This window comes from Heyndrickxia shackletonii (genome assembly GCF_001420715.1).
Lineage (GTDB): Bacteria > Bacillota > Bacilli > Bacillales > Bacillaceae_C > Margalitia > Margalitia shackletonii.
The window spans coordinates 3304454-3362124 of record NZ_LJJC01000004.1 but is presented as its reverse complement, the minus strand read 5'-3'; the positions used below and the strand labels follow the sequence as shown (position 1 = coordinate 3362124).

58 protein-coding genes, 1 pseudogene and 4 riboswitches (1 of these 63 cut by a window edge) are annotated in these 57671 nt (G+C 35.5%); of the genes and pseudogenes, 38 read left to right on the top strand and 21 right to left on the bottom strand.

Features of this window, described 5'->3' with window-relative positions; translation table 11 throughout:
- From AN964_RS16120 to ribH, 5 genes and pseudogenes are all read left to right on the top strand, one after another.
- Positions 1-156: the final stretch of a DUF2243 domain-containing protein gene (locus AN964_RS16120; protein WP_055740671.1), read on the top strand. It extends 300 nt beyond the left edge of the window; only the last 156 of its 456 coding nucleotides appear in the window; its start codon lies off the left edge, out of view; its stop codon occupies positions 154-156.
- Positions 157-255: 99 nt separating this feature from the next.
- Positions 256-402, top strand: a riboswitch (FMN riboswitch).
- A gap of 327 nt (positions 403-729) precedes the next feature.
- Positions 730-1821 (top strand): bifunctional diaminohydroxyphosphoribosylaminopyrimidine deaminase/5-amino-6-(5-phosphoribosylamino)uracil reductase RibD, encoded by a 1092-nt coding sequence (gene ribD / locus AN964_RS16115; RefSeq protein WP_055740670.1) that lies wholly within the window; start codon positions 730-732, stop codon positions 1819-1821.
- Positions 1822-1827: 6 nt separating this feature from the next.
- Positions 1828-2484 carry a riboflavin synthase gene (gene ribE, locus AN964_RS16110; RefSeq protein ID WP_055740669.1) on the top strand — a complete coding sequence of 219 codons (657 nt, stop codon included), beginning with the start codon at positions 1828-1830 and terminating at the stop codon, positions 2482-2484.
- Positions 2485-2488: 4 nt separating this feature from the next.
- Positions 2489-3109 (top strand): annotated as a pseudogene (gene ribB / locus AN964_RS16105) (3,4-dihydroxy-2-butanone-4-phosphate synthase); the annotation flags it as partial.
- Positions 3110-3141: 32 nt separating this feature from the next.
- Entirely contained in the window at positions 3142-3609 is a 468-nt protein-coding gene (gene ribH / locus AN964_RS16100) for a 6,7-dimethyl-8-ribityllumazine synthase (protein ID WP_055740668.1), read from the top strand.
- Positions 3610-3657: 48 nt separating this feature from the next.
- On the opposite strand, the gene AN964_RS26450 is transcribed toward ribH, so the two are convergent.
- The 4 genes from AN964_RS26450 to AN964_RS16085 form a co-directional block, all read right to left on the bottom strand.
- Complete coding sequence (locus AN964_RS26450; protein ID WP_161809264.1) at positions 3658-3801, bottom strand: hypothetical protein; 144 nt, start codon at positions 3799-3801, stop codon at positions 3658-3660.
- A gap of 313 nt (positions 3802-4114) precedes the next feature.
- Positions 4115-5200 (bottom strand): tetratricopeptide repeat-containing glycosyltransferase family 2 protein, encoded by a 1086-nt coding sequence (locus AN964_RS16095; RefSeq protein ID WP_055740667.1) that lies wholly within the window; start codon positions 5198-5200, stop codon positions 4115-4117.
- Positions 5201-5266: 66 nt separating this feature from the next.
- Positions 5267-6739 carry an NTTRR-F1 domain gene (locus AN964_RS26100; RefSeq protein WP_055740666.1) on the bottom strand — a complete coding sequence of 491 codons (1473 nt, stop codon included), beginning with the start codon at positions 6737-6739 and terminating at the stop codon, positions 5267-5269.
- A gap of 219 nt (positions 6740-6958) precedes the next feature.
- Entirely contained in the window at positions 6959-7789 is an 831-nt protein-coding gene (locus tag AN964_RS16085) for a thermonuclease family protein (RefSeq protein WP_055740665.1), read from the bottom strand.
- A 271-nt stretch (positions 7790-8060) separates the two neighbouring features.
- Between AN964_RS16085 and AN964_RS16080 the strand changes: the two genes are divergently transcribed.
- Together AN964_RS16080 and AN964_RS16075 are read left to right on the top strand one after the other, a co-directional pair.
- The gene (locus AN964_RS16080; protein WP_055740664.1) at positions 8061-9341 is read left to right on the top strand and encodes an ArsB/NhaD family transporter; all 1281 of its coding nucleotides are present in this window, start codon (positions 8061-8063) and stop codon (positions 9339-9341) included.
- A 15-nt stretch (positions 9342-9356) separates the two neighbouring features.
- Positions 9357-9641 (top strand): hypothetical protein, encoded by a 285-nt coding sequence (locus AN964_RS16075; RefSeq protein WP_055740663.1) that lies wholly within the window; start codon positions 9357-9359, stop codon positions 9639-9641.
- 31 nt (positions 9642-9672) lie between these two features.
- Here the strand turns inward: AN964_RS16075 and ytvI are convergent, their stop codons facing one another.
- Both ytvI and AN964_RS16065 read right to left on the bottom strand, forming a co-directional pair.
- The gene (gene ytvI, locus AN964_RS16070) at positions 9673-10755 is read right to left on the bottom strand and encodes a sporulation integral membrane protein YtvI (protein WP_055740662.1); all 1083 of its coding nucleotides are present in this window, start codon (positions 10753-10755) and stop codon (positions 9673-9675) included.
- A 316-nt stretch (positions 10756-11071) separates the two neighbouring features.
- Positions 11072-11383, bottom strand: coding sequence for a hypothetical protein (locus tag AN964_RS16065; protein ID WP_055740661.1), 312 nt, complete (start codon positions 11381-11383; stop codon positions 11072-11074).
- A 164-nt stretch (positions 11384-11547) separates the two neighbouring features.
- On the opposite strand from AN964_RS16065, the gene AN964_RS16060 reads away from it, so the two are divergent.
- The 8 genes from AN964_RS16060 to AN964_RS16025 all read left to right on the top strand — a co-directional run bounded on the left by AN964_RS16060 (position 11548) and on the right by AN964_RS16025 (position 21703).
- A complete protein-coding gene (locus tag AN964_RS16060; RefSeq protein ID WP_055740660.1) occupies positions 11548-12357 on the top strand; it encodes a YitT family protein in 810 nt (269 codons plus the stop codon).
- A gap of 120 nt (positions 12358-12477) precedes the next feature.
- Positions 12478-13416 (top strand): manganese-dependent inorganic pyrophosphatase, encoded by a 939-nt coding sequence (locus tag AN964_RS16055; protein ID WP_055740659.1) that lies wholly within the window; start codon positions 12478-12480, stop codon positions 13414-13416.
- A 208-nt stretch (positions 13417-13624) separates the two neighbouring features.
- The gene (locus tag AN964_RS16050; RefSeq protein ID WP_055740658.1) at positions 13625-14380 is read left to right on the top strand and encodes a DeoR/GlpR family DNA-binding transcription regulator; all 756 of its coding nucleotides are present in this window, start codon (positions 13625-13627) and stop codon (positions 14378-14380) included.
- Complete coding sequence (gene pfkB / locus AN964_RS16045; RefSeq protein WP_055740657.1) at positions 14377-15294, top strand: 1-phosphofructokinase; 918 nt, start codon at positions 14377-14379, stop codon at positions 15292-15294. Before AN964_RS16050 ends, pfkB begins: the two co-directional genes overlap by 4 nt.
- Before the next feature lie 11 nt (positions 15295-15305).
- The gene (locus tag AN964_RS16040; RefSeq protein WP_055740656.1) at positions 15306-17177 is read left to right on the top strand and encodes a PTS fructose transporter subunit IIABC; all 1872 of its coding nucleotides are present in this window, start codon (positions 15306-15308) and stop codon (positions 17175-17177) included.
- Positions 17178-17690: 513 nt separating this feature from the next.
- Positions 17691-18311 carry a DUF47 domain-containing protein gene (locus tag AN964_RS16035; protein ID WP_055740655.1) on the top strand — a complete coding sequence of 207 codons (621 nt, stop codon included), beginning with the start codon at positions 17691-17693 and terminating at the stop codon, positions 18309-18311.
- Positions 18312-18325: 14 nt separating this feature from the next.
- The gene (locus AN964_RS16030; RefSeq protein WP_055740654.1) at positions 18326-19324 is read left to right on the top strand and encodes an inorganic phosphate transporter; all 999 of its coding nucleotides are present in this window, start codon (positions 18326-18328) and stop codon (positions 19322-19324) included.
- A gap of 207 nt (positions 19325-19531) precedes the next feature.
- Positions 19532-21703, top strand: a complete 2172-nt coding sequence (locus tag AN964_RS16025) for a DNA topoisomerase III (RefSeq protein ID WP_055740653.1) — start codon at positions 19532-19534, stop codon at positions 21701-21703.
- 569 nt (positions 21704-22272) lie between these two features.
- Here AN964_RS16025 and AN964_RS25655 read toward each other — a convergent pair.
- Positions 22273-22359 carry a YjcZ family sporulation protein gene (locus AN964_RS25655; protein ID WP_161809286.1) on the bottom strand — a complete coding sequence of 29 codons (87 nt, stop codon included), beginning with the start codon at positions 22357-22359 and terminating at the stop codon, positions 22273-22275.
- 465 nt (positions 22360-22824) lie between these two features.
- Between AN964_RS25655 and ltaS the strand changes: the two genes are divergently transcribed.
- On the top strand, positions 22825-24750 hold the full coding sequence (gene ltaS / locus AN964_RS16020) for a lipoteichoic acid synthase (RefSeq protein WP_055740652.1): 1926 nt from the start codon (positions 22825-22827) through the stop codon (positions 24748-24750).
- A 61-nt stretch (positions 24751-24811) separates the two neighbouring features.
- Here ltaS and AN964_RS16015 read toward each other — a convergent pair whose 3' ends face one another.
- The 4 genes from AN964_RS16015 to AN964_RS16000 form a co-directional block, all read right to left on the bottom strand.
- Positions 24812-25273, bottom strand: a complete 462-nt coding sequence (locus AN964_RS16015; protein WP_055740651.1) for a YndM family protein — start codon at positions 25271-25273, stop codon at positions 24812-24814.
- Positions 25274-25553: 280 nt separating this feature from the next.
- Positions 25554-26543, bottom strand: a complete 990-nt coding sequence (locus tag AN964_RS16010; RefSeq protein ID WP_055740650.1) for a Gfo/Idh/MocA family protein — start codon at positions 26541-26543, stop codon at positions 25554-25556.
- Between the two features lie 89 nt (positions 26544-26632).
- Complete coding sequence (locus AN964_RS16005) at positions 26633-27049, bottom strand: hypothetical protein (RefSeq protein ID WP_055740649.1); 417 nt, start codon at positions 27047-27049, stop codon at positions 26633-26635.
- A 22-nt stretch (positions 27050-27071) separates the two neighbouring features.
- Complete coding sequence (locus AN964_RS16000) at positions 27072-27566, bottom strand: Hsp20/alpha crystallin family protein (protein WP_055740648.1); 495 nt, start codon at positions 27564-27566, stop codon at positions 27072-27074.
- 140 nt (positions 27567-27706) lie between these two features.
- On the opposite strand from AN964_RS16000, the gene AN964_RS15995 reads away from it, so the two are divergent.
- Positions 27707-27964, top strand: coding sequence for a hypothetical protein (locus AN964_RS15995; protein ID WP_055740647.1), 258 nt, complete (start codon positions 27707-27709; stop codon positions 27962-27964).
- A gap of 7 nt (positions 27965-27971) precedes the next feature.
- Here the strand turns inward: AN964_RS15995 and AN964_RS26740 are convergent, their stop codons facing one another.
- Together AN964_RS26740 and AN964_RS15990 are read right to left on the bottom strand one after the other, a co-directional pair.
- A complete protein-coding gene (locus tag AN964_RS26740; RefSeq protein ID WP_163258593.1) occupies positions 27972-28130 on the bottom strand; it encodes a hypothetical protein in 159 nt (52 codons plus the stop codon).
- Between the two features lie 91 nt (positions 28131-28221).
- The gene (locus tag AN964_RS15990) at positions 28222-28671 is read right to left on the bottom strand and encodes an OsmC family protein (protein WP_055740646.1); all 450 of its coding nucleotides are present in this window, start codon (positions 28669-28671) and stop codon (positions 28222-28224) included.
- Positions 28672-29013: 342 nt separating this feature from the next.
- Between AN964_RS15990 and AN964_RS15985 the strand changes: the two genes are divergently transcribed.
- The 11 genes from AN964_RS15985 (at position 29014) to AN964_RS15935 (ending at position 38726) form a co-directional block, all read left to right on the top strand.
- Complete coding sequence (locus tag AN964_RS15985) at positions 29014-30069, top strand: M42 family metallopeptidase (RefSeq protein WP_055740645.1); 1056 nt, start codon at positions 29014-29016, stop codon at positions 30067-30069.
- Between the two features lie 188 nt (positions 30070-30257).
- Complete coding sequence (locus AN964_RS15980) at positions 30258-30758, top strand: type I restriction-modification system subunit M N-terminal domain-containing protein (protein WP_055740644.1); 501 nt, start codon at positions 30258-30260, stop codon at positions 30756-30758.
- 312 nt (positions 30759-31070) lie between these two features.
- A complete protein-coding gene (locus AN964_RS15975; RefSeq protein WP_055740643.1) occupies positions 31071-31583 on the top strand; it encodes a hypothetical protein in 513 nt (170 codons plus the stop codon).
- Positions 31584-31643: 60 nt separating this feature from the next.
- Complete coding sequence (locus AN964_RS15970) at positions 31644-32687, top strand: DmpA family aminopeptidase (protein ID WP_055740642.1); 1044 nt, start codon at positions 31644-31646, stop codon at positions 32685-32687.
- Between the two features lie 40 nt (positions 32688-32727).
- A complete protein-coding gene (locus AN964_RS15965; protein ID WP_055740641.1) occupies positions 32728-32970 on the top strand; it encodes a YueH family protein in 243 nt (80 codons plus the stop codon).
- Between the two features lie 70 nt (positions 32971-33040).
- Positions 33041-34609: a peptide chain release factor 3 gene (locus tag AN964_RS15960; RefSeq protein ID WP_055740640.1), complete on the top strand. Its 1569-nt coding sequence runs from the start codon at positions 33041-33043 to the stop codon at positions 34607-34609.
- A gap of 332 nt (positions 34610-34941) precedes the next feature.
- Positions 34942-35094, top strand: coding sequence for a hypothetical protein (locus AN964_RS26440; RefSeq protein WP_161809261.1), 153 nt, complete (start codon positions 34942-34944; stop codon positions 35092-35094).
- A 3-nt stretch (positions 35095-35097) separates the two neighbouring features.
- Positions 35098-35568 (top strand): hypothetical protein, encoded by a 471-nt coding sequence (locus AN964_RS15955; RefSeq protein WP_055740639.1) that lies wholly within the window; start codon positions 35098-35100, stop codon positions 35566-35568.
- Positions 35569-35649: 81 nt separating this feature from the next.
- A riboswitch (yybP-ykoY riboswitch) is annotated at positions 35650-35813 on the top strand.
- A gap of 23 nt (positions 35814-35836) precedes the next feature.
- Positions 35837-36604, top strand: a complete 768-nt coding sequence (locus tag AN964_RS15945) for a TerC family protein (protein ID WP_055740637.1) — start codon at positions 35837-35839, stop codon at positions 36602-36604.
- A 320-nt stretch (positions 36605-36924) separates the two neighbouring features.
- A complete protein-coding gene (sigI, locus tag AN964_RS15940) occupies positions 36925-37665 on the top strand; it encodes an RNA polymerase sigma-I factor (RefSeq protein ID WP_055740636.1) in 741 nt (246 codons plus the stop codon).
- Positions 37662-38726 (top strand): anti-sigma factor domain-containing protein, encoded by a 1065-nt coding sequence (locus tag AN964_RS15935; protein WP_055740635.1) that lies wholly within the window; start codon positions 37662-37664, stop codon positions 38724-38726. Before sigI ends, AN964_RS15935 begins: the two co-directional genes overlap by 4 nt.
- Positions 38727-38764: 38 nt before the next feature.
- On the opposite strand, the gene AN964_RS15930 is transcribed toward AN964_RS15935, so the two are convergent.
- Positions 38765-40219 (bottom strand): PAS domain-containing sensor histidine kinase, encoded by a 1455-nt coding sequence (locus tag AN964_RS15930; protein WP_055740634.1) that lies wholly within the window; start codon positions 40217-40219, stop codon positions 38765-38767.
- 227 nt (positions 40220-40446) lie between these two features.
- Between AN964_RS15930 and AN964_RS15925 the strand changes: the two genes are divergently transcribed.
- Positions 40447-42192: a B12-binding domain-containing radical SAM protein gene (locus AN964_RS15925; protein WP_055740633.1), complete on the top strand. Its 1746-nt coding sequence runs from the start codon at positions 40447-40449 to the stop codon at positions 42190-42192.
- Positions 42193-42198: 6 nt separating this feature from the next.
- On the opposite strand, the gene ykzE is transcribed toward AN964_RS15925, so the two are convergent.
- Together ykzE and ykzP are read right to left on the bottom strand one after the other, a co-directional pair.
- Positions 42199-42351, bottom strand: coding sequence for a protein YkzE (gene ykzE / locus AN964_RS26735; protein WP_163258591.1), 153 nt, complete (start codon positions 42349-42351; stop codon positions 42199-42201).
- Positions 42344-42511, bottom strand: a complete 168-nt coding sequence (ykzP, locus tag AN964_RS26730) for a protein YkzP (protein ID WP_055740632.1) — start codon at positions 42509-42511, stop codon at positions 42344-42346. The genes ykzE and ykzP overlap by 8 nt, the downstream gene beginning before the upstream one ends.
- Positions 42512-42699: 188 nt before the next feature.
- Between ykzP and AN964_RS15915 the strand changes: the two genes are divergently transcribed.
- Complete coding sequence (locus AN964_RS15915; protein WP_055740631.1) at positions 42700-42897, top strand: alpha/beta-type small acid-soluble spore protein; 198 nt, start codon at positions 42700-42702, stop codon at positions 42895-42897.
- 157 nt (positions 42898-43054) lie between these two features.
- Here AN964_RS15915 and mtnA read toward each other — a convergent pair whose 3' ends face one another.
- From mtnA to AN964_RS15900, 3 genes are all read right to left on the bottom strand, one after another.
- Entirely contained in the window at positions 43055-44119 is a 1065-nt protein-coding gene (gene mtnA, locus AN964_RS15910; protein WP_055740630.1) for an S-methyl-5-thioribose-1-phosphate isomerase, read from the bottom strand.
- A gap of 21 nt (positions 44120-44140) precedes the next feature.
- Positions 44141-45334 carry an S-methyl-5-thioribose kinase gene (mtnK, locus tag AN964_RS15905; protein ID WP_055740629.1) on the bottom strand — a complete coding sequence of 398 codons (1194 nt, stop codon included), beginning with the start codon at positions 45332-45334 and terminating at the stop codon, positions 44141-44143.
- Positions 45335-45726: 392 nt separating this feature from the next.
- Positions 45727-45882, bottom strand: a riboswitch (SAM riboswitch).
- An 80-nt stretch (positions 45883-45962) separates the two neighbouring features.
- Positions 45963-46745 (bottom strand): carbon-nitrogen family hydrolase, encoded by a 783-nt coding sequence (locus tag AN964_RS15900; RefSeq protein ID WP_055740628.1) that lies wholly within the window; start codon positions 46743-46745, stop codon positions 45963-45965.
- Between the two features lie 154 nt (positions 46746-46899).
- Between AN964_RS15900 and AN964_RS15895 the strand changes: the two genes are divergently transcribed.
- From AN964_RS15895 to AN964_RS15875, 5 genes are all read left to right on the top strand, one after another.
- A complete protein-coding gene (locus AN964_RS15895; protein ID WP_055740627.1) occupies positions 46900-48072 on the top strand; it encodes a pyridoxal phosphate-dependent aminotransferase in 1173 nt (390 codons plus the stop codon).
- Between the two features lie 102 nt (positions 48073-48174).
- Positions 48175-48282, top strand: a riboswitch (SAM riboswitch).
- A gap of 68 nt (positions 48283-48350) precedes the next feature.
- Complete coding sequence (locus AN964_RS15890) at positions 48351-49562, top strand: 2,3-diketo-5-methylthiopentyl-1-phosphate enolase (RefSeq protein WP_055740626.1); 1212 nt, start codon at positions 48351-48353, stop codon at positions 49560-49562.
- Positions 49559-50221: a 2-hydroxy-3-keto-5-methylthiopentenyl-1-phosphate phosphatase gene (locus AN964_RS15885; RefSeq protein ID WP_055740625.1), complete on the top strand. Its 663-nt coding sequence runs from the start codon at positions 49559-49561 to the stop codon at positions 50219-50221. The genes AN964_RS15890 and AN964_RS15885 overlap by 4 nt, the downstream gene beginning before the upstream one ends.
- On the top strand, positions 50218-50856 hold the full coding sequence (locus tag AN964_RS15880; protein WP_055740624.1) for a methylthioribulose 1-phosphate dehydratase: 639 nt from the start codon (positions 50218-50220) through the stop codon (positions 50854-50856). The genes AN964_RS15885 and AN964_RS15880 overlap by 4 nt, the downstream gene beginning before the upstream one ends.
- Complete coding sequence (locus AN964_RS15875) at positions 50853-51386, top strand: cupin domain-containing protein (protein WP_055740623.1); 534 nt, start codon at positions 50853-50855, stop codon at positions 51384-51386. The genes AN964_RS15880 and AN964_RS15875 overlap by 4 nt, the downstream gene beginning before the upstream one ends.
- Positions 51387-51528: 142 nt before the next feature.
- Here the strand turns inward: AN964_RS15875 and AN964_RS15870 are convergent, their stop codons facing one another.
- On the bottom strand, positions 51529-51936 hold the full coding sequence (locus AN964_RS15870; RefSeq protein ID WP_055740622.1) for a YkvA family protein: 408 nt from the start codon (positions 51934-51936) through the stop codon (positions 51529-51531).
- 221 nt (positions 51937-52157) lie between these two features.
- Here AN964_RS15870 and AN964_RS15865 point away from each other — a divergent pair, with 221 nt between their 5' ends.
- The 3 genes from AN964_RS15865 (at position 52158) to AN964_RS15855 (ending at position 55228) form a co-directional block, all read left to right on the top strand.
- The gene (locus tag AN964_RS15865; protein ID WP_055740621.1) at positions 52158-52433 is read left to right on the top strand and encodes an aspartyl-phosphate phosphatase Spo0E family protein; all 276 of its coding nucleotides are present in this window, start codon (positions 52158-52160) and stop codon (positions 52431-52433) included.
- 518 nt (positions 52434-52951) lie between these two features.
- Positions 52952-53392 (top strand): MarR family winged helix-turn-helix transcriptional regulator, encoded by a 441-nt coding sequence (locus tag AN964_RS15860; RefSeq protein ID WP_055740620.1) that lies wholly within the window; start codon positions 52952-52954, stop codon positions 53390-53392.
- Positions 53393-53533: 141 nt separating this feature from the next.
- Complete coding sequence (locus AN964_RS15855) at positions 53534-55228, top strand: M3 family oligoendopeptidase (protein ID WP_055740619.1); 1695 nt, start codon at positions 53534-53536, stop codon at positions 55226-55228.
- A 257-nt stretch (positions 55229-55485) separates the two neighbouring features.
- Here AN964_RS15855 and AN964_RS15850 read toward each other — a convergent pair whose 3' ends face one another.
- Entirely contained in the window at positions 55486-57636 is a 2151-nt protein-coding gene (locus tag AN964_RS15850; protein ID WP_055740618.1) for an ATP-dependent Clp protease ATP-binding subunit, read from the bottom strand.
- Positions 57637-57671 lie beyond the last annotated feature (35 nt).

The window sequence follows — 57671 nt, the reverse complement described above, 5'->3', positions numbered from 1 at the left end:
CATTTATTAGGAATTCATCATGTATATTATCATACCGACAATGTTTTATTTTATGACTTATTGTATGATGGATTTTCTATTGTCTTGATCGCAGCAGGAGCATATGCTTTTTTAATAGCGAAAAGGATAGTAAAGAAGGCCAAACCAGTATTTTAAAAGACTGTACATAAATAAAATTTAATACGTTACCAAAATAAAAAAGTGTTTTAGTTTTCATTTGGATAAAACTATCATATAATAATATTAATTAAATATGTTATCCTTCGGGGTCGGGTGAAATTCCCAACCGGCGGTGATGAAGCCAAGAACTTCTAAGTCCGTGACCCGGTTAACAGTTTGTTAAACGGTGGAGCTGGTGAAAATCCAGCACCGACAGTATAGTCTGGATGGGAGAAGGAAGAAACAAGCAGGTTTTTATAGGGGGAAGTATACCCTTTTTTAAACCTTTATTTGACATTGCCTTAAAATCAATGGACCCTGAATTTTATTATTCATGGGTCCTTTTTTTATTATTACTATCAAATTTAACCCCGTAGATAACTTTTTAATAAATGTCCATGTTAAAGCGCCAATCGTCTAGCGGAATGCAACGTCTTCTCCCTACGATAAGTCAACATGAACTCGTGAACTGCATTAGCACGGTTTACGTTGGTCTCGTATATAACTGCGCAGTCCGTACGCTAGACCTGCGGCGCATACGCGTTTGTTCTGTTTAAAAGGAGAATTTATATGAATGATTATGACTTCATGAAGTTAGCTTTAAGTATGGCAGAGGCAACAACAGGGCAAACTTCCCCAAATCCTATGGTAGGTGCAGTGCTTGTGAAAGACCATCAAGTAGTTGGTTTAGGTGCACATGTGAAAGCGGGTGATGCGCATGCGGAGGTTCATGCCATACAAATGGCCGGCGAAAAATCAAGGGGAGCAACCCTTTATGTGACTCTCGAGCCATGCAGTCATTATGGTAAAACTCCTCCATGTGCAGAATTAATCATCCAATCTGGGATTAAAAAAGTCTTCGTCGCAACAGTAGATCCAAATCCGCAAGTTTGCGGAAACGGTATTCAAAGAATGAAACAAGCAGGTATCGAAGTGGAGGTAGGCTTACTTCAGGAAGAAGCAAAAAAACTTAATAAAGTATTTTTTCATTATGCGAGCTCAGGTCTTCCGTATGTAACTGTTAAAACTGCCATCAGTCTTGATGGGAAAATTGCCACGGTAACGGGAGAAAGCAAATGGATTACCAGCAAAGAAGCAAGAGAGGACGTTCATCGATTCCGCCATATGCATGATGCCATTTTAGTTGGAGTTAATACAATCATAAAAGATGATCCTATGCTTACAACAAGATTAATAAATGGGGGGAAAAATCCCATAAGGATTATTTTGGATACCACCTTAAGAATCCCTTTAAACTCAAATGTAGTTACAGATAAATCGGCGGAAACTTATATAATTTCAGGAAACAGCGTAGATTCATGTAAAGAAGAAGCTCTAATCAGGCAGGGAGTAGAAATCATTAAAATGGAGAAATCCTTTATCGAAATGAAAGAAATGCTAAAAGTGTTAGGTGAGCAGGGAATTACGTCCATCTTTGTTGAAGGAGGCGCAAAGGTACAAGGGAGCTTCCTAAAGGAAAATGCATTCCAGGAAGTAATCACCTATATAGCTCCAAAACTGATAGGAGGAGATAATGCTCCTGCTACATTTGGAGGTGCCGGTATAGAAAAAATCAAGGATGTTCCTTTACTGCGTTTTTCGCAAATTGATAAGATCGGAAATGATATCAGAATTATTGCTGTACCAATGGGGGTGTCTTAAAAGCAAATGTTTACAGGGATTATTGAGGAAATGGGAATCATTCAAGAAATAAAGCGTACAGGAGACTCATTTATCCTGACTATTGGAGCAGACAAAATAATGGATGATATTCATCTAGGAGACAGCATCGCTATAAATGGAGTATGTTTGACCGTTACATCCTATACAAATAATCAATTTTCGGTTGATGTTATGCCAGAAACTGTAAAAGCTACAAGCCTTGTAGCCCTTACCCGAGGATCGAAGGTAAATTTAGAAAGAGCTATGGCGGCAGGCGGCCGGTTTGGCGGCCATTTTGTATCGGGACACGTTGATGGTACAGGCACCATTATAACGAAGAAAAAAGTTGAGAATGCAGTTTACTACGAAATAGAGACGGATAAAGAAATGTTGAAATATATCATCCTGCGTGGATCTGTTGCTGTAGATGGAACAAGCTTAACGGTTTTTGGTGTCAGTGAAAATGGCTTCACTTTATCCATTATCCCACATACTCTCTCCGAAACTGTTTTAGGGTTAAAAAGTAAAGGAGACATCGTAAATATCGAATGCGATATGCTAGGGAAATATGTGAGTCATTTTTTAGTCAATGCCACAGTAAATAGTGCAAAAAAGAGTTTAGGGATTACGGAAGCGTTTTTAGAAGAAAACGGGTTCAAATGAGGAGATGGTTTTGTTGTTTAACACAATTGAAGAGGCTATACAAGATTTAAAACTAGGGAAAGTTGTCATTGTTTGTGATGATGAAAATAGGGAAAACGAGGGAGACTTTATCGCGATTGCGGAGAAAGCTTCACCGGAGATTATTAATTTTATGGTAACACATGGCAGGGGACTTGTTTGTGTGCCAATTGAAAAAGAATTAGCGCAAAAGCTCGAATTAACTCCGATGGTGTCTAAAAATACTGATTCACATGAAACAGCGTTTACCGTGAGTATTGATCATAAGTTTTCTACCACAGGGATTTCGGCTTATGAACGTTCTGCTACTATTCTCCATCTGATAGATGAGAATTCCATTGCTTCTGATTTTAATAGACCTGGCCATGTCTTTCCTTTAATAGCAAGAGAAGGAGGAGTATTACAAAGGCAAGGACATACAGAAGCAGCAGTTGACTTAGCAAGACTTTGCGGTGCAAAACCTGCAGGAGTGATTTGTGAAATAATGAATGCGGATGGCTCCATGGCAAGAGTCCCTCAGTTAAGTATATTAGCAAAAAAATTTGGATTGAAAATGATTACCATAAAAGATCTTGTTCATTACCAACAAACGAAACAAGAATATCTAATTTAATTAAAATGTAATAGGAGGAAGAAAAAATGGGACAAATATTTGAAGGTAATTTAGTAGGAACTGGTTTAAAAATAGGAGTCGTTGTAGGTCGTTTTAACGAATTTATTACAAGCAAGTTACTAGGCGGCGCACAGGATGCATTAAAGCGGCATGGCGTTAGTGAGGAAAATGTAGACATTGCTTGGGTTCCAGGTGCATTTGAAATTCCGCTTATTGCTCAGAAAATGGCGAATAGTAAAAGGTACGATGCTGTTATTACACTTGGAACGGTAATTCGCGGCTCTACTCCACATTTTGATTATGTATGCAAAGAAGCGGCAAAGGGTGTTTCCAATACATCATTAAATTCAAATATCCCAGTTATTTTTGGGATTCTTACAACGGATTCTATCGAACAAGCTATTGAAAGAGCAGGCACAAAAGCTGGGAATAAGGGTTGGGATGCAGCAGTATCTGCCATTGAAATGGCAAACTTATGCAGAAGTTTTGACTGATTTTTAAATCTATATTTTTTTGAAAATGAATAGCCCTTCTGCAAAGGGCTATTTCATCTTTTCCTTAACCGTATTCATTGCATCCTTTAATAAAGATTTATCCTCATATGCTCCTTTTATGGCAACATAGAGAGGAATGACGGTTAATGGAATATACATTCCGTATGTGATCAATTTAAAAACCATATCCATTTACTATCACTCCAAAACAAATATTTATTTATATAATTGTCTATTTATTATTTATTTATGTAAAAATGTGGCTCGTTTAAAATAAGACACCTCATTTTAAATGGATGTCTTATTTTCCAATATTTAGTTACTAAGTACTTTATAAGCTTTGTGTACTTTTCTTGCGAAGGATAGCACCATAGACTTGAAATTAGTGTATATAAGTTGAGGTTTAATATAAAATCAATGCTCTTATACTACAGAAAATGTAATGCCTTGTAATAATGATAGATTAAGGTTTCTAAAAAATGGGGATTCTCCTAATAAGTATTGGTTACATTTTGTTTTTTAATAAATCTTCTAGGAGTTTAATATTATGAGTAATACCTTCATTGTTCGGTTGAAAACTGTGTGCAATTTTGTTGTGATGGTAAGATAGCTCGTATTCGCCAATTTGGAAGTAACAAAGACCGAGCTGCATATGTGGAAGCCAGGTCTTGCTTGTTTCATTTTGTACAGACCAATTACTTGTATCTTTTGATTCTGCCGCCGTTTTATACCAAAATATGGCTTGATGGTATTGTTGCTTTTCCAAGAAATAATAACCTAAGCGGCAACAGCTTTCAGGACGAGGCACATCGTATTCAAACGTTTTAAATGTACATTCTCTTTCCTTTTTTCGATCACCTAGATAATAATAACAATCTGCTAGTCTAGTATATGCAAGAATTCTATTTTCATCTGATAAATTCCCAAAGTCTAGAAATTTCAGATAGTATTCTGTAGCTTTCCTGTATTCTCTATGTTGATGAAGTTCCATCGCATAGTGAAGAGAGTCCCTTGCAGTAAGATCTTTTTCCCTTTTTAAAAGCTTCTCATAAATTTTTAAATTTCGATCAGGATCAGAAGTTTTGTGATTTTTTCTGTGAGTTATAACAATATCAGAATCATAAATATTTCCATCATCTATTAATAAATCTTCGTGGACGGCACCTTCCCACTGGTAATTCCTTAATCGCTTTATCAACCTGATACGCCTAACTTTTAAAGTGGTATTACCAAAGTCATCAAAATCACAATGATATGGCATGGATACAGCATCAACTTCAGGAGAAAGTGACTGTTTAAGTTTTAAAAGCTTCTCATAATCTTTTGGAAGAAGAATATCATCTGCGTCAAGCCACAGTATATAATCCTTTGTCGATTTAGCAAAGGCTGCATTTCGTGCATCAGCAAAATGATCATTCCATTCAAAGTCATAGACCAATGTAGTCCATTTTTTTGCTATCTCTTTTGTTTGGTCTGTTGAACCTGTATCCATTATAATAATTTCGTCTGTTGCATCTTTAACAGACTGTAAACAATGTTCAAGCGTTTGCTGTTCATTTTTAACGATCATACAAAGGCTTATTGTAATCATTTTTTACCTCCATATTTTTTATGATAAGAACTGTAACTAATTGGGGAGGCAACAAATTTTTATTAATTAGGGATTTACACTTATTGCTGTTGGACCAGGTCCAACTAATACAGTAGCTATAACCGTATTGGTAGTTCCGCTGATAACAGAAACATTGTCGTTTCCAAGATTGGACACATAAATTTTATGTGTTAAAGGATTTACACCAACGCCAACAGGTCCAATTCCTACCGTAACAGTAGCTATGACATAATTAGTGTTGCCATCAATTACGGAGATATTGCGGTTTGATGTGTTTGCAACGTAAATTCTACCAGTAATGGGATTTACACCTATCCCTTCCGGTTGTGTACCTACAGCTATGGTGGCCACAACTGTATTAGTCGCACCATCGATGACAGATACATTATTATCGGACTCATTAACAACATAAATTTGGTTTGATATTGGATTGATATCAATCCCCACTGGATCATTGCCTACCGGAATCGTTGCAATTACTGCATTTGTAGTTCCATTGATAACATTGATGTTATTGTATGGGTAATCATTCGAAACGTATACTTGATTTGTTATTGAATTTACACTTACATATCTTGGTCTAGTTAATGGAATTGTGGCGATTACTGTGTAAGAGTCTCCATCGATGACGGAAACATTTGCACTGGTAAAATTTGCAACAAAAGATCGGTTTGTCACCAGATCTACCCCTACACCAATTGGCTCTGTACCGACAGTCACGGTAGCTATGATAGTATTAGTTGTTCCATCAATGACAGAGACATTATGATTAGATGCGTTTGCCACATAAATTCGATTTGTTATCGGATTCACACCAACATTACCAGGACTAAGATCTGAACTGCTGACTGGTATGGTAGCGATTACCGAATTGGTTATTCCATCGATGACGGAGACCTCGGTATCCCCTGAATTTGCCACATAAATTCGATTCATCGCAGGGGTATTGGAGTATGTTTCCATTTGATTAGTTTCCTCTGTTGCACCAACAGTCAAGGATTTGGTTACTGCAGAAGATACAACCTCCTTGTTATTCTCTATATACGTACTTACGTCTAATAGTTCGACGTCATCCACGATTACATCGGCAGTTCCAGTTTGCGGGAGTTTATTAATTAATAGTAAAGCTTGTGTAGTACCAAGTGGGGCGATAGAGGTTGTTTCATTGACCTTAAGCCACTCTTCATCTGCGGTATTTGTCAGGTGACCTTTTGGAAAATTGGTAATTAAACCATATTCTAAGAAGTTAAGGTCCTTATCATAATATGCAAGGGATATAGATAGAGGAGGGCTTGGAAGTTTACCAATTTTACCTAAAAATCCGGAAAAAACAAATTGTTCAGTAGGAGTTGTATTTACTAACTGATAAATAAAGCTATTTTTCGTGTCCCCAATAAGTTTTGCGGCTTGACGTCCACTATGTGAAAATTGAGTTGTGAAGGTTGCATTAGAGTTCTCCCAAGGAGGAAATGTATTGTTTTCAAATCCACCGTTTAAGATTTTGTTGCTGCTTGTCAATATAATACCTCCTTTCAAAATGCTTCACTAATTCATTTTATTACTATGATTAAGCTGTCCTATAATATATGTACTAAATATAGGTTTAGTTTGTGTGTAATTACTATGATATTTAACCGATTTGTAGTAAAAAGACAGGAGCTTCCATGTTTATTCATAAATGTAGAGTTCAATTGAAGAAATTAAAGAAAGCCCTGCTACTATGCAGAGCTTTTCATTTCATCTTTGTGATTTTCGATAGCCGGCCTTTTGTGCATCCGATTCTGAACAAAACCACACAATATGTTTCATGTTGAGATTATAGTATTCTCCGCCAGGAACATGATAGATTTTACTGTTTGCATTTCCTTTAATCTTTCCTTTACAGCTTGTATTGTTCTCTTTCCCATCGGATGAAGTATTTTTAGATGTATTATTAGAAGAATATTGAACACCAGTACTTGTATGTTTTGATACAGTATTTGAAGAACTTTTGGATGATTTGCTAATATCATATCCTCTGTCTGTTACATAGCCTGGAATAGACCAAATACCTAACTTGTGCGACTTCGCATAATTCTCATCTTCTTTTAAGTCACTTAAATGCTTTGTATTAGGTTCGTAAATATATGCAACACGCGCAAGCCCTTTTTTTACAACCTCCTCATTGTACATTTTTCCGTTTGGCAAATAAATATAAGCTAGCAATCTCCCATATTTGTCACGTTCGTGTCCTTTCACTCCTTCTTCTACCATGACTTTCGTGCCCACAGCTAGTTCCTTTTCAGCATAATTACTAGCTTCTGGTCCATATGGTTGTACAGGTGTTCCGGGCTTATGCGTTTCAGGAGTGTCTATAAGCAGTAGTCGTATATCTTCCTCTTTGCCATTAATGCTTACATGAACTGTATCACCATCTACATTTTTAACAACTGTTCCAGAGACTAGACCTTTAGGCAAAGCTGTTTGATTTGTGTGGTTCTCTGTTTGTTGGGAACATGCTCCTAACAATCCGAAAATAAATAGAAGTAAGAAGCCTATTTTTTTAATGTTGTTTTTCTTTGTTGACACCTTTTTCAAACTCCTTAATTAATATGCATTTTAATATCTATGATTAATTTATATATAAAACTGCAATTTTACAAGAGAACGACTTAAAAAGGTTAACGGTTGTATCGAGTATTTTTATTTGTTAATATATTCATATAAAATAATATTTTGGTTATAAAAAAGGTGGAGTCTGTCAAAACAGGCTTCCTTTTTTTATGTACTTCCATTATTTTCAATATCTATTGGAAATAATATATAGAATACATAAATAGCATAAAAGGGATGATCATGCTTGACAAATGAAGCGATAATAGCAATTGCCATTTTTTTACTGACTTACGGACTTATTATTTCAGAAAAAATTCATCGAACGATTATCGCAATGATTGGCGGTTCCCTAATGATTATTTTTGGAATTGTAACGCAGGAAACCGCCATTCATCATATTGATTTTAATACTTTAGGACTACTGATCGGTATGATGATCATGGTTTCGATTACTGGTGAAACGGGTGTATTTAAGTATGTTGCAATATGGTCTGCAAAAAAAGTAAAAGGAAGACCAATCGCGATATTACTTGTTCTATCTCTTATTACTGGTATTGGATCTGCTTTTTTGGACAATGTCACAACAGTTTTGCTGATGGTGCCTGTCACCTTTAGTATCACGCGCCAATTAAACATATCACCGATTCCGTTTCTTATTTCGGAAATATTGATGTCCAATATTGGCGGGACCGCAACGATGATTGGAGATCCGCCAAATATAATGATTGGGAGTGCTGTCCCTTCCTTAACGTTCATGAAATTTATTACAAATTTAACTCCGATTATTCTAATTATTATGGTAGTAACCATTCTTTTACTAATGATGATTTATAGAAAAGACTTTAAAACATCTAACGAAATTCGAAAAAGAATCATGAGCCTGAATGAAAAGGATGAGATTACAGATAAAAAGCTTATGATTAAATCTCTTACCATCATGGGATTAACGATTCTTGGCTTCTTTTTACATGAATTTATAAAAGTAGATACCGCAACCGTTGCATTAGCGGGCGCATTTATCCTATTGCTCTTATCCGGTGAGAGTTATTTAGAAAGTGCCCTTGGAAAAGTGGAATGGACAACTATTTTCTTCTTTGTGGGTTTATTTGTTCTCGTTTCAGGATTAGTAGAAACTGGGGTAATTGCAAAAATTGCGTCCTATGCAATCGAGTTAACGGGAGGCCATGTTACATCAAGTTCTTTTTTAATTCTTTGGCTTAGTGCTGTAGCCTCCGCTTTTATTGATAATATCCCATTTGTGGCAACGATGATTCCGTTAATTCAGCAAATGGGACATTTAGGGATTCATGATCTGGAGCCTTTGTGGTGGTCTTTATCACTTGGAGCCTGTCTTGGAGGAAATGGGACGTTAATTGGAGCAAGCGCTAATTTAGTTGTGGCAGGGCTAGCTGGAAAAGAAGGATATAAGATTACTTTCGTAAAATATTTATTAATCGGATTTCCGCTTATGTTGATTTCAATATTGATTTCGATGGCGTACATCTATCTGAGATACTTATTATAAAGAGGAGGGAAAGAAATGGGGAAAATCAAATATGAAATGAATGAAAATGTTGTGATCATAAATGAAACGAAACGAGAAGATGGAATAGAAATTATGTTTAAACCAAAAAATGATGAGACATTTAAAAGACTTCATGAAGTTCGCAATTTCTTTGAAAGGGATAAGGTATATACAGATGTTTTGTTTTATACCTTTGAAGATAACCAGGTTCAAATTATTGTCCGGGATGATTCATATGCTGTGTTACTGGCAGCTCTATTTCGATGGCAACTTGTAAAGAAATTAGAATGGGTAGACTAAAAAAGACTCGAGCCCGAGTCTTTTTTATTTATCATTCCATTCGAATCCATCTTTTAAAATAACCTTGACTGTATAGTTCTTTTAATAAGATTGTTAGGATTGGCGTTAAGAGCATTCCCCAAAATCCAAATAAACCGAGAAAGATTACCATTAATGAAAGCATAATAAAGGCTGAAACCCCTAATGACTCTCCGACAATCTTTGGCTCCAATAACTGTCTTACAAGGAATACAATACCGTATACAATTAGCAGTTTAATTGCTAATGCTGTGTTTCCGACTATAAACAAATAAATGATCCACGGAACAAATATAGTGGCAACACCTAAAAGTGGAAGTATATCAAATACCGCAGACAATATCGAGATAATAAATGCATTGTTAACACGGAATATTAGCAATGAGATAAAGATAATCACGAACGTAATCGTCATTAATTTTAATTGAGCTGTTATATATTTAGTAATCCCGCTTATAACATTAATCCGTAAAAAATCCCAGCCCTCTTTCATCCAGTTAGGTGCTATTTCATTGAATTTCGCTCTTACTTTTTCAGCGTCTTTTCCTAAGAAGTAAGCTAAAATAATCCCAAGAAGCAAATTCCCGATAAATACTATGCTTGTATTGACTGTTCCAACAAGGGTCCATAAAAATTTGGAAAAATAAACCATAAATTTCTGTCCTATGGAACCAATTTTTTCATTGACCTTTTCTGGTATTCCATATGGAAGGTCGGTATATTGACGCCGAAGATGGTGAAATTCTACTCCAAAATTACTTTTTAATGTGTCAATATAATGAGGCATTTTCGCTATTAAATTATGAACCTGATTGACTGCAATCATTCCTCCGAAAAAAATGACAGCAAGTGCAGCGATTAAATATATGACTAGCGAAATGGCTATTGCGGCGCCTCGCTTTATTTTTATGGCAACAAGTAATTTCACCATTGGTTTGATAAGCATATAAATAATGGCTCCAAACACGATTGGAGTCGCAATTCCGAATATCCAATTGGCAAATTTAAAAGAAAGCCAAATCACTGCAATTAATATCACGATATCAATTATCGTTTTATAATGTCTTTTGATAAAAGACCACACTATCTCACCCATGCAACTTCCCCTTCTTAAGAGATAAGAAAGTATAAGTTTTCTATCTCAAAAATTATTTAAATAAGTTAAGTCTTTGGCTAGCGTAAACAGCTATCAGTAAGCGGATTTCCCTCTCTCCTCCCTGTGGGTAAGGGCATCAGGTAAAATTCGTTTCAAATTTCACGTATCCATACGCCGATGAGCAAGCCGCTTGCGCAGTTCTTAATATGTATAGTATAACAAGAATCTACCAATTTTCCATTACTTGTTTTCATCAAAGAGAATTTACGATAGCAAAGGGAAAACCCATTGTGCAACAATGGGTTTAGTAATCTTTTCATTTGTAATACCGTATGTAATTAAAATTCGATGTTGGTACAACCTTTTGAATATTGCCTTCTTTATCCTTATAAACTTCAAATTCCTGATAGGTTTCGACTGTATACCCATCTACTTCTTCTGTGCCTACCAATCTTTCCTCTAATGTTGGGGAAGTGATACTAGAAGTTTTTGTATCAGAAATTGCTGGGATATCCATTGTGATTTGGTCAAGATCACGATTAGAAATTGTATTTAAATAGGCAACTAAAATTAAGCAAAAAAGAATAATAAAAAATGCGGTTTTCTTGGATTTTAATATTGCATTCAATGTTAATCACCTCTTATCTTTTTTTATGCTTGTCTATAACATAATATGCCACTTTAAATGAAGAAATCGGGTTCAACATTCTGAAAAAACTATTATCTTAAACATTATTTATTTCTCTACTATAATAAATTAAAGCATTTTTACAGAATAAGAGGGGAATAATAATGCGCAATATTTTTACCATTATTATTGGGTCATTAATCGTAGCTGTTGCCTATAATTTTTTTCTCATTCCACATCATATTTTAAGCAGCGGTTTGAGTGGAATTGCGATTATGCTTGGGTTTATCACACCGATTAATACGGGGATTTTCAATTTTCTTTTAAATTTTCCGCTTTTAGTTTTAGGATTTATAAAACTTGGAAAACGATTTATTTTTTATACTATTTTATCCGTAGTTGTCCTATCAGTAGGGTTATATGTAATCCCTGTTGTACAAATAACAACGGAGCCGTTATTGGCTTCCTTAACAGGCGGGGTATTAACTGGTGTAGGAATTGGAATTATTTTCAGGTCTTCAGGTTCTTCCGGTGGATTCGACATCATTGCAATGCTGCTAACAAAGAAAAAGGACTTTCCACTAGGGGCACTTATTTCGGCAATGAATGGAATTATTGTTTTAATTTCAGGATTTATTTTTACATGGGATGCTGCCCTTAATACGTTGGTGGCAATTTATGCTACTGGTAAGGTAATTGATACGATTCATACAAATCATATTAAATTAACTTTAACAATTGTGACGAAAAAAGGCGAGGAAATGAAAGAAAAGCTCTTAGCAAATTTATATCGTGGTGTAACGATTATGAATGGTGAAGGTGCATATTCAGGGGAAGACCGTAAAATTCTAATGACCGTTATTACACGGTACCAATTAACGGATGTTAAAAAATTGATTAATGAAACAGACCGAGATGCATTTGTAAATATAACAGAAACAACTGAGGTTATGGGATTGTTTCACAGAGGATAATTTTAGAACATTTTAGTAAAATAGATATAGTATATGATAAAATAGGAACTATAAATAACGTCCACACGAAGTATGTGGGCGTTATTATTGAATCTACATATAAATTGAAGGAGAAGAGCAATGGAAAAGGTACTTATTTTCGGACACAAAAATCCTGACACGGATACAATTTGTTCTGCAATTGCATATGCGGAATTAAAAACAAAGCTAGGCATGGATGTGGAACCGGTAAGACTTGGAGAAATGAACGGTGAAACAAAGTATGCTTTAGATTATTTTAAGGTTGAGGCACCTCGTTTGGTTGAAAAAGTTGCAAATGAAGTGAAAAACGTTATTTTGGTAGACCATAATGAACGACAACAAAGTGCAGATGACATTAATGAAGTACGCGTTCTTGAAGTTATTGATCATCATCGTATTGCAAACTTTGAAACAAGTGATCCATTATACTATCGTGCTGAGCCAGTTGGCTGTACAGCAACAATTCTAAATAAATTATATAAAGAAAATGGAGTTCAAATTCGAAAAGAAATTGCTGGTTTAATGCTTTCAGCAATCATTTCTGACTCGTTATTATTTAAATCTCCTACCTGCACAAGTGAAGATGTGGCAGCTGCGAAGGAATTAGCTTCTATCGCAGGTGTAGATGCAGATACCTACGGATTAGCGATGCTAAAAGCAGGGGCAGATTTAAGTGATAAAACAATTAATCAGCTTATTTCGTTGGATGCAAAGGAATTTCAAATGGGTGAATACAAAGTCGAAATCGCCCAAGTAAATGCCGTAGATATTAACGATGTTTTCTCCCGTCAAGAAGAAGTGGAGAGTGCGCTATCTAAAGTAATTGGAGATAAGCAGTTAGATTTATTCTTATTTGTTGTAACAGATATTTTAACAAACGATTCCACAGCTATCGCGCTTGGACGAGGCGCAAAGGCAGTGGAGAAAGCTTACAATGTTGAGCTTCAAAACAACACGGCCTTATTAAAAGGTGTTGTTTCCCGCAAAAAGCAAATCGTTCCAGTATTAACAGAAGCATTTAAGTCGATTCAACTTTAATAGATAAAACTTAAAAGGGCAGTGCTACACTAAGTAGTATTGCTCTTTTTGTTTTGCAACAAATAATAAAATAGATATTTATTTAATTATATTTGATTGTTTTTGATTGAAAATGATTAAATTTGATTGTTTTTTATCGATTATGGATGTAGAATAAAAAAGGTAATCAAAAATGTATGCGTTATCAATGATAAGAGGGTGAACCATTTTGTTAACGGCAGAAAGACACCGTATCATACTTGAAATGTTAAAGAAAAAGGATATTGTAAGCTTGCAAGAGCTGGTGAAGGAGACCAATACCTCAGAATCGACCATTCGAAGAGATCTAATAGAACTTGAAAAGAAAAATGCACTTAAAAGGGTACACGGAGGGGCAGCGCGTCTTCAAGGAAAGTTAGAAGAACCGGATATTCTTGAAAAATCAGCCAAAAACCTTCATGCAAAGGACAATATTGCTAAATTTGCTGCTTCTTTGGTGGAGCAGGGTGATTGTATCTATATAGATGCTGGTACTACAACTCTACAAATGATTCCATACTTACCTAATGAAAGTAATATTGTTGTTGTTACGAACGGATTAACGAATATACAGCCGCTCCTAAGCAAAGGAATCAAAACCTTTTTAATTGGTGGATCTATCAAGCCAAAGACTGGCGCTATGATTGGCAGGGGAGCTTTAAAAGGGATAGAAAATTATCGATTTGATAAATGCTTTCTAGGAGTAAATGGAGTTCACTCTTCCTTTGGATTTACGACACCCGATCCAGAAGAAGCATTTATCAAACAAAAAGCACTGCAGCTTTCCAGGGAAGCATTTGTATTGGCGGACCGTTCAAAGTTTGGAGAAATTGCCTTTTCTGAAATTGCACCACTTTCAGAAGCAAGCATTATTACTGATGATTTAGATTTAGAAATGCATGAATTATATAAACAAAAAACTACCATAAAGGTCGTGACATCATGATTTACACCATCACCTTAAATCCTTCCTTGGATTATCATGTTGAAGTTGATCATTTTGAATCTGGAAGGTTAAATCGAACTAAATATGACTATAAGGTTCCAGGAGGTAAGGGAATCAATGTTTCCCGTGTGTTAAAAAGACTAGGAGTCGAATCGAAGGCGCTTGGTTTCATCGGAGGTTTCACAGGGGCTTATATAAAAGAATTTTTAAAAAAAGAACAAATTTCAATGGATTTTGTCGAGGTAGATCAAGATACAAGAATTAATATTAAGCTAAAGTCCGAAGAAGAAACTGAAATTAACGGGACAGGTCCTAATATTACAAAAGAACAATTGGAGCAATTGTTTGCCATGATTCAAACCTTTACTTCGAAAGATATTGTTGTTTTTTCAGGAAGTATTCCGAGTTCGTTACCATCGACAATCTATGTGGATTTAATTAAAAAATGTAAGGCCTCAGGGGCTCGTTTTGTCGCAGATGTTTCTGGAACGGCACTTGAGAGTGTCTTAGGGGAAAAGCCTTTTCTCATTAAGCCGAATCATCACGAGTTAGGTGAATTATTTCAAACTGAAATTCGCACACTTCAGGGAGCATTTACCTATGGTAAAAAGTTAGTGGAAAAAGGCGTAGAGAATATCATCGTATCGATGGCTGAACAGGGAGCACTTTTTATAAATAAAGACTTAGCTATTCAGGCAAATGCACCAAGCGGTGAGTTGAAAAACTCGATAGGTGCCGGTGACTCCTTAGTTGCAGGATTTCTTAGTGCATATTCGAGCGGCAAATCCATAGAAGAGTCCTTCAAAATTGGTGTTGCATCTGGAAGTGCAACTGCCTTTTCGTCTGGGCTTTGCTCCAAGGAAGAGGTTATGAATCTATTAGATCAAGTAAACTTGCAGACAATGGAAGGGTGAGGTGAACTTGCATGAAAATAACAGAATTACTAACATCCGCTACGATAAAGTTAGATGTCTTGTCCACAACCAAGAATGAAATCATACATGAATTAGTAACAGTTTTAGATGATGCGCAGAAATTAAACAATAAAGAGGAATATGAAAAAGCAGTCCTTGCACGTGAAGAGCAAAGTACAACGGGAGTTGGAGAAGGAATCGCGATTCCACATGCGAAAACTGCAGCGGTCAAAATTCCCGCGATTGCTTTCGGACGTTCAAAAGCAGGGATTGATTATCAGTCGTTTGATGGACAAGACAGCCATTTGTTCTTCATGATTGCTGCAAGTGAAGGAGCAAATAACACTCATTTAGAGGCATTATCAAAACTATCAACATTATTAATGAGAAGCGAAATTCGTGAACAATTAATGGCTGCTGAAACTGCAGAAGATATTTTACAAGTTTTTAATAATAGTGAAGAGGAAGAGTCAGAAGAATCTACTGTATCTTTAAATGAAAAAGGTTTAGTCCTAGCTGTAACAGCCTGTCCAACTGGAATTGCTCACACATATATGGCTGCAGATTCTTTAAAGGAAAAAGCAAAAGAATTAGGAATTCCTTTTAAAGTAGAAACAAACGGTTCCGGTGGAGCGAAAAATATTTTAACATCTGAAGAAATTGAAAAAGCAGCAGCGATTATAGTAGCAGCGGATAAACAGGTGGAAATGGAACGTTTTAACGGTAAGCATGTCATAGAAGTTCCAGTTGCAGATGGAATTCGCAGACCTATAGAGCTGCTTGAACAAGCTGTAAAGCAAGATGCTCCTATTTATAGAAGTACAGGTGGTGACAAGTCAAGCGAGTCATCACAAAAGGGAAAAGGCAGAAATGGTTTTTATAAACATTTAATGAATGGTGTTTCCAACATGCTGCCATTCGTCGTTGGTGGAGGTATTTTAATTGCCATCTCCTTTATGTTTGGGATCCATTCTGCAGATCCGCATGATCCTAGCTATAATAAGTTTGCGGAAGCCTTAAATACAATCGGCGGCGGAAATGCTTTTGGATTAATGATTCCTGTTTTAGCTGGTTTTATCGCAATGAGTATTGCAGATAGACCAGGACTTGCACCGGGTATGGTAGGCGGATTTATGGCTGCACAAGGCGGAGCGGGGTTCCTTGGCGGTTTAATCGCCGGATTTTTAGCTGGTTATGTTGTAGTTTTATTGAAAAAAGTGTTTAATAAATTACCACAATCCCTTGAAGGAATAAAACCGGTATTGCTTTATCCGTTATTTGGTATACTTATCACTGGTTTGATTATGTTTTTTGTCATTAACAAGCCTTGTAGTATTTTTAATCAGTATTTATCACATGTATTAAATAGTTTAGGAACTGGAAATCTTATGCTTTTGGGTATCATACTTGGAGGTATGATGGCGATTGATATGGGAGGACCGCTTAATAAAGCAGCATTTACATTTGGAATTGCCATGATTGACGCTGGACAATATGCTCCACACGCAGCGGTAATGGCTGGGGGAATGGTTCCTCCACTTGGAATGGCTCTTGCCACAACGATATTTAGAAATAAATTTACAAAGAGTGAAAAAGATGCAGGTATTACCTGTTATATAATGGGTGCAACTTTTATTACGGAAGGGGCAATCCCATTCGCGGCTGCAGACCCGGCACGTGTCATCCCCTCAGCTGTAGTTGGCTCTGCAGTGGCTGGTGGATTAACAATGCTTTTCCATATCGGCTTGCGGGCACCACATGGAGGAATTTTTGTCATTCCGTTAGTTGATGGAAATCCATTATTGTATGCGTTAGCAATTATTATCGGAGCTTTCGTTACAGCAATCTTGGTCGGATTATTAAAGAAAAAAGTAGTGGAATAAATTTATCCAGCAAAATTAAGGTGTTATCAAGAGTTAGGTAAAAGGTCACAGTATTCGGTCTGTGGCTTTTTTATTTGAAGTAGATAGGACTAAAGTGCTGATTCGCAAGATTTAGCACCGGTTTGACGAGATTACGAACAAAATAGAAGAGATTAAGCATGTACTCTAACAATCCCTATTTATATAGAAGAAACCTGTAAATTATTTTAGTTTTCAGAAGACAAATTAATTAATTATTCCATATAAATGTTAAATTTATTTGAATATTCTACATTTCTTTTGTAAAGATTTCGTAAATTTTTGTCGAAACATATTCCCATCTGATAAAAATCATTTAAAATGATGAAGGTGATATTTTTAATAGATGCTGTTTTTATACAAATGGCTTCTTTTCGCTTTTTGTGTAAAATGTTATAACAGTAAACTGTCTGGGCATCTTATCTTAATAATTTCATCAATTCTTATGGGGAAGACAAGAGCCATCACTAGAATTCAATTTTTGGAGGAATATCAATGCCAATCATCGAAAAAAAAGACAAATTTTCACTGATGCTAAGTAATATAACTGCCAATCTAGAAGATAGTGCAAAGTTTTTAACTGAATTTACCATTGAGAGTGCTGACGATTTAAAAGCTCTTACCACAACGATGAAACATTACGAGTCAAAAGGAGATACCCTTATTCACGATATTATTGTAGAGCTTCATAAAGCTTTTATTACTCCAATTGACCGAGAAGATATTCTTCAGCTTGCTATGCGTTTGGACTGTGTTTTAGATGGGCTGGATCATACCGCATCATTGATGGAATTGTATTCGATTACTCAGCCTACAGTATATATGAAGGAGTTTGTTAACGAATTATATGGAAGCTGCCAAGAAATCTCGAAATCTATTCAACTATTATCAAAGAAAAAGCTGCTTGATATTCATTCCCATGCTGTCAAAATTAAAGATTATGAGTCAAAATGTGATGATATATTGAGGGCTTCTGTAAAAGAGTTATTTCAAAATGAGAAGAATCCAATTACGATCATTCAATATAAAGAAATCTATGAAAATCTTGAATTAATTTCCGACTATTGTCAGGATGTTGCCAATATACTTGAAACCATTATCATGAAAAATGCTTAAGGGGAAAAGCGCGAATGAATTCAATCCTAATATTGACTACACTTATTGTAATAGGTGCACTTGTATTTGATTTTATCAATGGGTTTCACGATACTGCCAACACCATTGCAACCTCTGTTTCAACGAAGGCGCTGAAACCAAGACAAGCTATAGTACTTGCGGCAGTGATGAACTTTGTTGGGGCACTTACTTTTACGGGAGTTGCAAAAACAATTACAAGTGATATCGTTGATCCATTTCAGCTTCCTAATGGTGGGGCAGTTATTCTTGCTGCATTATTTTCCGCGATTATTTGGAATTTAATTACTTGGTATTATGGGATACCGAGCAGTTCTTCCCATGCTATTATCGGATCAATTGCTGGTGCTTCCATTGCTGCTGCGGGATTTGGCTCGATTAAATACCATGGCTTTTTAAAGATAATTGAAGGCCTGATTATTTCTCCGATTATCGCATTTGTAATAGGTTTTATTATTTATACGATATTTAAGTTGACTTTAAAAAATCGTAATCTTGCAAAAACCAATAAACAATTTCGTTGGATACAAATAGCAACTGCAGCCATTCAATCTTATTCCCATGGTACAAATGATGCCCAAAAATCTATGGGAATTATAACGATGGCATTGATTGCAAATCATTATGTAACATCGACTGATATCCCTTTCTGGGTACAATTCTCCTGTGCTGCGGCAATGGGATTAGGTACATCCATCGGAGGATGGAAGATTATCAAAACAGTTGGCGGAAAAATTATGAAGATTCGTCCGGTTAACGGAGTGGCTGCTGATTTATCATCTGCATTAATTATTTTTGGTGCTACTTATATTCATTTACCAGTTAGTTCAACCCATGTTATTTCATCATCTATCCTTGGCGTAGGCTCTGCCCATCGTATAAAGGGAGTTAAATGGGGAACCGCACAACGAATTTTGATGACATGGGTCATCACACTGCCTATCTCAGCAGTACTAGCCGGCTGCTTTTACGGCATTATCCAATTATTTTTCTGAAACGGAAGGCCAGGCCCTTTTTAAATAAAATACATTTAAAATTAGGCATTCTTTCCTAGTAGCCAATTTAAGAAAAAAATAAGGATAAGGGAACCTGTCCCTGAAACCGGCTAAAAGTATTTGATTCAAAAAATCAAATACTTTTTTTTGCATTAGCTAATAGTATAATAGATATATTATATTGTATTGGTTTGTGAGGAGTTTTTTATGAAATTAATTATTGCCGAAAAACCTGATCAAGGCTTGAAGCTTGCGTCTCCGTTTTCTTATACCAAAAAAGATGGTTATGTGGAAATTTCCCCTAACCAGTGGTTTCCGAATGGAGCGTTGTTAACTTGGGCTATTGGTCACCTTTGTGAATTAGTTCCACCTGAAGAGTATGATCCAAAATGGAAGAAGTGGTCCCTCGAAACATTGCCTATCATCCCAAATCATTTCCAACATCGAGTAACAAAATCAAAATGGAAACAATTTAACATTATTAAAGGATTTGTGAATCGCAAGGACATTGATGAAATCATTATTGCTGGTGATGCTGAGCGGGAAGGGGAAGCGATAGTTCGAATCATCTTGGAAAAATGTAATAATCAAAAGAAAATGAAGCGTCTCTGGATTTCATCCTTAACTCCTAAATCGGTGATTCACGGATTTGAAAATCTATTAGAAGAATCAGAAACCAGAAGCATTTATTATGAGGCGCTTAGCAGAGCCTGCGCTGACTGGTTAGTAGGCATGAATGCGTCAAGAGCATATACGCTGCTTTTGCAAAAAAAAGGAATATCCGATGTTTTTTCAACAGGTAGAGTCCAAACTCCCACACTTGCATTAATCGTGAAAAGGGAAAAGGAAATAGAAAACTTTAAATCGGAGCCATTTTGGGAAGTTCTAGCTACTTTTCATATGGATGGAAAAAATTATAGTGGAAAATGGCACAAAGATGGGGAAACACGTTTACAAGATGAGTCTATGGCAAAGAAAATTGCTGAGTTTTGCAAGGGAAAGGAAGCAATCATTTCATCCATTGAAAAGGAAAGAAAGGAATTTCAACCGCCGTTATTCTTTAATTTATCTGCTTTGCAAGCAACGGCAAACAAGCTGTATAAATTTTCTCCCAAACATACCCTTGATATTGCTCAAAAATTATATGTAAAAGGGATTATTTCTTATCCTCGGAGTGATTCAAGCTTTGTTACAAAAGAAGAAGCAGCGAGTTTTCCGGAAATACTTCAAAAGCTTAGTAAGCTTGAACGATATAAAGATTATTTTCCACTGCCAAAAACATCGATAATAAATAATTCTCGATATGTGAATGCAAAAAAGGTTACCGATCACTACGCTATAATTCCTACCGAACAGGTGGTAAATCCAACCAAAATGTCAGCGGATGAAGAAAAAATTTATTCGCTCATTGTAGAACGGCTTATTGTAGCTCATTATGAAAAAGCTATCTTCGATTATACGACAATTCACACATTGGTAGAAAATAGGGCAACCTTTATTTCTAAAGGAAAAGAACAGATTCAAGAAGGCTGGAGAGCAGTAATCTATAAAAATAATTCGGAACAAAAGAACGAAAATCAAGAGGATGATCAGGATTTACCTTCTTTGCAAGAAGGAGAGAAAGGCATAGTCAAAGCTATAAAAGTAAAAGGCGGAAAAACACAGCCACCGAAAAGATATACAGAAGGACAATTAATTACTCTAATGAAGACAGCCGGTAAGCATCTGGAAGATGAAGAGCTTATAAAAGTACTTAATAAAACGGAAGGATTAGGTACGGAAGCAACCCGTGCAGGAATCATTGGTGTATTAAAAGACAGAAAGTATATAGAGGTAAAGAAGAACCAAGTATTTGCAACAAATAAAGGTACTTTATTGATTGAATCAATAGGGGATAGTTTACTAGCTTCGCCTGAAATGACAGCAAAATGGGAACAAAGACTGCATGAAATCGGCGAAGGAAAAGCTTCTCCAAATATTTTTATGGAACAGGCAAAGAAACTATCAATTAAATTAATCAATGATGCTAGAGAAAATAGCGGAGAATGGGACTTCCAGCATTTCGATTTGACGGAATTCCAAAAAAATAAAACTTCTAAAAACGGCAAAAAGCTCGGAACAAAATTAGGAAAATGCAGAAAATGTGATGGTGACGTCGTTGATAAAGGAAAGATTTTTGGATGTTCCAATTACAATACTTCCAAATGTGATTTTGCGATATCCAAAAAAATATTAGGCAGATCCATTTCCCAAACAAATATAAAAAAACTGCTCACCGAAGGAAGTACTGATTTCATTAAAGGTTTTAAAAAGGATGGGAAGGAATTTACCGCAAAATTAGAATGGAAAGATAATAAAATCAGCTTTTTATATAAATAAAGGGCCCTTTTCTTAAACTTTGTATAAAATCCAAAAGCCGATTTTAACCTGTTGCTTTTGTATACGAAATTCAAGTTAACAACCATTATCAGGTTAAACATGAACAAACTTTGTAAGAAAAGTTCCCCGACACCAAGATTACTTAAGATATATAAACATTGACGAAAAGCAAAACCTATTGCAAGGTTAAGTAAATTAGCCTGATTTACTTTTATTCTTATTACCCATTAGTTTTTTTATCAAGCCGAGCATTACAAATAAAACGTATATACCAATAGAAGTTCCAAATCCGATATACGAAATAATTAACTTGTTATGTATAAAGAATTCATTAAAGGTGTTGGAAATATTAAATATGAAATGTTTCAATTCATTCATCCCTTCTGAATCATTATTCTTTGCCAAATTAGGAATATTATTCATTACCCGGGGAGAATAAATGATTTGATAGGTTTTTCCAATTGAAAGGTTAAAAGCCGGTTAAAATAGGATAGAGTTTAAAAAAAATGAAATAGGAAGCATCAAAAATGCTTCCTATTAAAGGTAAGGAGTTAAAACCAGGGGAGATTTTAATACATTCCGCCACCAACATAAGAAGTACCAACAATGATTAGGAGAATGAACAATACTACAATTAACGCAAAACCTGCGCCCATTCCACTTCCGCCATAAGACATACCCTTCACCTCCTTACAACTTTAATATACTGTATGAGAATAATGTCAAATGTGAGTGGACAAATACTACAGTGCTTTGAAAATATGTAAATAACATAGGAGATATTGTTTCAGAAACAGCACATTTTTGGTCAAAATATCAATACTTTATGAAAATACCTCATTTTTCTATTGCCGAATATTCCTTTCCGGATTAAAATGATAAGGTTAAAAAGTTTCGTAGAGATATCCCAGTTGCAGGACTTTGTCGAAATACAAAAGATTTTCTTTTGGTTTTTTCTTTGTTTATTAATTGAAAAAAAAATGTAACATGTTTATAGTATTTATATGCCATAATTAATTCTGTAATTTTCTGTAATAGCAGGAAACACAGTCTGGTTTACACTAAAATTGTTCGGATGATTAGTGTAATTACCTTAGATTTGTAATAAAAGAGGTGCAAAAATGAAAAACTTGCTATTGAAATGCCAAAGTGTATTGAACAAACATCTTGGTTTTTTCTTTTTAGCCGTTATATTATTCTGGTTAAAAACCTATTTGGGGTATGTTAATGAATTTCATTTAGGAATTAGTAATTCACTGCAAAAGTTTCTATTATTTATTAATCCTATTAGTTCAGCGGTGTTCTTTTTAGGACTTGCGTTATTGGCTAAGGGAAGAAGAGCATATATTTGGATCATAATTATTAACTTCTTATTGTCGTTTTTATTGTATGCAAATATTGTCTACTACAGATTTTTTAGCGACTTCATTACAATCCCAACGCTTACTCAAACAAAAAACTTTGGAGACATGGGTGGTAGTGTACTTGCTTTATTGAAGCCGCATGATCCGATTTATTTCTTAGACACCATTATCCTTATTGTTTTGGTAGCTTTTAAGTTAGTGAAGCCTGAGCCTATCCGTTTAGGTCGCAGAAAAGTATTATCTGTTTTTGCAGTTGCTATTCTGGCTTTTTGTGTGAATTTAGGTCTTGCAGAAAAAGATCGTCCAGAATTACTTTCTAGAACATTTGACCGTAATTATTTGGTGAAATACCTGGGGACTTACAATTTTACGATATACGATGCTATTCAAAACACAAAAACGTCTGCACAAAAAGCATTTGCAGATAGCAGTGATATGACAGAAGTACGAAATTACGTGAAAGCGGAATATGCTGAACCTAATCCGAAGTTATTCGGAAAAGGAAAAGGCATGAATGTTATTTACATTCACCTAGAGTCTTTCCAAAACTTTTTAATTAACTACAAGTTAAATGGGGAAGAAGTTACTCCATTCATCAATTCTTTTACAAAAGATAAAAATACCTTTTATTTTGATAACTTCTTCCATCAGACAGGACAAGGTAAGACATCTGATGCAGAGTTTATGTTAGAAAACTCCTTGTTTGGTCTTCCGCAAGGATCTGTTCTTACAACAAAGGCATTAAATACGTTCCAAGCAATGCCTGCAATTATGGATCAAAGAGGATATACAACAGCTGTGTTCCACGGAAATTATAAAACTTTCTGGAACCGTGATGAGGCATATAAATCATTTGGTTTCGATAAATTCTTTGATGCAAGTTACTATGATATGAATGATAATGATGTATTAAATTATGGTTTAAAAGATAAGCCATTCTTTAAGGAATCAATACCATTGCTAGAAACGTTGAAACAACCATTTTATGCTAAGTTTATTACTTTATCAAATCACTTTCCATATCCTATAGCTAGTGATGAAGCAAGCATTGGTCCAGATAATACTGGTGATCCTTCGGTGGATAGATATTTCCAAACAGCTAGATATTTGGATGAGGCAGTAAAGGGATTTGTTGATTATTTGAAGCAATCAGGATTATATAATAATTCAATCATTATTATGTACGGTGACCATTATGGAATCTCAGAAAACCATAATAAAGCAATGTCACAAGTAATGGGCAAGAAAGTGGATACATTCGAAAATGCTCAGTTACAACGAGTTCCATTGATCATTCATGTGCCAGGAGTAAAAGGTGGAGTAATGCATCAATATGGTGGAGAAATTGATGTTTTACCAACATTAGAACATTTATTAGGAATTGATACAAAAGACTATATCCAATTTGGAACTGATCTATTTTCTAAGGAGCATTCACAGGTTGTTCCTTTCCGTAATGGAAGTTTTGTAACACCAACTGTTACTTCGATTAATGGAAAGTACTACGATACAAAAACAGGTGAACGAATTGAGAAAAATAATGAGATCAGAAAAGATGAACAAATGGTTCAAACAAAACTACAGTTATCAGATAAGGTAGTTTATGGAGATCTTTTACGATTCTATACACCAAAAGGATTTACGCCTGTAGATAGGTCAAAATATAATTATAATCACAAATAATGAGAAATATGGAAGCTCTATAGTAAAAGGCTGATTCCCTACTCAGGGAATCAGCCTTTTTTTATTCTTTTTCCGTATTTCGATTTTCATTCTTATTTATTTCGGGATGTAGTTCTTCAGAGGACTCCATTTGGAATCTTGTTCGTGATGGAGGATAGTAATAGGTTTGTTTTTCATGTATAAATGCTTTTAACAAATATAAGTGATAAAAATATTCAAAAGCAGCGATTGCTAACGAACCAATTAACGAACTATAGTATAGCAGAAGTGTATGATAATTGAGACTGTAGGCATTTAATCCCCAAATTACCGCAAATGCAATTCCTAAGTCAACTGCTGTTGCTACTACATTATTGGACCATGGCAATAAAACTAAATCTCCAATAATATAGGAGATAGTGCCAAGAACCACTGTTATTAATAAAACTCTGCCAAATGACATATTATAACCGAGCCCTAAGATAGCATATAAAAGAACAAGACTAGCAAGACCTTTTATACCAATGGACACTAATCGCTTCATTTTTAAGTAACCCCTTTATAGTGAATATGTGATGAAAACCTATTATTAAGTTTTACTTTTCGTTTTGACAATATACATGTTCATAATTGAAATAAATGGACAAATCAATCCAAGAACATTTTTTTACACGAAATAACCCGGCATAAGTTGCCGGGTTATAACGAGGAAAATATTTTTTTCAGGAGGTTACTGCTAGCTGCTGCCCTAGCAAGTCCATCTTACTCTAAGAAAAACAAAGAAATCATGAAAATAAGATAAAAAATACATTAGAAAATAAGGGTTATCCTTCTTGTTCTGATTTAAAAAGAATGTTATTTTGCCTGCGAGCTTCTTCGGTAATTTCTAGAACCGTATTGCTTAACCTTTTAAGTCGATCGTATTCCTGTATATCGTTTGTTTCCATTATATTTATAAAGTCATTAATTTCGTAAACCATATCATCTTCTACTTGTTCTGTAGAAAAGGTTGTAGAGGTTTTAGAACGATGATCTTTAAATTCAAGATTGGTGATACAGGAAGGCATGTCAAGCAAGATAGTTCCATCTTCTCCGTGAATTTCAGAAGGAAGATAGGAATGAGAAATTTTCGAGCATAAAATGTTACAAGTAAAATCAGTATATTGCAGAATCAAAGTGCCGTTTCCATCAATACCATTTCTTAACTTAACAGGGAAGTAATGAATTTTGTTTGGTTTTCCGAATAGGGATATCGCCATAAAAAGTGGATAAACGCCTAAATCTACGAGTGCACCTCCAGAAAATTCAAGAGAAAAAACATTTGGTACATCACCATTTAAAAAAGCATCATACCTAGATGAGTACTGCAAATAATTTAAAGAAGCACTACGCAGTTTTCCAACTTTATGTAATTCTTTCGCTAGCAAGTGAAAATTGGGAGTGTGGATGTTGCGAATTGCTTCAAATAAAAAGACATTGTTTTCTTCTGCACATCTATATGCAGCAATATACTCTTTTGTATTTGAAAAAATAGGTTTTTCACAAATAACATGTTTTTTTGCTTCTAAGCATTTGATAGCATGCTGATAATGCAGTGAATTTGGTGAAGCAATATAAATAACGTCAATTTCTTCGTTCGTAAGCATCTCATCAAGATCTGTGTAGAAATTAGCTGCTTGGTGTTTGCGTGCGAATTCCTTTGATTGTTCAAGAGAGCGAGAATAAACAGAATGTAGGTTTAATCTTCCAGATTTTTTTGCTGCCTGTATAAAAGCGGAAGTAATCCAGCTTGTCCCGATTGTTGCTAGGTTCATACCTTATACAACTCCTTCATATAAATAATGAATAAATAATAATTTATATTTTACCTGGAACTTAAAGTTTAGTCACTTGTAAAATAGATTTACCGGGCTCTGACATTCACTTTGGGAGCTTGTACATTCTTTTCCCTTAAAGGTTTTTCTGCGGAAGAGCTCTCCTCATTTTTTTCACTATTTTCCTTTTTTAAATGCTCATATATGGCTCCTTCTCCATAGGTGGCACCAATATTTAATCTCCCTTTTAATTCTTTAATCCCTAATTGACCGAAATTATTATTCAACTCCACTTTATCAACTATAAGCCTTTCGACATTTAACCGTTCGACGACGATAGGCGGTTGAAGTAGTTCCTCTTTTTTTTGTTCTTGAAGCTCTTTAACCAGATTTTCCATTTCTTGATATTTTTCTAATTTATTTTCTAAAAGGATGATTTTTTTCTTAAGTTGCTTTAAAGATGAATCATTTTTAATAAAATAGTGGAATAATTGTTTAAGTGACATGTCATCCCCACACTTTAATTTTTTATTCGATATCGATTGGCTCTGCATTTCTAATAGTCTTTTCAAAAGTAACGATTAGTAATCCATTCATATACTTGGCTTTAATTTTCGATGCATCAATTGATTCTGTCAGCTTTATGGCTCTTTCAAAGGGGCCGTATTTACTTTCTGTTGAAATGGTGTGAGCATTTGGAATAACAGGTCTTACAATTCCTTTTAGAATTACGGTGTCATTTGTAACTGCAAGGTTCAAATCTTCCTTTGCAACCCCCGGCAGTGAAGCAATGATATATAAAAACTGTTCATCCATAAGAATATCAACAAGCGGAAATGTGGTTTTGGGTGCAGCGGATTGTTCCATTGTAAAAGGTGAGGTAGGATGGTTAGGTTGGTTAGTCGTCTGTTGTTGCCCAAACGAATTAGTATAATCTTTATCGAAAATAGAATTCCAAAAATCTCCGCCGCCTTGCATTTGTTGTGCAAATTGTAACCACTGCCTTATTTTATCGACATCCACTACAAAAACACCCCCATTTCTAACAAATTCATCAATTGATTATATTAATATATGCTCCCGGAGGTATTCCAATAGAGTATCAAAGGGAAATTTCATAAATAAGTTCAAACGTTCATATACATACCTTAAAGAGGAGGGATATAATTTTGGCAGCACCTGCTATTAACATTAATATTTTTGTTTTGAAAATTAATTCCTTTGAAAATTGTTCTGCTGTAAATATTGGTCAAAACTTATTAGCGGATTGGCATAATTCGGATAAGAAAAATCAGGGGTTTGGTCAACTTATGGGGGATGATTCTCCAATTGTCGGAACTAGAAGTCTTGTCGATGACAGAGATCAAATTGATTCTGCATCGTCCTTTGAATCAGTGCCTTTTAAAATAAAGAATGACTGACAAATCGTCAGTCATCGCTTGGGTCCACTTCATCCCAGGAGAGAGTGGTAACACTTGTATAATCGCCTGCTTCAATTTCTGCTTCTGTAGCATCACGGTCAAGTTCTTCAGCATCATCCATGCCTGGGGCAATCGATGGTTCTTGACCGTTCCTTTTCTTCTGCATGTATACTAACCTCCTAACCATAATTGATGCTGATAGTTTACCCATTATCCTTCAAATAATAAGGTAAGTAAGATGGTCAAGAGGAAATGAATTAATTTACTTCTTCGATAATTGGTTCCAATCCGATTACCACATTACCTTGGATTGCTCTTGAAATCATACAGCTTTTTTCTGCCTTTTCTGTTAATTGTTTTACTTTTTCTTCTTGTTCACTCAAATCTCCCTTATTTAAAACGACATGTGGGCGATGAATGATCTTTTTGTATGTAATGATACCCTTTTCAACCTCTACAATGCCTTCGGATTCAATGGTTAGACTGCTAACACCTATTTTTCTTCTTTCCAACATTGCAGCTAGCGTAATAATATAACATGTGGCGGCTGCACCTAAAAGCATTTCGTCTGGATTCGTGCCAACACCTGGGCCATCCATTTCAGGAGGAATAGAAATCTTTGTTTTTAAATTTTTTGTTTCTAAATCTCCAACGCTATTTCTTCCTTCTGGCCAATTGATTTTTAAATGAAAATGATGTTCTTCCATGAAAATTCCTCCTTTTATCTTACAAATTATAATAAGAATTGTTTTATCGTATAAAGTATTTCAAAAGATTTATCTATTTCTAGCGCAGGGCAGCCATCGGCAAGCGGATTTCACCGTCTCCTCGTCCTTCGGGTTATCAGGTAAAATTACATTTCAAATTTCACTCATCCGTACACTAGAGCTGCGGCGCCCCTGCTTTTCTAATTATATTATAGAATAAAAACAATTCGTACATATAAGCTTCAGACTGTATTGTTTCCGAATTTTCCAATATAATAATCACATATAGGGAAACCTTCGACTAACGGTTAACCGTTTATGTCGGATAAAAGGAGAGGGATAATGTTGAATACATACGGAAACGCAAGAGAAACAATGCAATTAATAAAAGAACTTGTTTCTATTCCAAGCCCATCTGGGAATACAACCAAGGTTATTGAGTTTTGTGAAAACTTTTTAGGCGAGTATCATGTAAAAATGGCAAGAAACCGTAAAGGCGGACTACTCGTTACCATACCTGGGAAAAATGACAGGAAGCATAGAATGTTAACTGCACATGTTGATACCCTTGGTGCAATGGTAAAGGAAGTAAAAGCAAACGGACGTTTAAAACTCACGATGATTGGCGGGTTCCGTTGGAATTCTGTGGAAGGGGAATATTGTGAAATAGAAACCTCAGCAGGAGATATCTATACAGGTACCATTTTAATGCATCAACAATCTGTCCATGTTTATAAGGATGCAGGAAAAGCAGAAAGAAATGAAGAAAATATTGAAGTTCGAATTGATGAAAAAGTGAAAAATGCCGAGGAAGTACGCGCCTTAGGAATTGAAGAAGGTGATTTTGTTTCCTTTAATCCACGGGTTGAAATAACAGAGAGCGGCTATATAAAGTCAAGACATTTGGATGACAAAGCGAGTACTGCCATTTTACTAAGGTTAATCAAATATATTCAGGAAAATAATGTGGAGCTTCCATACACAACTCATTTCCTTATTTCTAATAATGAAGAGATTGGTTATGGCGGAAACTCCAATATTACTCCGGAAACGGTTGAATATCTAGCTGTTGATATGGGAGCGCTTGGTGATGGCCAAGCATCAGATGAGTATACGGTATCTATATGTGCAAAAGATTCAAGCGGTCCCTATCATTATGGTTTGAGAAAGCATTTAGTAAACTTAGCGAAAGCGAATGATATTGATTACAAGGTTGATATCTATCCTTTTTATGGCTCAGATGCTTCCGCTGCCATTAGGGCGGGTTTTGACATCGTTCATGGCTTAGTTGGCCCTGGAATTGAGTCATCACATGCATTTGAAAGAACACATGAAACTTCCATTGCTAATACGGAAAAATTATTATTTACTTATGTTCAATCTGAAATGGTTATCTAACTTTATCATTTAATAAAAAATATAGGTGTCCCAATTGGAAAATATAGGGGCACCTCTTTCATAGATAAGAAAATGATAAAATGTAACAATGAGGATAGCTATTCTATAAAAAACGTTTGCTTTCAGCTTCGCGCATTCTGCTACCAGATGGGCAAGGTGCATACTCATTTGTTATTGGGGATGAGAATATGGTTGAAATAAAGCATATTTTAGAAAAATGTCGGTTAATGCTTGAGATGAGGCAACTAGCCTTCGCCATTGAAATGACAACACTTAAGCTTTTGAACGATCAATTCGAGATGGAAAGAATGGATATTCGCAATGATTTTTTAGTTAGAGGTATATGTATGAAAGAAGTGGATGGATTAATGGAAGAGCCGTCTTACTATCAAATGAAGTTCATACCAAAGCATGCACGCTGGAATTATTTAAAAAATGAAAAGGATCAATTGGCACAATGCATTCAGAAAGCGTTAACAGATTTAACTTCTTCGTATGATAAAAAATGGGATTTGGAGAATTTTACAATTGCTAACATAATTAATATTTTAGATTTGTATCAGTTCACAGGAAGAGCTTCTTCTAAAAGAGAATTAGAAATACAACAAATGAAGACATGGATGAAAGAAAATAAAGTGAACTCTAAGCAAGCATTACTCTTCAATGCTTATTCAGAATTATTAAAATAAATATGGATGAAACTTTTACAGTATGGTAAAATATTGTTAAGTTTATTTGGATAGAAAGGAGCAGTTCCGACTTATGCCAACATCTACTTTGTAATGGACCTAATAATTGGATATGACTTTACTGGAAAACGCTGTTTTTCTCCCAGGGAGAGGTCTGTCTATTTATCCCATTACAAAGGAACGGAACAAATCTGTAGTATCGAAGTGTACAGAGGTTCTCTTTGGGAATCTCTTTTTTATTTCTGCAAAACTTCATACTAAATTTATCCAAATAAAGGTTACGTTCCTTTATCTTATTAGAGGTGAAGGAAAATGCAAGATTTTCAATTGTATTGGAATATTGTTCGTGATGAAGCAGAAGAAATACTTTATAAGCATTGCAAAAATTGCGGAAAAACTGTGGTATTTAAAGACACACTTATTCGAAGACATAATGCAAATGGGAAGAATATCTATCGTTATGCCATTTATAAGTGTGAAAAAGATCATACATGGAATCAGAAGCTTAGTGTATATAAAACTTATACAGATCATGTAAAAGTATACGATACAAAAGAAGAAAAAGATCTGCCAAAGATAGAAGAAATGAATTTGGAATGGAATAAACTTATGGATAAAGGCATATGCACGATTTCGATTACTATCCAAAATATTATTGGAAATAAGCATAGAATCGATAAGACATTGGCAGAACGAATCCCCGATTTGAGCCGTTCGCAAATAGTTCAAAGAATAAGGGATCATTCGATTTTGGTTAATCGGGAAACATGTAAGCCTAGTCAAACATTAATGAAGGACGATATCATAACCATTAAATTAAAATAATCTGTATTCTCTGCTTCCTGTAATGGTTGCAGGGAATTAATTATAAGGAGGATACACCATATGAAAGCTAGTGTTGCTGGGATCAAAATCGGATCGTTAAAAACTGGTGAAAAGAATTGCATTACGGATGTGAAAGGTGTTCGTGTTGGACATGTTACATTAAAGGAAAATGTAAATGCAGATGAGTGTATACGGACAGGTGTGACCGCGATTTTACCGCACAGTGGTAATCCATTTAAGGAAAAAGTGCCGGCAGCAAGTTATGTCATCAATGGCTTTGGGAAGACAACTGGCCTTGTCCAAATTGATGAACTGGGACTTCTTGAATCTCCAATCTTACTAACCAATACATTTTGTGTGGGGAATGTATTACAGGGATCACTTCAATACATGCTTCAAGAAAATCCGGAAATTGGGGATACTACCAGTTCCATTAATATTGTAGTTGGAGAATGTAATGATAGCTATTTAAATACAGCACGCTTAATGGCTGTAACACCCGAGCATGCAATAGAAGCAATAAAAGCAGCATCAGGAGACAAAGTGCAAGAAGGAGCAGTTGGTGCTGGAACAGGGACAATGTGTTTTGGATATAAGGGCGGAATTGGTTGTGCATCTCGAGTTGTCCCTTTTAATGAAAATGAAACATATACAGTAGGAATTCTTGTTCAAAGTAACTTTGGTAAGAAAGATGAATTTTATTTTGATATAATCAAACAGGAAGATAAAATGGAACGGCCAGACGGATCGATTATGATGATTCTTGCAACAGACGCACCAGTGTCAGATCGACAACTGAAACGATTGGCAAAAAGATGTCCAATTGGACTTGGCAGAATTGGCAGTAACATTCATCATGGAAGTGGAGATGTTGTGGTTGCTTTCTCCAATGCTGCAACAATACCGCATGATCAAAAGAACGGTAAGGAAAACGTCCATGTATTAAGAGAGGATCATCCAGTTATGAGTTTACTTTTTCAAGCAGTTGCAGAGGCAACAGAGGAGGCAATACTAAATTCATTACTGCAAGCAGAAACAACTTCGGGAAGAATGGGCAGAGTAGCAGAAAGACTGCCGGAAAATATTATTAATGTGTTAAAATAGGCATCGGTTTTAATCTAACAGCTTTTAGGAGGTTCCCCAGTTGAAAATCAGGAAGACCACAATATTAAATAAGCAGGAAGATCTTTATATATATGAAAATAAAAAGGATGATTATTTTGTGGTTGCCGTTCCAGTACTTGAATGGTCAACGTATTTTACATATGATGATCCTAAAGATGAGCTTGTATCACGCTGGTCTGAAAGTTTAAATGAAAAGGTCGGAGGAGAAGAACAAGCAATAGAGTTGGCATTAAAAATATTTGGGTGGACAAGAGAAATGTAATAACCGATAATTGGTGATATTACAAATATATATTTATAAATGAATTTTAGGAACGAAAGGAATTTACATCATGACTTTTAAAGATGAGGTTTTATCACGTAGAACCTTTGCTATTATTTCGCATCCGGATGCCGGAAAAACAACCTTAACCGAGCAATTGCTTTTATTTGGCGGTGCTATTCGTGCTGCAGGAACAGTAAAAGGGAAGAAATCAGGAAAATTCGCCACATCCGATTGGATGGAAATCGAAAAGCAAAGAGGTATTTCCGTTACATCCTCCGTTATGCAATTCGAGTACAACGGATACCGTGTAAATATTTTAGATACTCCGGGACACCAAGATTTTAGTGAAGATACTTATCGAACTTTAATGGCAGTTGATAGTGCTGTTATGATCATTGACTCTGCAAAAGGGATTGAGGATCAAACGATTAAGCTGTTTAAGGTTTGTAGAATGAGAGGCATACCAATCTTTACTTTTATCAATAAGCTTGACCGCCAAGGGAAAAATCCGCTCGAGCTTTTAGCTGAACTGGAGGAAGTATTAGGGATTGAGTCATATCCAATGAATTGGCCGATTGGAATGGGAAAAGAATTTCTTGGGATATATGATCGATATTATAATCGGATTGAGCAATTTCGTGTAGAAGATAGTGAGAGATTTATCCCACTTAATGAAGAAGGAGAAATTAGTAACGATTCATCTAAGCTGAAACAATCCGGACTATATGAACAAGCACTGGAAGAAATTTTATTATTAAATGAGGCAGGAAATGAATTTTCTCGTGAGAAAATCGCTGACGGTACTTTAACACCTGTGTTCTTCGGCAGTGCACTTACAAACTTTGGGGTGCAAACTTTTTTAGAAACATATTTGCAATTTGCACCTTCTCCACAGCCGCGCAATTCCAATGAAGGTCTTATTGAACCGATTTCTGAAGAATTTTCTGGATTTATTTTTAAAATCCAGGCAAACATGAACCCTGCGCATCGTGATAGGATCGCCTTTTTGCGCATTTGTTCCGGTGAATTTGAAAGGGGTATGAATGTTACTTTATCAAGAACCGGTAAATCTATCAAGCTTTCTCAATCCACTCAATTTTTGGCGGATGATCGAAGCACCGTCAATAATGCGGTAAGCGGAGATATTATTGGAATTTATGATACCGGTACCTATCAAATTGGCGATACCTTATCGTCAACCAAAGGAAAGCTTCAATATGAAAAATTACCGCAATTTACTCCAGAATTGTTTGTGAAGGTTTCAGCTAAAAATGTGTTAAAGCAAAAACATTTTCACAAAGGTGTTCTTCAGCTCGTCCAAGAAGGAGCAATACAATTGTATAAAACATACAGAATGGAAGATTATATTTTAGGCGCTGTCGGACAACTGCAGTTTGAAGTATTTGAACACAGAATGAGAAATGAGTATAATTCTGAAGTCATTATGGAGTCTATCGGTTCCAAAATCCCACGCTGGATTGATGAATCCCAAGTGGATGAATCTCTTTCCAGCTCACGTAGCCTTCTTGTGAAGGATCGATTTGATAAACCATTATTCTTATTTGAAAATGACTTTGCGTTAAGATGGTTTCAAGATAAACATCCGGATATAAAATTAAGCAATCCATTAGAATAGTCATATTTATATAGACAGGTGCATAGAACGCCTGTCTATTTCTTTTTTTAAGGTTCGTTTTGTGTAAATGGAGATACACAAATTTCATTTCTTCTATATCATTGCATAAATCCTGTTATAGATGGGAAAATTATGGTTGACTTCTTTAATAATGGCTCTTTTCTTAAACAATGTTGTTTTTGTATTCGAATACTTTCGTCACAACTTTAATCGGGTTAAATAACTTTAAAAGAAAAGATGCCTCTAAACCATATCTGATTAGGATTTATTATAATTGACGAAAAGCAATAATCAATACGAAAACAGCCTTAATGACAACGGAGGAAAATGGTATGAGCGTAAAAGATAATTCTTCATTTGATATTGCTGATTTTTGGATAGCCTTTTTAAATGGACCAGGTGGAAAAGTTAATAATGACTTTAATGAAATGGACGAAAATCCTAAGTTTTTTGATGATGACCAATCTAACACATACAAGGGTTAAACAATGAAAAAAGTGGAGCCACTTGAGGCTATTCTATGGAGCATTGCCTTGCCGGGCTTTGCCCAACTATTATCTGGGTCACTTGTAAAAGGAATACTGTTCATTTTATTAGAGTTTCTCATTAATGTTAAAAGCAATTTTAATGAAGGGATTATGCTCAGCTTTTTAGGGCAAACTGTTATGGCAAGTAAAATCATTAACTATCAATGGCTAATGTTCTATCCATGTTTATATATGTATGCAATGTGGGATGCGTATAAATCTGCTCAGGAGAAGGTGAAAAAATACAGTTATCTCCCTTTCGCATTTGGTGCATATTTTGTAACTGTTGGCCTCATGTATTCGCCGCAAATCAAGATCTTTAATATTTTTATCGGACCAATTTTTCTTCCTATGATTTTCTTAATCCCTGGTTTAATCATCGGGAATGGCATTCGTTTAATACTGATAAAGATATCCAAATCCTCCATTTAACTTAATTTAGATAAATACAGGTAATTATTTATTGCCAGCAGGTTAGCTGTTTAGTATAATAAAGAAAAATAATAATACTTTGACAATGTCAAAGGGGAGTAGCTTTGGGTGTGAAAACATCTAAACAAAGTCGTCATTACATGAAGAAATTCATCGGCTTTGTTGGCATGATACATATGTCTAGCAAGACCTTTGCCTATAAAGGGCAGAGGTCTTTTTTTGCGTCCTTTATAGGGTTTGTTGTTAAAAGTAAGGGAGGCAAATTCTTTTGGACATTTCATTGTTGATGGAGTATGGCTGGGTGTTACTTGTATTAGTGGGATTAGAAGGGATATTGGCAGCTGATAATGCTATTGTTATGGCGGTAATGGTTAAACATTTACCTAAAGAAAAGCAAAAGAAAGCATTATTTTATGGCTTAATCGGCGCATTCCTGTTTCGATTTCTCGCCCTATTCCTAATATCCTTCTTAGTAAATGTATGGCAAATTCAAGCAATTGGTGCTTTATATTTACTATATATTTCTGCCCATCATCTGTTAAAAAGAAAAAAAGGCTTGGATGGTGATCACAAGGAACCAAGACAAAAACAATCTTCTTTTTGGATGACAGTATTTAAGGTAGAAATTGCTGATATTGCTTTTGCTATAGACTCAATGCTCGCATCTGTTGCACTTGCAATCACATTAAAACCAGCTGGGTGGTTTAATATTGGCGGAATAGACGGTGCGCAATTTATTGTTATGCTGCTTGGAGGGATTATCGGATTAGTGATTATTCGATTTGCTGCAAATGGTTTTGTAAAATTACTGCAAAAATATCCAAGCCTAGAGACGGCAGCCTTTCTCATTGTTGGCTGGGTGGGAGTAAAGCTGACCGTTTTAACATTGGCTCATGAAAAAATAAGTATAGTAGATGAACATTTTCCGGAATCTTTTACTTGGAAACTAGTATTCTGGTCAGTTCTCATAATGATTGTTTTATCAGGGTATTTGACTGCCAGAAAACATAATACTGAAATCAGCCAGGGAATGTAAGAACAAATACAAAAGTTCAGCAGCTTTAGCATATGGATTTCTTATTCTCCGACAAGACCATCTGATACACAGTTAGGTAGTTCAGTCGATGGCTGCCTGCGCGAGACGTATACAATTTTCAGTTATCTACGGATGAAATGTTATGATCTCTAAGTAATAGAAAAATTGCTCCTACCAGAGCAGTTTTTTATTTATTTTAACACCCTCACAAATTAGTAATCTTTGTCGTACTTTTATATTGATTGAAATATTTTTGTAAATACAAAGAAAACAAGTCAATTTTCCCATCCATGTTATAATAATAGGATGGGGTGAGTTCTATGCTCAAATTGCTATGGAAAGAAAAGAATAAATCACTTGAAGAAATAGCGGTTTCTATCCAAAATGGTGACGAAGCAGCATTACGTGAATTGCTTTCGCAGTATAAGCCTTTTGTAAAGAAAACGGTTTCTACCGTTTGCAAGCACTATATTGACGATAGTGATGATGAGTTTAGTATTGGTCTAATTGCTTTTCATGAGGCAATTATGAAATATGATGAAAATAGAGGCTCATCCTTACTGGCATTTGCAGAGGTAATTATTAAGCGGAAAGTGATTGACTATATACGAAGTAATTCTAAATATAAAGAAATAAGTATGCAATTGGTTACCAATGAAAGTGAAACAAATGGTACGCTGCAATCAATAGAGGACAATTTATCCATTGAAAAATTTCATATAAAAAAAGATGATGAAAAAAGAAAAGAAGAGATTATTCGATTCGGAGAACTATTAAAGACGTTTAAGCTTTCTTTTAACGATTTAATAAAACAATCACCTAAGCATGAGGATGCAAGAATCAATGCTTTTAAGGCAGCAATAGAAATTGTGAATGACCGCGAACTTCTGGAGCAATTAATGGAAAACAAAAAGCTGCCGATGAAATTACTGGAAAAGAAAGTAGATGTAAGCCGGAAAACTTTGGAACGAAATCGTAAATATATTATTGCTGTGGTTTTAATTTTAGCGGGTGATTTTCTTTATTTGAAGGAGTATATAAAAGGCAGGTTAGAGGGATGAGAAAAGGAGTTATACTTGAAATTAAGAAAAAATATCTTGTCATGCTTACCCCGGATGGTGAGTTTGTTAAAGGAATGAAACCTCATGATCACCTTTATATAGGACAAGAAATATCCTTTGATCCATATTTAAAAAAACTTCATTTCCCCCTGGTCTTGACTCCCGCTAAAATTGGTAGTTTAGCTGTGGTAAGTATAATGATTTTATGTGCACTATTATTTAATTTTACTAATCAAAACAAGGCCTATGCCTATGTTTCAATTGATGCGAACCCTAGTGTAGAACTGGTTTTAAATAAAAATTTGCAGGTTATTGGTGCTAAAGCACTGAATGCAGATGGTCAGAAAGTGTTAGCAAAAGTGGATGTGGAAGGAAAACAGGATTTTGAGGATATTGCAAAACAGGTGTTATTGACTAGTAACTCACTTGGATTTATAGATCTCAATTCAAAAGTTGTAATTGCATCTGTTTTGAAAGATGAAAATAATAAACAGAGATTAGAGAAAAAAGTTCAAGACTTAGCTCCGGTCGCAAAAAGCGTTAATGCGGATCTTAAAGTGGTAAATGCATCAATGGATGAAAGAAAAAATGCATTAAAAAGCGGTGTATCGACAGGGAAATATGTAATGGAAAAAGAAATGAAGAAAAATATTGAAAAAGAAAATACATTAAAAAATCAAACACAACCGCCTAAACAAAATGTAGACATTCCAAAAAATAAACAAAATGAAATAATACATAAGGAAAAAGAGCCTGTCCAAAAGAATATACAATACAAGCAAATAATACCGGATAGAAACTATGGGCAACAAAAGAAGATAGAAAGAATACAAGAGAACAAAAGAAAAATGGAAGAAAAAAAAGGAACGAAAAATCACCATTGGTCCAATCATCATGATAATGGAAATCATGGCAATTATGGAAATCATAAAAATAATGGAAATCATGGGAATAATAATAGATGGCATAAAGATAACGGTAATCATTATGGTCATCAAAAGCATAAAAATAACGGTAATCATGGGGAAAAGAATCAAGAACAAAAAAGGAAAGGAAAATGAACTCATTTTCCTTTCCTTTTTTTATACACAGTTAACCGCTAGTTTCTTTTAATAGGAATATAAATATGAAATTTGGTTCCCACACCAACTTCACTTTCAACCTCGACTTTCCCCTTATGTTCTTTAATAATTTTGTAGCTTACCATTAAGCCTAATCCTGTCCCGCGTTCCTTCGTGGTATAAAATGGTTCTCCTAGCCGTTTTATCTTCTTTTCCGGGATTCCTTCGCCTTCATCTTCTATAACAATATGTATGTACTCATTTGGCTGATTATCAATCGTAATCGTAACAAAGCCGCCTTCTGGCATTACCTCAATAGCATTTTTGATAATATTAATGAAAACCTGTTTCATTTGATTTGGTTCACAAAATACATCAGGAAGCTCGTCTGCATACTTAAAGTTAAACTGAACATTATTCATTAATGCTTGTCCATTTAATAACTCTAATGTTTCCTGCATTACCTTTCTCATATCATTGTTTTTAAATTGGATTGCCTGCGGTTTTGCTAAAATTAAAAACTCTGTAATAGTTGATTCAATTCTTCTTAATTCGGACATGATCACCTTAAAATACATGGAGTGATCTTCCTTTATACTCATTTCCAATAGCTGAATGAATCCTTTTAATGCTGTCATTGGATTTCGTATTTCATGAGCAATACCTGCGGCCAATTCTCCGACTACACTAAGGGTATCTGACTTTTGCAATTGCTCCTGCAATCCTATTTTTTCGGTTACGTTTCTAATCACTGTTAAGCTTAAATCGGAGGCAAGATTCCATTTGGAGTTTATTTCGAAATACTTACTGCCATTTTCCGATGAGATGGTTAGTGTTGAATCTGAAGTACCGAGTTGCTCTAATTCTTTTATATGTGCTTCAATATCATCCTTAAATCGATCATCAATAATTTCCCAAATACCTTTTCCAATAATGTCATCTCTATTAGCTTTTAAAATTTGTGCGGCAAGAGGGTTTATATCGACAATTTCGTATTGACGATTCCACAATACCATCCCATCAAACGAGCCTTCAAAGACATTACGAAATCTCTCTTCACTTTCCCGTAATTCCTTTTCCATTTTGTATCGTTCACTGGCATTTCGAAAGATAGTCATATTAGAGCCGTCTACAAAATGCTTTTTTGAGGTGAATTCCAGTTGTTTCAATTGACCATTTGGCATGAGAAATAACAGCTCATCTCTTATTTCTCCTTTTTTATAAAATTTACTTAGAAGTGAGTAAAAATGTTCGTTCTTCTCTAATACAAAATCCCATAAATTACTTTGTAAGAATTCTTCTGAACTGCATTCAAATATTCGTAAAGCCGATTGATTTGCCATCAGCACATTTCCATCATTATCCCAAAAGACAATCCCGTCAATGGCTTCTTCGAATAGGCTTCTGTAAAGCTCATCGCTTTGCTTAAAATTGAAGTTTTTTTGTTTGGCAAATTTTAGACGGTCTTCTGTTTTCTCATCACTAATCTCCATTCACGCTCTCTCCTATATAATCTTATATGTATAATATGGACAAGGACCTAACCCTTCGTGTCCTATTTGGAATAGTTTTCTATATCCATTATTTTCGGTGTTTTCCCCGAAATTCCTGCGTAATTAACAATTTTTTTATCACCTGTCATACATTGAGGTTTTTTATTTTCTTAGGTAAAATGGTAAAGATGTTCAATTCCTTAAAAAAGATGAGGTAATAATATAAAATGAATATTATTGTTAGTACACTGAATGCTAAATATATTCATACTAATTTAGCGATTCGGTATTTAAAAGCATATGCAGCTCCTGAATTCAATGTCAAAATAGCGGAATATACTATTAAAGATCCAATTATGAATATTGTGTCGGATTTATTTTCTAAAAAACCGGATGTATTAGGATTTAGTTGTTATATCTGGAATATCGAGGAAACGATAAAAGTCATACAAGTAATGAAAAAAATTATGCCTGAGTTAATTATTGTTCTAGGGGGTCCTGAAGTAACATATGATTTTACCTATTGGCTAAAACGTTTGCCAGAAGTTGATTATATTGTAGTTGGGGAAGGGGAAGAGACCTTTAAACAGCTCCTTATACAGCTTGAAGGGCCTGCGGATATCGAAAGTGTACAGGGCATTTCTTATATGAAGGATGGTAAGGTCGTCATTAATCCATCCCGTTCCAAAATCGACTTAAAACAACTTCCGACTCCATTTCGTTTTGAAGAGGATTTGCCGCATCTTTCGAAAAGGGTTGTATATGTTGAAACAAGTCGTGGCTGCCCTTTTAATTGTCAATTTTGTTTATCCTCTATCGAGCTTGGTGTACGTTATTTTAATCGTGAAAGAATTAAAGAGGATATTCGTTTCTTAATGGACCATGGTGCAAAAACCATAAAATTTGTTGACAGGACTTTTAATATTAGCCGCAGCTACGCAATGGAGATGTTTCAATTTTTAATTGATGAGCATAGACCTGGAACGGTTTTTCAATTTGAAATCACCGGTGATATTATGAGACCTGAGGTCATTAACTTTTTGAATGAAAATGCCCCAAGAGGATTATTCCGATTCGAAATTGGTGTTCAATCGACAAATGATCTTACGAATGAACTTGTTAAAAGAAGACAGAATTTCGAAAAACTATCTAGAACTGTAACAATGGTGAAGGAAGGCAAAAAGATTGATCAGCATCTTGACCTTATTGCCGGCTTACCAGAAGAGGATTATCATTCCTTTCGAAAGACATTTAACGATGTATTTGCCTTACGCCCTGAAGAATTACAACTTGGATTTTTAAAAATGTTGAGAGGGACGGGAGTTAGAATAAGAGCAAAGGAACATGACTATGTCTACATGGATCATGCACCTTATGAAATTCTGAAGAATAATGTTCTATCATTTGAAGATGTTGTAAAAATAAAACAAGTCGAAGATGTCTTAGAAAAATATTGGAATGATCATCGAATGGACGAAACCATTGAATATCTAGTAACACAGTTATTCGAAACCCCTTTTGACTTTTTCCAGGAGTTTGGTACGTATTGGGACGAGCAAGGCTGGAGTCGGATAGGTCACCAATTAGAGGATTTATTTAAACGCTTGAGCCAATTTTTGAGCAGTATTCATTCATCCCAATTAGAAATAGTAGAAGGGCTAATGAAATATGATTATTTAAAACAACATCGCTATAAACCACGAAAATCATGGTGGAATCAAAACATTAGCAAAGAAGAAAGTAAACAGGTATATGAATATGTAAAAAATCATCCTGAACAATTAGGGAAATCATTTCAGGAACTTTCACTTTCCGAAAAGGACTTAATAAAGCATACAATTGTAGAAAAAGTTCCATTTGATAGTGCTGAGTTTTTACAAACAAAAGTTTTAAAAGAGCACCCATCTTATATGTTGATTTACTTCGACCCAATTTCAGGCAAGTCAACTATTTTTCCAGTAAGGAAACAATAATGCCAATTACTTGGCACTATTGTTTCTTTTTTCGTTGTCCTTCTTATTATCATTGCTTTTGGCAGCTTGACTAAGCTCAAAAAATTTTGAAGCATTAATATCGCCAAATTCTGAACCGAGTTCTTCGCTAGTTGTTATTTGTTCTTTCTTTTTAGCCATTGTTTTTTCCTTTTCTTCCTTGTTTGGAATTACGATTAGCATGTTTTGCCGTTTCTTCCCCACTCGAATATTCAGTAGCAAATTCTGATTCGGCAAGATTCTTTATTGGAGTTTTATTATTTTTTAATGCAGCGCCACGCTCTGCTTTTCTTTTTACCATAAACTGCATCCCCTTTAGTTGAAAAATTTAATAAATGTACATTGATATGATATCCGAAAGAAAATAATTTAGTCGGGTTTTATAAAATACGCGGTTCAACATTTTACCACTTATGATTCTGCTTTTTTATTTCATACTAATACTACAAAGCAACAAACCATCTTTTTATATGAAAGGGAGAAAAAACAATGGCAAGAAGCAGCAATAAACTATTAGTTCCAGGAGTGGAACAATATTTAGATTCAATAAAATATGAAATTGCACAGGAATTTGGTGTAAATCTTGGCTCAGATACTGTATCAAGAGCAAATGGCTCTGTTGGCGGAGAAATTACAAAACGGTTAGTTAAGCAAGCACAATCAGAGCTTTCCGGACAAAATAAGTAATGGGGATAAAATGGGGTTCCCTATAAGTCCCTAAAATAAAGGAAGTGAGAAAAATCAATTTGTTTTCTTCACTTCCTTTTGTTTTTTTAGGGATTATTACTGAAATAGTTGAAGGGTTCCTTTTACTTCAAGTATAAAGAAATAGCAATTTTGTAACTTATAAGGAGATATATTTATCACACATATTTTCCCGGATCTGTTCTACATAATCAGGATATAATATCCCTTTTTCGGTAATAATTGCAGTAATTAAATGGTTCGGTGTAACATCAAATGCCGGGTTATACACATTTGTGTTTTCAGGTGCAATGGTTGTATTCACTATTTGAAGCACTTCCATAGGACTTCTTTCTTCTATTGTAATTTCATCACCTGTGTTAATGGTTAAATCAAAGCTTGTCGAAGGAGCAGCAACATAAAATGGGATGTTAAGGGCTTTTGCTATTAATGCTAACCCAAAAGTGCCGATTTTATTAGCTGTATCACCGTTTGCAGCTATTCGATCTGCTCCAACAATGACTGCCTTAATTCCCTTTGTTTTCATTGTATGAGCAGCCATATTATCGGTAATTAAGGTAGTTTCTACACCTGATTGCTGAAGTTCCCAAGCGGTTAATCGTGCTCCTTGTAAAACAGGTCGGGTTTCACAAACGTATACATGAAATTGTTTTCCTTTTTCCCTAGCAAGATGAAAAGGAGCAAGCGCTGTTCCATATTTTGCAGTAGCGATAGAGCCTGCATTGCAGATGGTCATCACGGAGTCTCCGGGATGCAGCAATGTTAAGGCGTTCTCACCAATTTGCCTGCACATTTCCTCATCTTCCGCTTGAATTTGAAACGCCTCATGAAGAAGAGTAGTTTTTGCTTCGTTAATGGAACGAACATTTTCCAATGATTTTTCTAAACGATTAAGCGCCCAAAATAAATTTACAGCGGTCGGTCTTGAACTGGCCAAGTAGCTTTTTTCTGTGTTTACTTTCAACTTAAATTGTTCAAGTGTTTCAAAGTCATACTTTTGCGCAGACATTGCAAGTCCATATGCTGCCGCAATTCCGATTGCAGGCGCTCCCCGAACCTTTAGTGTAACGATCGCATCATATACATCCTCAATTGTAGTCAAATTAATATAATCTGTATGATGGGGAAGATTTTGCTGATTTAAAAGTTTAATATGATCTTCCTTCCATTCTACAGATATCGGAATCCGTATTGTTTGAACCATTCTAATACTCCTTTTTGCCTATTATTCATTGATGTTTTGTTTTATAAAAGAAATATAGTCTTCCATACCATTAATTTTATGGCGATAAAGAATACAAGCCCTGCCTAGCTTTAAAGCTGTCTTTTTCGCAGCAATTCTCACCTTTATATCCGTTATTCCATCTAAATCCTTTACATGTGAAAGACCAATGGTACGGCGGATTAATTCACAGCCCGCAAAGCCGATAGAGTCCGTAAAGATTTTTCCAAGGATATACGGCAAATAGCTTTCAATCTCCGCAAATGGTTCAAGGCAATCTTTTTGCCATGAATCGGTGAAAATCGTTTGAAAGATATCCCAAGTTTTTTCTAAATGATTTAGAATTACTTGTCTTTGTTCACCAGTTCTTACGATTACTTGAAAAATTAGATTCGCAAAAAATTGGCCAACGTCGAAACCAAACGGGCCATAGAAGGCAAACTCGGGATCAATGACCTTTGTTTCGGTTATACTGGCAAAAATGCTGCCTGTATGTAAATCTCCATGCAGAAGGGCTTCGGTTTCAGTAAGAAATTGCTTCTTTAATTTGGCAACCTCGAATTTTAAGGATGCATCTTTCCATATCTCACGCACGGTATCCTTTAGTTCCTCTTCAAAATCATTTGTATCAACATCAAAAAATGGATCTGTAAAGACTAAGTCCTCCGTAATTTTGCATAGTTCTGGGTTGGAAAATTGTTTCACCAAATCCTTCTTCTTGAAAGGGTGAAGAGCATAATCGGATGTATAAAACAATGTCTTTGCTAAATATTCTCCAACATGTGAAGAAAGCAGCGGATAGTTTTGACCATCGATTAAGCCAGTACGGGCAATAGTTAAATGAGATAGATCCTCCATAACGGTAATCGCCAAGGTTTTGTCAGTATGATAAACCTTTGGTACAAGATGCGAAACAAACTCACCGTGAGTTTTTAAGGCATTAGCCTCGATTTCAGAGCGATGGATGGTTAACGGCCAGCTTTCTCCAACCACTTTAGCATAAGGAAGAGCTTGTTTTATAATAATTCCTTTTTGCTTTTCATTATCGACAATATGGAAAACTAAGTTTAAATTGCCATCGCCTATTTCTTTACATACAAGGTTTTCTTTATTGGTAAACAGTTGTAAGTTGATTGCTAAATTAATCGCTGATTCCACTGTTAATGGTTTGTACGTGTTTTCTGTCAATACTGCCATGATAACTCCTCCTTCAATAACACATTAAATGCAAATATAGATAGTGTTTTCTTGTTGCTCAGGGATTTATAAAATTGAACCTTGTGGATAACTTTTTGAAAAGTTGTCTACGTCTAGCTTCAAGTGAAATTGGCACTTCAAATTTCACCAGCGCCTATCGGCTAGTGGATTTCTCCGTCTCCTCCCTACGATAAGTCAACATCAGTTGAAAATGGAAGTGCTATTTTCACTTGTTCGTGAACTACCTCATTGTGTTTCCTTTATCTCGAGGTGAGCGACTACGAAATCCATACGCCGATGGGCAAGGCGCTTACGCATTTGTTCTTAAGAGGCTTTTCAACATTAGAAAAGCCTCTTTCCACATAGAAAGAGGCTTGAAGTCATCTTCGCACCTCTTATCTGCCAGAAGGAAATCCTTCTGTTGGAATTAGCACCGTGCCTTATGGGAAAAATCCCGGCGCATTCATTAGCGCCCCGTTTCACAACGGTATTACGGTCGGTTGCTGGGCTTCATCGGGCCAAATCCCTCTGCCTACTCTTGATAAGAGAAAATTAAGTCATAATCAAATATTCAATTAACGCTATTTTACAAACATAAAAATCATTTTGTCAATAATAATAAAAAATTTTAATAGAATTCTGGTAATCTGTCAGCAAAAACAGGGATTGTGTTTCGGACCTTTGAAACGGTTTCTAAATCAATTTCTCCCGTAATGAGCTGTTCATTTTCCGTTCCTTCCGCAATAATCTCTCCCCATGGATCGATAATAAGCGAATGTCCAAAAAAATGGTTGTTTGGGTCACGGCCAACTCGGTTGCATGCAATAACATAACATTGATTTTCAATAGCTCTAGCAGTTAATAAGGTTTTCCAGTGATGCAACCTAGGATTTGGCCATTCGGCAGAAACAAAGATAGCTTTTGCTCCATTTAATGCGAGCTTACGTATCCATTCAGGAAAACGAATATCATAGCAAATAACAGTGCCGAATGTTTCATTCTCCAACTGGAATAAGCCGTCTCTTTTTCCTCCTTGAAGATATAGATGCTCATCCATTAATTTAAATAAATGCAGCTTATCGTATTCTTTAACCAATTGTCCTTCACGATCTACAATTAACATCGTATTGAAGATTCCATCTGCTGTTTTTTTCGCCACTGATCCTCCAACCAGGTGTATTTGAAATTCCTTTGCAGCATTTTGCAGAAAACGCACAGATTCCTTTGCATTTTCATCCCCAATTTCGAATAATCGAGTTAGATCGTATCCAGTAGTCCATAACTCTGGTAGAATAGCAATATCACAATTTGCCTTTGCAGCTTTTTGAATCCACTTTCTAGCTTCTGCATAATTTTTATCCGGATTACCATACTTAATATCCATTTGAATACAGGCGATTTTCCACTTCATCCATACCACTCCTCAAAAAATTCCTTTACATCGTATTGTTTTCGTTATAACATTTGTAATTAGATTTTGAAAGTAATATTTAAAAACAGGCGAATATTCCTTACAATTTGAAGTTACATAACACTTTATAAATATAATTAAAAAGGGTGATTTTATGAAAACGTTTCCTAAATCCGATATTCTGAAACACTTACCGAAGCAATTTTTTGCATCCCTAGTTTCAAAGGTGGAGCAGGTGAAAACGCAAGGGCATGATGTGATAAATCTTGGACAAGGAAATCCGGATCAGCCTACACCTGAGCATATTGTCAAACGATTGCAGGAGGCAGCTTCCAATCCTATTAATCATAAATATTCCCCTTTTAGAGGATATAGTTATTTAAAAGAAGCGGTTGCAGCGTTTTATAAACGTGAATACGGGGTAACACTTGACTCGGAAACAGAGGTGGCAGTTTTGTTTGGCGGAAAAGCTGGCCTTGTGGAAATTTCCCAATGCTTGCTAAATCCCGGTGATACGGTACTTGTGCCAGATCCGGGATATCCGGACTATATGTCAGGAGTAGCGTTGGCCCAAGCAGTGACGCATAATATGCCTTTACTTGCAGAGAATCATTTCTTGCCAAAATATGATTCTATTCCACAGAAAATCGCAGATTCGGCAAAACTGATGTTCTTAAACTATCCAAATAACCCGACAGGTGCGTGTGCAGATGTGTCTTTCTTCGATGAAACGGTTCAATTTGCGGAAAAGCACAATATTTGTGTAGTACACGACTTTGCTTATGGTGCAATTGGCTTTGATAATAAAAAGCCAGTGAGTTTTCTGCAAGCAGAAGGTGCAAAAAATACTGGAATTGAAATTTATACATTATCTAAAACATATAATATGGCAGGGTGGCGTGTAGGATTTGCTGTTGGAAATGCAAGTGTGATTGAAGCGATAAATTTGATACAGGATCATTTGTATGTTAGTTTATTTGGAGCTGTACAAGAAGCAGCAGCGGCAGCGCTTTTGGAATCACAAGAATGCGTCCATGAATTAACGGCAATGTATGAGGAGAGAAGAAATGCTTTTATCAAAAGCTTACAAGATATTGGATGGGACGTTCAAGCACCAAAAGGATCTTTTTTTGCATGGTTAAAGGTACCAGACGGGTATTCTTCCATTGAATTTTCGGATTTGTTGTTAGAGCGTGCCTATGTTGCAGTAGCACCAGGGATTGGCTTTGGGGAATACGGGGAAGGCTACGTAAGAGTAGGTCTATTAACGTCTGAATCCAGACTGACAGAAGCAGCCAATCGTATAAAGAAATTAAATATTTTTTGATTGACAACCTGAAAAAATGGTGGCATAATTCATAATAATTTGAAGTAAAGATTAAATTGAAAACGCAAAAAAGTATATAAAATCGAATTAAAAATAAAATGATTCTTATCAAGAGCAGGTGGAGGGACGAGCCCTTTGAAGCCCGGCAACCGATCTAATTTGTTTAGACACGGTGCTAATTCTTGCAGCTATAAGGCTGAGAGATAAGAAGAAGTTTTTCCATAAAACCTCTTCTTATGAAGAGGTTTTTGTATTTTTTAATGTGGAGGGCAAATAACTTGAGTGAGGTAATTGCAACATATTCCATATACGGAAAACCGAAAACATTTGATAAAAAGGCAGAAGATATTGCCTTAGGATTAACCATCGGCTCTTGGACAAATTTGCCGATTATTGAACAAGATCAGTTAAAGAAGCATAAGGGAAGAGTTATCTCCGTGGAAGAGATTAAAACTGATTCTGAAGAAAATGCCAAGGCAACGATCAAAATTGCATATCCATCCGCTAATTTTACACCAGATTTACCAGCTATATTGACTACGGTTTTTGGAAAACTCTCTTTAGACGGAAAAGTAAGATTAGTAGATTTAGAGCTAGAAGGGGATATTACTAAATATTTTAAGGGTCCGCGCTTTGGTATTCATGGTATACGTGAAAAACTGAATATATTTGACCGCCCCCTCCTTATGAGTATTTTTAAAGGCGTAATCGGCAGGGACATCCCTTTTCTAGAAAAACAGCTCCGTAATCAAGCGCTCGGTGGTGTTGACTTAGTCAAAGACGATGAGATTTTATTTGATTTAGAATCAGCACCCTTTGAAAAGCGAATTGAAATGGGGAGAAGGGTTTTGGATGATGTCTTTCAGGAAACAGGGAATCGAACCTTGTATGCTGTTAATTTAACTGGAAGAACATTGGAACTCCGAGATAAAGCTAGAAAAGCCAGAGAATTAGGTGCTGATCTTTTATTATTTAATGTTTTCACCTATGGCTTAGATGCTCTGCAACAATTGCGGGAGGACGATGAGATTGGTTTGCCGTTAATGGCACATCCAGCTTACAGTGGTGCAATAACACAATCAAAAGAATATGGTGTTTCCCATTCGTTGTTATTAGGGAAATTACTGCGATTAGCAGGTGCGGATTTTTCGCTGTTTCCATCTCCGTATGGAAGTGTAGCTTTGGAAAAAAACGCTGCATTGTCGATAGGGAAAGCATTAACGGAAGAAAGCTTTGTAAAAACGACTTTCCCAGTTCCATCCGCAGGGATTCATCCAGGATTGGTGCCGCTTCTTTACCAGGATTTTGGACTAGATAGTGTTATTAATGCCGGTGGAGGAATTCACGGACATCCTGAAGGTGCCATTGGCGGCGGAAAAGCGTTTAGGCAAGCTATCCAGGCAGTTTTACAGAATCAATCTCTCGAGGATGCAGCCTCCCAATTTTCTGAATTAAGGACAGCACTTGAATTATGGGGGGCGGCGAAGTGAAGCAACCGATAATTTTTTGTGATTTTGATGGGACGATTACAAATTCTGATAATATTATTTCGATTATGAAGCATTTTGCACCAGATGGTTGGGAGCAAATAAAGAATCAAGTACTTTCTCAAGCTGTTACGATTGAAGAGGGAGTAGGCAAAATGTTTTCCTTATTGCCGTCTGGTTATAAAGACGAAATTGTTCAATATGTAAAGCAAAATGCAACGATTCGCGATGGTTTTCAAGATTTTGTTCAATTTACAAAGTCAAAGAATATCCCTTTTTATATTGTAAGTGGAGGTATCGACTTCTTTGTTTATCCAATGCTTGAGTCATTCGGACCATTTCAAGCTGTTTTTTGCAACCATGGAGATTTCAGCAGTGAGAACATACAAATTAAGTGGCCGAACCCATGTGATGATCATTGTTCCAACGGATGTGGGTGCTGTAAAACATCTATTATTCGCAAGCTTACGAATGAGAGCCATTTTAAAATTGTAATAGGTGATTCTATAACGGATTTAGAAGCTGCTAAGGTTGCTGACCTGATAATAGCACGAGATTTTCTGGCTGATAAATGCAAAGAATTAGGTCTTCCCTATTATCCGTTCCAAACCTTCAATGATTGTATAGGTATTTTAGAAAAAGAATTGGAGGTGAGGGTATGACTATTTTAGAGGAAAGATGGAATGAACTAGCTGATATAAAGGATGAATTAGCGGTCAGAGATTGGTTCATGGGGACAAGTGGAAATCTGGCTATAAAGGTTCACGATGAACCGGTCCACTTTCTTGTAACCGCAAGCGGAAAGGATAAAAGAAAAAGAACCAGTGAAGATTTCTTGTTGGTAAATCAATATGGGAAACCTGTACATGATACATCATTAAAACCTTCTGCCGAAACACTGCTTCATTGTGAAATTTATCAAAAAACGAATGCTGGGTGCAGTTTACATGTACATACAGTAGCCAATAATGTCATTTCTGAATGGTATTCATCTGAGAAAGAGGTGGTGTTTAAGGGGCTAGAGTTAATAAAAGCATTTGATTTATGGGGAGAAAATGCCACTTTAAAAATTCCCATTATTCCAAATCATGCTCATATTCCTACATTAGCAAGTGAGTTTTCTCATTATCTTCAAGAAGATAAAGGGGCCGTTTTGATTCAAAATCATGGTATTACTGTATGGGGTAAAAATGGCTTTGAAGCGAAAAAACTATTGGAAGCTGCAGAATTTTTATTTCAATATCAACTTACCATTTTACAATTAGAAAATGTTAAATTAGGAGGAATAACATTATGACAACGATTAAGATTCAAGGTACAAACAGAGTGATTGATAATCAAGAGGAAGTAGTTGAATTCTTGCAAGATCAAGGGGTTATTTATGAAAGCTGGGATATTGCAAAGCTACCTGAACATCTTCAAGAAAAATATGTTTTATCCGAGGAAGAAAAGCAAGAAATATTGGATGTATTTAAAGACGAAATCGCGGACATTTCTGCAAGAAGAGGCTACCAGGCACATGATATTATTTCTTTGGCAGAACATACACCAAATTTAGAACAATTATTGCAAAACTTTCAACAAGAGCACCATCATACAGATGATGAGGTCCGATTTATTGTAAGCGGTCATGGTGTCTTTATTATTCAAGGTTCTGATGAGGACTTCTTTGAGGTTCATTTAAATCCTGGCGATCTTATTTCCGTACCAGAAAATGTTCGCCATTACTTTACATTATCCGAAGACCGCAAAGTGGTTGCAGTAAGAATATTTGTTACAGAAGCAGGATGGGTTCCAATTTACGAGAAAGATGAAGTAGAAGCATAAACCAAATGCGCTAGCGATAGGCGCTATTGAAATTGAAGTGCAAATTTCACCTGTAGCTAGACGTAGGACATTTTTTAAAAGCTTATCCATAGTAAATTTTTTATAATCAATGACCAGGAAGAAACTTTTCTCCTGGTCTTTTTCATTCTTCCCGATCATTGTTTTTCTTCCATTCAAGATATTTTAGCAGGTCCTTATCGATTTGTGAAAAGATCAGAGCAATAACGGCTGCATCATCAATATAACCAAATCCAAAAAGAAAATCCGGAATAATATCAATAGGGGAGATAAAATATAAAAGCCCGACTATTATCATACTAATCGTTTTGTAAGGAATATCTCGATATTCCCCGGTAACCCATGATTTTAACAGTTGAATAAGTAATGATAATTTTCTCCAAACACTCCCTAATGTCAGCTTATTATTTAAAGCTTTTCGTTCCGTACGTGAGAGAAGAATGTCAGTCCCCTTTTTATCATGAAGGTATTTTTTTGCTTCCTTATAAAAAAGCTTATATGCTATTTTTCCTAAAAGTTTTTTAATAAACATCTTATCACTCCCAATAATAGTATTTGCTGATACAGAAGAAAAATGTCGAACCAAGCTATTTTTGTCGAAAATACGCGGGAAATATGTAGAATAACAAAACTTTTTTAGAACCTTTGTCTAATATTGCGAATCTATTTACTTTTTCGTCAATACCTGCGATAATTCTCAAGTGAATTAAATAATTCGTTATTTGAATAATATTGTGGTTGAAGGAGATAGTAATGGTGTATAGTGATACAGTATCAGAAGATAGTTTTTTAAATCAAATTCAAAAAAAACGGGAAGAAATGATTGACCTTGGTAAATGTTATGGCTTAACAGATAAAAAGACAGTTGCCTGCAGTCAGCAATTGGACGAGCTTCTTAATGAGTATCATTACCTCTTCCAGGAAGGAAATGATCAAGATCAGGCAAGTATTGTGAAAGAAATGTCTTTTATTTTGTATTGTCAAACAGGGAAATCCATTTCACGTGATCAATTAAAAAGAGTGTATTAACAAGAACATAATGATGGGTCTGCTTAACAACTTACAAGAGAGTCTTCAAATGGTAATGAAATCATAAAGAAATGAACAATCATATTATACTTCAATACCACCATCAACCATTTCCTCATACATTAGAAAAGGTTATCCTTTATTTTTGGGTTAACCTTTTTTTATATTAATTTAAGAAATTACAAGATTAACTTAAGATTAAAATAAATTGACAAATATTTCTATATTCCTTATAATATCAATAATTTTATGTAGTAGGAATCAAATGCGGCAAACGCCTTGAACATCGTCGTACGTACTATTGAAATTTTCAGTGCTAATTTCACCTGAAGATTTAGGAAACAGGGAGGTAATTCAGAAACCAGTGAAATTGGCACTTGAAAATTTTCCTGATGCCCTTTCCGAATGGGAGACTAGGAGAGTATGTTAGTCGGGTTAAACGGAGACAACTTGGTTAGGCAGTTATTCGCAGAGTTAAAATGTAAATATTCCTATACGAACGAAAAGGAAATGATAATATGGAACATGATGAACAACAAGCACTAAAATTATTTATTGTTTTATCTAGAGCGTTTCGTGCCATAAATGAATATTCGAATCAATTTATTCAGAAATGCGGACTTCACCCAACAGAATTTGCTGTTTTAGAATTGTTATATCATAAAGGCGAACAGCCATTGCAGCAAATTGGCGGAAAAATTCTTCTTGCAAGTGGAAGTATTACATATGTAGTGGATAAACTAGAGAAGCGGGAGTTGCTTATTCGCGTTACATGTCCAGAAGATCGTCGTGTAACATATGCTCATATAACCGAAAAAGGGAAAGAATTAATTGCATCCATTTTTCCCGAGCATCGAAGTCGAATTCAAAAGTCGATGTCTGTGTTGAATTCGGATGAAAAGGAAATGGCAATCGAGTTATTGAAGAAAATTGGATATAATACAAGGAACTTAATCTAGGCAGGCATCTCATTTTGAGGTGCTTTTTTATGTTTAAATGAACTCGATGATGTGCAAAGTTTTTTTTATGAAATAAAGGACTTTCGCACGAGAACAGCGAATATTATGGGAGTATTCTATTATCAAGGGGTGTTAATACATATGAAATTCGAAGATTATAAATATGAAAGACCAAACATGGATGAAGTAGAGGCTGCTTTTCAATCGGAAATTGAAAAGTTTGAAAATGCAGAAAGTGCCTCAGAGCAAAGCGAAGCGATGAATCGGATTAATCAAATTCGCAACCAGCTTGGCACGATGTTTAACCTTTGCTCCATTCGTCACACTGTAGATACAAACGATGAATTCTACAAAGCAGAAAATGACTATATGGATGAAATTGCTCCTATAGTAGAGGGGTTTGTTTCGAAGTATTACCAAGCACTGGTTTCCTCTAAATTCCGTTCTGAGTTGGAAGAAAAATGGGGAACTCAGTTGTTTGCTTTAGCAGAAGCACAGTTAAAAACTTTTTCTCCTGAAATCATTCCACTTTTGCAAAAGGAAAATAAGCTTTCCTCTGAATATACGAAACTTGTAGCATCAGCAAAAATCATGTTTGAAGGAGAAGAAAGGACGCTTGCGCAATTGCAGCCATTTACGGAATCAAAAGACCGTGAAATGCGTAAAAATGCAAATGAAGCAAGATTCGGATTCTTTGCAGAGCATGAGGAAGAGTTTGATTCGATTTACGATCAATTAGTGAAAGTAAGAGATGAAATCGCAAGAACTTTAGGATATAAAAATTTCGTTGAACTTGGATATTATCGTATGGCCCGTACGGATTATAACGCAGAAATGGTTGCAAAATTCCGCGATCAAGTGAAGGATTATATTGTACCGCTTACAACGAAGCTTAGAAAACGCCAGCAAGAACGAATTGGTGTCGACTCCTTAAAGTTTTATGATGAAGGTTTTGAATATACCTCCGGAAATGCTACACCAAAAGGATCACCAGAATGGATTATTGAAAATGGCAAGAAAATGTATGCAGAGCTATCTTCTGAAACAGATGAATTCTTTACATTTATGAATGAAAAGAATTTGATGGACCTAGTAGCGAAAAAAGGAAAAGCTGGCGGCGGCTATTGTACGTACATTGAAAATTATCAATCGCCATTTATTTTCTCAAACTTTAACGGAACATCTGGAGACATCGACGTATTAACACATGAGGCTGGTCATGCATTCCAAGTTTATTCAAGCCGTCACTATGAGATTCCTGAATACAATTGGCCAACGTATGAAGCATGTGAAATTCATTCCATGAGTATGGAGTTTTTTACATGGCCATGGATGGAGCTATTCTTTAAAGAAGATACAGAGAAGTATAAATTCTCGCATTTGAGTGGGGCACTTCAATTCTTGCCATATGGTGTTGCAGTAGATGAATTCCAGCATTTTGTCTATGAAAATCCAAATGCTACCCCTGCTGAAAGAAAACAAGCGTGGAAAGAAATTGAAGAAAAATATTTGCCGCATCGTGATTATGATGACAATGATTATTTAAACCGCGGAGGCTTCTGGCAAAGACAAGGCCATATTTATAATTCGCCATTCTACTATATTGACTATACTTTGGCACAAATTTGTGCATTCCAGTTCTGGAAAAAGTCACAAGAAAACCATGAGGAAGCATGGAAAGATTATCTTCATTTATGTAAACAAGGTGGAAGCAAATCATTCACTGGCCTTGTTGCAGAAGCAAATCTTATTTCACCTTTTGAAGACGGCTGTGTAGAATCAGTGGTTGACACTATTCAAAGCTGGCTTGATCAAGTGGATGATAAAAAACTATAATAATAATAATACCACCCGTGAGGAACGGGTGGTATTATTTTGAAGGGTACTAGTGTAAATTACCCAAATAGGGCAGTTCGGTGTTAGTTTCGGTCCATTTGAAGAGAAAGTCGTACCGTTCACTTCTAATTTCGAGCGCTTTGGGCAAAATTTCGTGCCGTTTACCTCTGAGACTCCTTTTACTTTATAAAAAAAATAATGGGTTCTAACCACTAACAGTATGGTTAGAACCCATTTGTGCATTCTGAACTTAGTGTTTATTTAGCTACAACAGTAATTTTTTCTTCGTTCATCGTAGCGATTAATGATTTTTGATCAGGATGCTCAAGAATAAAATCAGTAATGCTATCTTCAAGCTGTTCTTGAATAACTCTTCGTAAAGGTCTTGCACCAAATGCAGGATGATAACCCATTTCCGCAAGTTTTTCTTTCACTTCTTCTGTAACTTCAAGAGATAATTGTTGTTCCTTTAATGTTACTTGAAGCTCAGCAAGCATGATATCTACAATTTTTAATAAATGTTCGTTTTCTAATGCTTTAAATTCAATTATACTATCGAAACGGTTAAGGAATTCGGGTTTAAAGAAGCTTCCTAATGAATCTAAAATACTAGCTTCTTTCATTGCTTCGTTGTTGCCAAATCCAACGTGAATAGGTTTTACACCAATGCCTGCATTACTTGTCATAATGATTACAGTATCTTTAAAGCTTACAGTACGTCCCTGACTATCTGTTAACCGTCCATCTTCAAGGATTTGCAAGAACATATGCTGTACATCAGGGTGTGCTTTTTCAATCTCATCTAATAGGATGATACTGTATGGGTTATGACGTACTTTTTCTGTCAATTGACCAGCTTCCTCATGTCCTACATATCCAGGAGGTGAACCGATTAATTTAGAAACACTGTGTTTTTCCATATACTCACTCATATCGAGTCGGATCATGGCATCCTTCGTGCCAAATAATTCTTCTGCAAGTGTTTTCGTTAGTTCAGTTTTACCAACCCCAGTAGGGCCGACGAATAAGAAGGAACCAATTGGACGATTTTTAGATTTAAGTCCAGCACGGCTGCGGCGAATTGCTTTAGCAACCTTGCGAACGGCTTCTTCTTGGCCAATTACTTTACCAGCTAAATGTTGTTCAAGATTTTTCATTTTTTCTTGTTCATTAGCTTGAAGCTTACCAACTGGAATACCTGTTTTCTTCTCAATGATTTCTTGGATATGAGAAGCTTCCACTATTGGTTTTACACTTTCCATATTAGATGCAAGTTGTTTTTCTAATTTTGCTTCCTCGTCACGTAATTTTGCAGCTTCTTCATATTTCTCGTTTTCAAGTGCAACTTGTTTTTCTTGATGAATTTCTTTTAAACGTGCATGAATATCTTCTTTGTTCATTACATCAATGGTTAAGTTTAATTTTGAACCAGCTTCATCCATTAAGTCAATTGCTTTGTCAGGTAAATGACGGTCTTGAATATAACGATGTGATAACTCGACACAAGCCATGATAGCCTCATCTGTAAATGAAACCCCATGGTACTGTTCATATTTTGCTTTTAAGCCATTTAAAATTTGAACAGTTTCATCTAATGTAGGCTCATTTACTTGAACTGGCTGAAATCGTCTCTCTAATGCTGCATCTTTTTCAATTTGTCGGTATTCTTTTAAAGTAGTTGCTCCGATAACTTGAAGTTCACCGCGTGCGAGTGCTGGTTTTAAGATATTACCTGCATCCATTGATCCTTCCGCAGAACCGGCGCCAACAAGTAAATGAATCTCATCAATAAATAATAAGATATTTTTTCTTCTTTGGAGCTCAGCAATAAGCTGTTTCATTCTTTGTTCAAATTGACCGCGGATTCCTGTATTAGCTACTAATGAAGCCACATCTAATAAATATACCTCTTTATTTTTTAATTTTGAAGGGACATCATTTTCCGCAATTTTTAATGCAAGCCCTTCAGCAATCGCTGTTTTACCTACACCAGGCTCCCCAATTAATACAGGATTGTTTTTATTTCGGCGATTTAAAATCTCAACCACACGCTTAATTTCTTTATCACGGCCAATGACTGGATCAATTAGTCCGGCCTTCGCCATATTTGTTAAATTACGGCCAAATTGGTCTAAGAAACCGCCGCCGCCATTTTGGGCTTCGGTTTTCACAGTTGCATTCATTTGATTCTCGGGGACGGCAAATCCTTTAAATAAATCATCAATAGAACCGAATCCGTTAAAACCACCAAATCCATTCATCATAGGCGCACCTCCTAATGGATTACCAATTTTCGATTTTTCTTGTTGATAACAAGTTGAACATAAATACATATCTTGTTGTTTTCCATTAATATTTACATGTAATTGAATATTTGATTCGTTTTGATTACATTTTTGACATAACATTCAAATCATTCCTCCTTAAAGAAAGAAAAACAATA

Coding starts and splice junctions, on each gene's coding strand:
- ribD (WP_055740670.1), top strand. CDS start 730: ATGAATGATTATGACTTCATGAAGTTAGCTTTAAGTATGGCAGAGGCA.
- ribE (WP_055740669.1), top strand. CDS start 1,828: ATGTTTACAGGGATTATTGAGGAAATGGGAATCATTCAAGAAATAAAG.
- ribH (WP_055740668.1), top strand. CDS start 3,142: ATGGGACAAATATTTGAAGGTAATTTAGTAGGAACTGGTTTAAAAATA.
- AN964_RS26450 (WP_161809264.1), bottom strand. CDS start 3,801: ATGGATATGGTTTTTAAATTGATCACATACGGAATGTATATTCCATTA.
- AN964_RS16095 (WP_055740667.1), bottom strand. CDS start 5,200: ATGATTACAATAAGCCTTTGTATGATCGTTAAAAATGAACAGCAAACG.
- AN964_RS16075 (WP_055740663.1), top strand. CDS start 9,357: ATGGGGAAAATCAAATATGAAATGAATGAAAATGTTGTGATCATAAAT.
- ytvI (WP_055740662.1), bottom strand. CDS start 10,755: ATGGGTGAGATAGTGTGGTCTTTTATCAAAAGACATTATAAAACGATA.
- AN964_RS16060 (WP_055740660.1), top strand. CDS start 11,548: ATGCGCAATATTTTTACCATTATTATTGGGTCATTAATCGTAGCTGTT.
- AN964_RS16055 (WP_055740659.1), top strand. CDS start 12,478: ATGGAAAAGGTACTTATTTTCGGACACAAAAATCCTGACACGGATACA.
- pfkB (WP_055740657.1), top strand. CDS start 14,377: ATGATTTACACCATCACCTTAAATCCTTCCTTGGATTATCATGTTGAA.
- AN964_RS16040 (WP_055740656.1), top strand. CDS start 15,306: ATGAAAATAACAGAATTACTAACATCCGCTACGATAAAGTTAGATGTC.
- AN964_RS16035 (WP_055740655.1), top strand. CDS start 17,691: ATGCCAATCATCGAAAAAAAAGACAAATTTTCACTGATGCTAAGTAAT.
- AN964_RS16030 (WP_055740654.1), top strand. CDS start 18,326: ATGAATTCAATCCTAATATTGACTACACTTATTGTAATAGGTGCACTT.
- AN964_RS16025 (WP_055740653.1), top strand. CDS start 19,532: ATGAAATTAATTATTGCCGAAAAACCTGATCAAGGCTTGAAGCTTGCG.
- AN964_RS25655 (WP_161809286.1), bottom strand. CDS start 22,359: ATGGGCGCAGGTTTTGCGTTAATTGTAGTATTGTTCATTCTCCTAATC.
- ltaS (WP_055740652.1), top strand. CDS start 22,825: ATGAAAAACTTGCTATTGAAATGCCAAAGTGTATTGAACAAACATCTT.
- AN964_RS16015 (WP_055740651.1), bottom strand. CDS start 25,273: ATGAAGCGATTAGTGTCCATTGGTATAAAAGGTCTTGCTAGTCTTGTT.
- AN964_RS16010 (WP_055740650.1), bottom strand. CDS start 26,543: ATGAACCTAGCAACAATCGGGACAAGCTGGATTACTTCCGCTTTTATA.
- AN964_RS16005 (WP_055740649.1), bottom strand. CDS start 27,049: ATGTCACTTAAACAATTATTCCACTATTTTATTAAAAATGATTCATCT.
- AN964_RS26740 (WP_163258593.1), bottom strand. CDS start 28,130: ATGCAGAAGAAAAGGAACGGTCAAGAACCATCGATTGCCCCAGGCATG.
- AN964_RS15990 (WP_055740646.1), bottom strand. CDS start 28,671: ATGGAAGAACATCATTTTCATTTAAAAATCAATTGGCCAGAAGGAAGA.
- AN964_RS15985 (WP_055740645.1), top strand. CDS start 29,014: ATGTTGAATACATACGGAAACGCAAGAGAAACAATGCAATTAATAAAA.
- AN964_RS15980 (WP_055740644.1), top strand. CDS start 30,258: ATGGTTGAAATAAAGCATATTTTAGAAAAATGTCGGTTAATGCTTGAG.
- AN964_RS15975 (WP_055740643.1), top strand. CDS start 31,071: ATGCAAGATTTTCAATTGTATTGGAATATTGTTCGTGATGAAGCAGAA.
- AN964_RS15970 (WP_055740642.1), top strand. CDS start 31,644: ATGAAAGCTAGTGTTGCTGGGATCAAAATCGGATCGTTAAAAACTGGT.
- AN964_RS15960 (WP_055740640.1), top strand. CDS start 33,041: ATGACTTTTAAAGATGAGGTTTTATCACGTAGAACCTTTGCTATTATT.
- AN964_RS26440 (WP_161809261.1), top strand. CDS start 34,942: ATGAGCGTAAAAGATAATTCTTCATTTGATATTGCTGATTTTTGGATA.
- AN964_RS15955 (WP_055740639.1), top strand. CDS start 35,098: ATGAAAAAAGTGGAGCCACTTGAGGCTATTCTATGGAGCATTGCCTTG.
- sigI (WP_055740636.1), top strand. CDS start 36,925: ATGCTCAAATTGCTATGGAAAGAAAAGAATAAATCACTTGAAGAAATA.
- AN964_RS15935 (WP_055740635.1), top strand. CDS start 37,662: ATGAGAAAAGGAGTTATACTTGAAATTAAGAAAAAATATCTTGTCATG.
- AN964_RS15930 (WP_055740634.1), bottom strand. CDS start 40,219: ATGGAGATTAGTGATGAGAAAACAGAAGACCGTCTAAAATTTGCCAAA.
- AN964_RS15925 (WP_055740633.1), top strand. CDS start 40,447: ATGAATATTATTGTTAGTACACTGAATGCTAAATATATTCATACTAAT.
- ykzE (WP_163258591.1), bottom strand. CDS start 42,351: ATGGCTAAAAAGAAAGAACAAATAACAACTAGCGAAGAACTCGGTTCA.
- ykzP (WP_055740632.1), bottom strand. CDS start 42,511: ATGGTAAAAAGAAAAGCAGAGCGTGGCGCTGCATTAAAAAATAATAAA.
- AN964_RS15915 (WP_055740631.1), top strand. CDS start 42,700: ATGGCAAGAAGCAGCAATAAACTATTAGTTCCAGGAGTGGAACAATAT.
- mtnA (WP_055740630.1), bottom strand. CDS start 44,119: ATGGTTCAAACAATACGGATTCCGATATCTGTAGAATGGAAGGAAGAT.
- mtnK (WP_055740629.1), bottom strand. CDS start 45,334: ATGGCAGTATTGACAGAAAACACGTACAAACCATTAACAGTGGAATCA.
- AN964_RS15900 (WP_055740628.1), bottom strand. CDS start 46,745: ATGAAGTGGAAAATCGCCTGTATTCAAATGGATATTAAGTATGGTAAT.
- AN964_RS15895 (WP_055740627.1), top strand. CDS start 46,900: ATGAAAACGTTTCCTAAATCCGATATTCTGAAACACTTACCGAAGCAA.
- AN964_RS15880 (WP_055740624.1), top strand. CDS start 50,218: ATGACTATTTTAGAGGAAAGATGGAATGAACTAGCTGATATAAAGGAT.
- AN964_RS15875 (WP_055740623.1), top strand. CDS start 50,853: ATGACAACGATTAAGATTCAAGGTACAAACAGAGTGATTGATAATCAA.
- AN964_RS15870 (WP_055740622.1), bottom strand. CDS start 51,936: ATGTTTATTAAAAAACTTTTAGGAAAAATAGCATATAAGCTTTTTTAT.
- AN964_RS15865 (WP_055740621.1), top strand. CDS start 52,158: ATGGTGTATAGTGATACAGTATCAGAAGATAGTTTTTTAAATCAAATT.
- AN964_RS15860 (WP_055740620.1), top strand. CDS start 52,952: ATGGAACATGATGAACAACAAGCACTAAAATTATTTATTGTTTTATCT.
- AN964_RS15855 (WP_055740619.1), top strand. CDS start 53,534: ATGAAATTCGAAGATTATAAATATGAAAGACCAAACATGGATGAAGTA.
- AN964_RS15850 (WP_055740618.1), bottom strand. CDS start 57,636: ATGTTATGTCAAAAATGTAATCAAAACGAATCAAATATTCAATTACAT.